Origin of the sequence: Stappia sp. (assembly GCF_048268045.1) — a bacterium.
GTDB lineage: Bacteria > Pseudomonadota > Alphaproteobacteria > Rhizobiales > Stappiaceae > Stappia.
Window position 1 is genome coordinate 57192 of sequence record NZ_JBLWWG010000007.1, and the last position, 57671, is coordinate 114862.

49 protein-coding genes (2 of these 49 cut by a window edge) are annotated in these 57671 nt (G+C 64.7%); 43 read left to right on the forward strand and 6 right to left on the reverse strand.

Annotation, left to right across the window (positions count from 1 at the left end; genetic code table 11):
• From nuoH to ACN0WF_RS12715, 17 genes are all read left to right on the forward strand, one after another.
• A protein-coding gene (gene nuoH / locus ACN0WF_RS12635; protein WP_417773182.1) for an NADH-quinone oxidoreductase subunit NuoH crosses the window boundary here: on the forward strand, positions 1-890 show its 3' portion. 160 nt of this gene lie to the left of the window's left edge; the window shows 890 of its 1050 coding nt (coding positions 161-1050); the start codon falls outside the window, past its left edge; it ends in the stop codon at positions 888-890.
• Between the two features lie 18 nt (positions 891-908).
• Complete coding sequence (locus tag ACN0WF_RS12640) at positions 909-1145, forward strand: hypothetical protein (protein ID WP_417773183.1); 237 nt, start codon at positions 909-911, stop codon at positions 1143-1145.
• A gap of 144 nt (positions 1146-1289) precedes the next feature.
• Positions 1290-1778 carry an NADH-quinone oxidoreductase subunit NuoI gene (nuoI, locus tag ACN0WF_RS12645; RefSeq protein WP_417773184.1) on the forward strand — a complete coding sequence of 163 codons (489 nt, stop codon included), beginning with the start codon at positions 1290-1292 and terminating at the stop codon, positions 1776-1778.
• 144 nt (positions 1779-1922) lie between these two features.
• Positions 1923-2537 (forward strand): NADH-quinone oxidoreductase subunit J, encoded by a 615-nt coding sequence (locus ACN0WF_RS12650; protein ID WP_417773185.1) that lies wholly within the window; start codon positions 1923-1925, stop codon positions 2535-2537.
• Positions 2538-2627: 90 nt separating this feature from the next.
• Entirely contained in the window at positions 2628-2936 is a 309-nt protein-coding gene (nuoK, locus tag ACN0WF_RS12655) for an NADH-quinone oxidoreductase subunit NuoK (protein WP_417773186.1), read from the forward strand.
• Positions 2937-2943: 7 nt separating this feature from the next.
• Positions 2944-4905: an NADH-quinone oxidoreductase subunit L gene (gene nuoL, locus ACN0WF_RS12660; protein WP_417773187.1), complete on the forward strand. Its 1962-nt coding sequence runs from the start codon at positions 2944-2946 to the stop codon at positions 4903-4905.
• The gene (locus ACN0WF_RS12665) at positions 4905-6416 is read left to right on the forward strand and encodes an NADH-quinone oxidoreductase subunit M (protein ID WP_417773188.1); all 1512 of its coding nucleotides are present in this window, start codon (positions 4905-4907) and stop codon (positions 6414-6416) included. The genes nuoL and ACN0WF_RS12665 overlap by 1 nt, the downstream gene beginning before the upstream one ends.
• Positions 6417-6437: 21 nt before the next feature.
• The gene (gene nuoN / locus ACN0WF_RS12670) at positions 6438-7892 is read left to right on the forward strand and encodes an NADH-quinone oxidoreductase subunit NuoN (RefSeq protein ID WP_417773189.1); all 1455 of its coding nucleotides are present in this window, start codon (positions 6438-6440) and stop codon (positions 7890-7892) included.
• Between the two features lie 56 nt (positions 7893-7948).
• Positions 7949-8671: a biotin--[acetyl-CoA-carboxylase] ligase gene (locus ACN0WF_RS12675; RefSeq protein WP_417773190.1), complete on the forward strand. Its 723-nt coding sequence runs from the start codon at positions 7949-7951 to the stop codon at positions 8669-8671.
• Positions 8672-8862: 191 nt separating this feature from the next.
• Positions 8863-10530 (forward strand): ribonuclease J, encoded by a 1668-nt coding sequence (locus ACN0WF_RS12680; RefSeq protein WP_417773191.1) that lies wholly within the window; start codon positions 8863-8865, stop codon positions 10528-10530.
• A gap of 117 nt (positions 10531-10647) precedes the next feature.
• On the forward strand, positions 10648-11052 hold the full coding sequence (mce, locus tag ACN0WF_RS12685) for a methylmalonyl-CoA epimerase (RefSeq protein ID WP_417773192.1): 405 nt from the start codon (positions 10648-10650) through the stop codon (positions 11050-11052).
• A 96-nt stretch (positions 11053-11148) separates the two neighbouring features.
• Positions 11149-11415 (forward strand): DUF1467 family protein, encoded by a 267-nt coding sequence (locus tag ACN0WF_RS12690; RefSeq protein ID WP_417773193.1) that lies wholly within the window; start codon positions 11149-11151, stop codon positions 11413-11415.
• Between the two features lie 173 nt (positions 11416-11588).
• On the forward strand, positions 11589-12251 hold the full coding sequence (locus ACN0WF_RS12695) for a protein-L-isoaspartate O-methyltransferase family protein (RefSeq protein ID WP_417773194.1): 663 nt from the start codon (positions 11589-11591) through the stop codon (positions 12249-12251).
• A 441-nt stretch (positions 12252-12692) separates the two neighbouring features.
• A complete protein-coding gene (locus ACN0WF_RS12700; protein WP_417773195.1) occupies positions 12693-14066 on the forward strand; it encodes a TolC family outer membrane protein in 1374 nt (457 codons plus the stop codon).
• Positions 14067-14369: 303 nt separating this feature from the next.
• Positions 14370-15056, forward strand: coding sequence for a PopZ family protein (locus tag ACN0WF_RS12705; RefSeq protein WP_417773196.1), 687 nt, complete (start codon positions 14370-14372; stop codon positions 15054-15056).
• A gap of 215 nt (positions 15057-15271) precedes the next feature.
• A complete protein-coding gene (locus ACN0WF_RS12710; protein WP_417773197.1) occupies positions 15272-18118 on the forward strand; it encodes a valine--tRNA ligase in 2847 nt (948 codons plus the stop codon).
• 49 nt (positions 18119-18167) lie between these two features.
• Positions 18168-18731, forward strand: coding sequence for a DUF2155 domain-containing protein (locus ACN0WF_RS12715; protein ID WP_417773363.1), 564 nt, complete (start codon positions 18168-18170; stop codon positions 18729-18731).
• On the opposite strand, the gene ACN0WF_RS12720 is transcribed toward ACN0WF_RS12715, so the two are convergent.
• Positions 18703-19827: an alpha/beta hydrolase family protein gene (locus ACN0WF_RS12720; protein WP_417773198.1), complete on the reverse strand. Its 1125-nt coding sequence runs from the start codon at positions 19825-19827 to the stop codon at positions 18703-18705. The genes ACN0WF_RS12715 and ACN0WF_RS12720 overlap by 29 nt on opposite strands.
• An 86-nt stretch (positions 19828-19913) precedes the next feature.
• Positions 19914-20813 (reverse strand): ATP-binding protein, encoded by a 900-nt coding sequence (locus tag ACN0WF_RS12725; RefSeq protein WP_417773199.1) that lies wholly within the window; start codon positions 20811-20813, stop codon positions 19914-19916.
• A gap of 269 nt (positions 20814-21082) precedes the next feature.
• Between ACN0WF_RS12725 and yajC the strand changes: the two genes are divergently transcribed.
• The 6 genes from yajC to ACN0WF_RS12755 all read left to right on the forward strand — a co-directional run bounded on the left by yajC (position 21083) and on the right by ACN0WF_RS12755 (position 27473).
• On the forward strand, positions 21083-21418 hold the full coding sequence (gene yajC, locus ACN0WF_RS12730; RefSeq protein ID WP_417773200.1) for a preprotein translocase subunit YajC: 336 nt from the start codon (positions 21083-21085) through the stop codon (positions 21416-21418).
• Between the two features lie 72 nt (positions 21419-21490).
• Complete coding sequence (gene secD / locus ACN0WF_RS12735; RefSeq protein WP_417773201.1) at positions 21491-23101, forward strand: protein translocase subunit SecD; 1611 nt, start codon at positions 21491-21493, stop codon at positions 23099-23101.
• A gap of 16 nt (positions 23102-23117) precedes the next feature.
• Complete coding sequence (gene secF / locus ACN0WF_RS12740) at positions 23118-24083, forward strand: protein translocase subunit SecF (protein ID WP_417773202.1); 966 nt, start codon at positions 23118-23120, stop codon at positions 24081-24083.
• Positions 24084-24141: 58 nt separating this feature from the next.
• Positions 24142-24540: an Mth938-like domain-containing protein gene (locus ACN0WF_RS12745; protein WP_417773203.1), complete on the forward strand. Its 399-nt coding sequence runs from the start codon at positions 24142-24144 to the stop codon at positions 24538-24540.
• Positions 24541-24567: 27 nt separating this feature from the next.
• Entirely contained in the window at positions 24568-25440 is an 873-nt protein-coding gene (locus ACN0WF_RS12750) for a phytoene/squalene synthase family protein (protein ID WP_417773204.1), read from the forward strand.
• Positions 25441-25544: 104 nt separating this feature from the next.
• Entirely contained in the window at positions 25545-27473 is a 1929-nt protein-coding gene (locus tag ACN0WF_RS12755) for a mechanosensitive ion channel family protein (RefSeq protein WP_417773205.1), read from the forward strand.
• Positions 27474-27598: 125 nt separating this feature from the next.
• Here the strand turns inward: ACN0WF_RS12755 and trmFO are convergent, their stop codons facing one another.
• Positions 27599-29014, reverse strand: coding sequence for a methylenetetrahydrofolate--tRNA-(uracil(54)-C(5))-methyltransferase (FADH(2)-oxidizing) TrmFO (gene trmFO / locus ACN0WF_RS12760; RefSeq protein ID WP_417773206.1), 1416 nt, complete (start codon positions 29012-29014; stop codon positions 27599-27601).
• A 183-nt stretch (positions 29015-29197) separates the two neighbouring features.
• Between trmFO and ACN0WF_RS12765 the strand changes: the two genes are divergently transcribed.
• From ACN0WF_RS12765 to lpxB, 19 genes are all read left to right on the forward strand, one after another.
• Positions 29198-29824, forward strand: coding sequence for a hypothetical protein (locus ACN0WF_RS12765; protein ID WP_417773207.1), 627 nt, complete (start codon positions 29198-29200; stop codon positions 29822-29824).
• A gap of 655 nt (positions 29825-30479) precedes the next feature.
• Entirely contained in the window at positions 30480-31808 is a 1329-nt protein-coding gene (gene proS / locus ACN0WF_RS12770) for a proline--tRNA ligase (protein WP_417773208.1), read from the forward strand.
• Positions 31809-31831: 23 nt separating this feature from the next.
• Positions 31832-33121, forward strand: a complete 1290-nt coding sequence (locus ACN0WF_RS12775; RefSeq protein WP_417773209.1) for a lipoprotein-releasing ABC transporter permease subunit — start codon at positions 31832-31834, stop codon at positions 33119-33121.
• A 5-nt stretch (positions 33122-33126) separates the two neighbouring features.
• The gene (locus tag ACN0WF_RS12780) at positions 33127-33840 is read left to right on the forward strand and encodes an ABC transporter ATP-binding protein (RefSeq protein WP_417773210.1); all 714 of its coding nucleotides are present in this window, start codon (positions 33127-33129) and stop codon (positions 33838-33840) included.
• A 600-nt stretch (positions 33841-34440) separates the two neighbouring features.
• Positions 34441-37881, forward strand: coding sequence for a DNA polymerase III subunit alpha (gene dnaE, locus ACN0WF_RS12785; RefSeq protein ID WP_417773211.1), 3441 nt, complete (start codon positions 34441-34443; stop codon positions 37879-37881).
• Positions 37882-38136: 255 nt separating this feature from the next.
• Entirely contained in the window at positions 38137-38931 is a 795-nt protein-coding gene (rpsB, locus tag ACN0WF_RS12790; RefSeq protein ID WP_417773212.1) for a 30S ribosomal protein S2, read from the forward strand.
• A 124-nt stretch (positions 38932-39055) separates the two neighbouring features.
• Complete coding sequence (tsf, locus tag ACN0WF_RS12795; RefSeq protein WP_417773213.1) at positions 39056-39979, forward strand: translation elongation factor Ts; 924 nt, start codon at positions 39056-39058, stop codon at positions 39977-39979.
• Positions 39980-40121: 142 nt separating this feature from the next.
• Positions 40122-40841 (forward strand): UMP kinase, encoded by a 720-nt coding sequence (pyrH, locus tag ACN0WF_RS12800; RefSeq protein WP_417773214.1) that lies wholly within the window; start codon positions 40122-40124, stop codon positions 40839-40841.
• Positions 40842-41023: 182 nt separating this feature from the next.
• Positions 41024-41587: a ribosome recycling factor gene (frr, locus tag ACN0WF_RS12805; RefSeq protein ID WP_417773215.1), complete on the forward strand. Its 564-nt coding sequence runs from the start codon at positions 41024-41026 to the stop codon at positions 41585-41587.
• Positions 41588-41627: 40 nt separating this feature from the next.
• Positions 41628-42398 (forward strand): isoprenyl transferase, encoded by a 771-nt coding sequence (locus tag ACN0WF_RS12810; protein ID WP_417773216.1) that lies wholly within the window; start codon positions 41628-41630, stop codon positions 42396-42398.
• 53 nt (positions 42399-42451) lie between these two features.
• Entirely contained in the window at positions 42452-43264 is an 813-nt protein-coding gene (locus ACN0WF_RS12815) for a phosphatidate cytidylyltransferase (RefSeq protein ID WP_417773217.1), read from the forward strand.
• Positions 43265-43267: 3 nt separating this feature from the next.
• Complete coding sequence (dxr, locus tag ACN0WF_RS12820; protein WP_417773218.1) at positions 43268-44488, forward strand: 1-deoxy-D-xylulose-5-phosphate reductoisomerase; 1221 nt, start codon at positions 43268-43270, stop codon at positions 44486-44488.
• 68 nt (positions 44489-44556) lie between these two features.
• Positions 44557-45693, forward strand: a complete 1137-nt coding sequence (rseP, locus tag ACN0WF_RS12825; protein WP_417773219.1) for an RIP metalloprotease RseP — start codon at positions 44557-44559, stop codon at positions 45691-45693.
• Positions 45694-45946: 253 nt separating this feature from the next.
• On the forward strand, positions 45947-48313 hold the full coding sequence (bamA, locus tag ACN0WF_RS12830; RefSeq protein ID WP_417773220.1) for an outer membrane protein assembly factor BamA: 2367 nt from the start codon (positions 45947-45949) through the stop codon (positions 48311-48313).
• 70 nt (positions 48314-48383) lie between these two features.
• Positions 48384-49439, forward strand: coding sequence for a UDP-3-O-(3-hydroxymyristoyl)glucosamine N-acyltransferase (lpxD, locus tag ACN0WF_RS12835; protein WP_417773221.1), 1056 nt, complete (start codon positions 48384-48386; stop codon positions 49437-49439).
• Between the two features lie 30 nt (positions 49440-49469).
• Positions 49470-49934 carry a 3-hydroxyacyl-ACP dehydratase FabZ gene (fabZ, locus tag ACN0WF_RS12840; protein ID WP_417773222.1) on the forward strand — a complete coding sequence of 155 codons (465 nt, stop codon included), beginning with the start codon at positions 49470-49472 and terminating at the stop codon, positions 49932-49934.
• A 10-nt stretch (positions 49935-49944) separates the two neighbouring features.
• Complete coding sequence (lpxA, locus tag ACN0WF_RS12845; RefSeq protein WP_417773223.1) at positions 49945-50745, forward strand: acyl-ACP--UDP-N-acetylglucosamine O-acyltransferase; 801 nt, start codon at positions 49945-49947, stop codon at positions 50743-50745.
• 3 nt (positions 50746-50748) lie between these two features.
• Positions 50749-51645: an LpxI family protein gene (locus tag ACN0WF_RS12850; protein WP_417773224.1), complete on the forward strand. Its 897-nt coding sequence runs from the start codon at positions 50749-50751 to the stop codon at positions 51643-51645.
• On the forward strand, positions 51642-52835 hold the full coding sequence (gene lpxB / locus ACN0WF_RS12855) for a lipid-A-disaccharide synthase (RefSeq protein ID WP_417773225.1): 1194 nt from the start codon (positions 51642-51644) through the stop codon (positions 52833-52835). Before ACN0WF_RS12850 ends, lpxB begins: the two co-directional genes overlap by 4 nt.
• Before the next feature lie 31 nt (positions 52836-52866).
• On the opposite strand, the gene ACN0WF_RS12860 is transcribed toward lpxB, so the two are convergent.
• From ACN0WF_RS12860 to gltX, 3 genes are all read right to left on the reverse strand, one after another.
• Positions 52867-53991 carry a hypothetical protein gene (locus ACN0WF_RS12860; protein WP_417773226.1) on the reverse strand — a complete coding sequence of 375 codons (1125 nt, stop codon included), beginning with the start codon at positions 53989-53991 and terminating at the stop codon, positions 52867-52869.
• A gap of 120 nt (positions 53992-54111) precedes the next feature.
• Positions 54112-55404 (reverse strand): citrate synthase, encoded by a 1293-nt coding sequence (gltA, locus tag ACN0WF_RS12865; RefSeq protein WP_417773227.1) that lies wholly within the window; start codon positions 55402-55404, stop codon positions 54112-54114.
• Positions 55405-55664: 260 nt separating this feature from the next.
• On the reverse strand, positions 55665-57095 hold the full coding sequence (gltX, locus tag ACN0WF_RS12870; RefSeq protein ID WP_417773228.1) for a glutamate--tRNA ligase: 1431 nt from the start codon (positions 57093-57095) through the stop codon (positions 55665-55667).
• Between the two features lie 554 nt (positions 57096-57649).
• Between gltX and ACN0WF_RS12875 the strand changes: the two genes are divergently transcribed.
• On the forward strand, positions 57650-57671 hold the 5' portion of the coding sequence (locus ACN0WF_RS12875; RefSeq protein ID WP_417773229.1) for a ComEC/Rec2 family competence protein. The gene runs 2624 nt beyond the window's last position; only the first 22 of its 2646 coding nucleotides appear in the window; the start codon lies at positions 57650-57652; its stop codon lies off the right edge, out of view.

Consider the following 57671-nt stretch of genomic DNA (forward strand, 5'->3'; position numbering starts at 1 on the left):
GGCCTTGGGGATTGCTGCAGTCCTTCGCGGACCTGCTGAAGTTCGTGCTCAAGGAGCCGGTTATTCCGGCCGGTGCCAACAAGGGCCTGTTCCTTCTGGCGCCGCTCGTCTCGGTGATGCTGGCGCTCGGCGCCTGGGCGGTCGTGCCGGTCGCCGAAGGGTGGGTGATCGCCGACATCAACGTCGGCATTCTCTACATCCTCGCGATCTCCTCGCTCGGCGTGTACGGTATCATCATCGGCGGTTGGGCCTCGAACTCGAAGTATCCCTTCCTGTCGGCTCTGCGTTCGGCGGCGCAGATGGTCTCCTATGAGGTGTCCATCGGCTTCGTGGTTGTGACGGTGCTGCTGTGCGCCGGTTCGCTGAACCTCACCGATATCGTGATGTCGCAGAAGACCGGTCTTGCCTCGGCGCTTGGCGTGCCGTGGCTGTCGATCCTGAACTGGTACTGGCTGCCGCTGTTCCCGATGTTCGTGATCTTCTTCATCTCGGCGCTGGCGGAGACGAACCGTCCGCCGTTCGATCTGGCCGAGGCGGAATCGGAACTCGTCGCCGGCTTCATGGTCGAATACGGCTCCACGCCCTACATGATGTTCATGCTGGGCGAGTATGTCTCGATCGCCCTGATGTGCAGCCTGATGACGGTGCTGTTCATGGGTGGCTGGTTGCCGCCCCTTGATTTCGCACCTTTCACCTGGGTGCCGGGCGTCGTCTGGTTCCTGCTGAAGTCGCTGCTGGTGTTCTTCATGTTCGCCATGGTCAAGGCGATGGTCCCGCGCTACCGGTACGACCAGCTCATGCGCCTCGGCTGGAAGGTGTTCCTGCCGCTGTCGCTGGCAATGGTCTTCATCGTCGCCGCGGTGCTGATGGCGATGGGCTGGGCGCCGTAAGGGGCAGGGAGACTGGACATGTCGATTTCGGTCCCGGGATTGATCGGTGCAGCCATCGGGCTCTACCTCGGGTGGATCGACTACAAGATCGTGATCGGGGTTCTGCGGGGCGCGGCCGAGCGGCGGCGCCAGCAGACGGGAAAGACCGGCCTCTATCTGCGCTTCGAGCCCCAGCTTCGGCTGGTGGTGCTCGGGGTGGCGCTGGTCGGGTTTCCGCTGGTCGGCTATTTCGCCGCCAGCTCGCTTACAGGTTAGAAGTTTCCGGCAGCCGCGCCTGGCGCGGCACCGGGTCGAAAACGCGGCCGTATGTCCCACCCCTTGAAAGGGGGCTCCGAACGGAAGCTCCGGACGGGGCAGGGCGGACGGCAACGAGAGAACGAAAGAACGGGGCTTTACGCCATGGCACTGCAACAGGCTGCCAAATCGCTCTTGCTGAAGGAATTCGTGTCCGCCTTCTTCCTGGCGATGCGCTATTTCTTCAAGCCGAAGCCGACGATCAACTACCCCTTCGAGAAGGGGCCGGTGAGCCCGCGCTTCCGCGGCGAGCATGCGCTGCGCCGTTATCCCAACGGCGAGGAGCGCTGCATCGCCTGCAAGCTGTGCGAGGCGATCTGCCCGGCGCAGGCGATCACGATCGAGGCGGGTCCGCGCCGCAACGACGGCACGCGGCGCACGACCCGTTACGACATCGACATGGTGAAGTGCATCTACTGCGGCTTCTGTCAGGAAGCCTGCCCGGTGGACGCCATCGTCGAGGGACCGAATTTCGAGTTCGCCACGGAAACCCGTGAGGAACTCTACTACGACAAGGCGAAGCTGCTCGCCAACGGCGACCGCTGGGAGCGGGAAATCGCCAACAACATCGCGCTGGACGCGCCTTATCGCTAAGGCGCCCACGGTGGACGCGGCGGGACGGCTGGTCTAAGAGAGGCCGTCTCGCAGGGGACGCGCCCAGGACAAACAACAAGGGCCTGCGTGACGGGCCCGCCCGGACACGGGCCTGGATGAAACGGGACAGGGGCACACCGAGACATGGTACTGCAAGCCGTCTTCTTCTACCTCTTCGCGGCGGTCGCGGTGGCTTCCGCCTTCATGGTGATCGCCTCTCGCAATCCCGTGCATTCGGTTCTTTTCCTGATCCTGACGTTCTTCAACGCGGCGGGTCTGTTCATCCTGCTCGGGGCCGAATTCCTGGCGATGCTTCTGATCGTCGTCTACGTCGGCGCGGTCATGGTGCTGTTCCTGTTCGTGGTGATGATGCTCGACGTCGACTTCGTCGAGATGCGCCAGGGCGTCCTGCAATATGTGCCGGTCGGTGGCCTGATCGGGGCGATCCTGCTCATCGAGCTGCTGATGGTGCTGGGAGGCTGGGTGATCTCGCCGGACATCATCGGGCACACGGCGGCTCCGGCCGCCGCCGCCGGGGACGCGGGCAATATCCGCAGCCTCGGCGAGCTGATCTACACCCGCTACATCCTCTACTTCCAGACGGCCGGCCTCGTGCTCCTTGTCGCCATGATCGGCGCCATCGTGCTGACGCTGCGCCACAAGGACGGGGTGAAGCGCCAGGATATCTCCACGCAGGTCGGACGTACGCGCGAGGCGGCGGTCGAGGTGCGCAAGGTGGAAACCGGCAAGGGGATCTGACGATCCCCTCGCATTCACGCGTTTTGGTTGAGGCGCCGCCCGTGCGCCCTGCCTTTCATGTCTAATTCGGGAGCATCACGGGGCGCGCCCATGGAAATCGGTCTGTCACATTACCTGACGGTCTCAGCGATCCTGTTCACCATCGGGATCTTCGGCATCTTCCTGAACCGGAAGAATGTCATCGTGATCCTGATGTCGGTGGAGCTGCTGCTTCTCGCGGTGAACATCAATCTCGTGGCGTTCTCGTCTTTCCTGGGCGACCTCGTCGGCCAGGTCTTCGCGCTTCTGGTTCTGACGGTCGCCGCCGCGGAGGCCGCCATCGGCCTCGCGATCCTCGTGGTCTTCTACCGCAATCGCGGGTCGATCGCGGTGGAAGACGTCAACATGATGAAGGGCTGAGGACGCGATGTATCAGGCAATCCTGTTCCTGCCGCTGATCGGCTTCCTGATCGCCGGCCTGTTCGGCCGGGCGATCGGGGCCAAGGCCAGCGAGTACGTCACCTCGGGTCTGTTGATCCTTGCGGCGCTGCTGTCGTGGGTGGCTTTCGTCACCGTCGGCTTCGGCGAGACGCATGAGACCAGCCAGGTGCTGTTCCGCTGGATGAACTCCGGTACGTTCAATGTCGACTGGTCGATCCGGGTCGACACCCTGACGGCGGTCATGCTGGTCGTGGTCAACACGGTCTCGGCGCTGGTGCATGTCTATTCCATCGGCTACATGCACCACGATCCGCACCGGCCACGCTTCTTCGCCTATCTGTCGCTGTTCACCTTTGCCATGCTGATGCTGGTGACCTCCGACAACCTGCTGCAGATGTTCTTCGGCTGGGAAGGCGTCGGCCTCGCGTCCTATCTCCTGATCGGTTTCTGGTACACCAAGCCGTCCGCGAACGCCGCGGCGATGAAGGCCTTCGTTGTCAACCGCGTTGGCGACTTCGGCTTCATCCTGGGCATTTTCGGCCTGTTCTACCTGTTCCAGTCGAGCGATTACGAAACGCTGTTCGCCAACGCCAAGGGGTTCGCCGAAGGTGAGCCCAAGGTGGTGATCGACTTCCTCGGCATGCAGCTCGACCAGCATGGCGCGCTGACCGCCATCTGCCTGCTGCTGTTCATGGGGGCCATGGGAAAGTCGGCGCAGTTCCTGCTGCACACCTGGCTGCCGGACGCCATGGAAGGCCCGACACCGGTTTCCGCGCTTATCCACGCCGCCACCATGGTGACGGCGGGTGTGTTCATGGTCGCCCGGATGTCGCCGATCTTTGATCTGTCGCCCACGGCGCTGACGGTGGTCACGCTGGTCGGTGCGACGACGGCCTTCTTCGCCGCCACGGTCGGCCTGGTTCAGAACGACATCAAGCGGGTGATCGCCTATTCGACCTGTTCGCAGCTCGGATACATGTTCGTCGCGCTCGGCGTCGGCGGCTATTCGATCGCCGTCTTCCACCTGTTCACGCACGCCTTCTTCAAGGCGCTCCTGTTCCTCGGCGCCGGCTCGGTGATCCACGCCGTGTCGAACGAGCAGGACATGCGCAAGATGGGCGGCCTGCGCAAGCACATCCCCTTCACCTACTGGATGATGGTGATCGGCACGCTGGCACTGACCGGGTTCCCGCTGACCGCCGGCTACTTCTCCAAGGACGGCATCATCGAGGCGGCCTTCGTCGGACAGAATGCCTTTGCCCAGTACGGCTTCTTCATGACGGTGATCGCCGCCGGCCTGACGTCGTTCTACTCCTGGCGCCTGGCGTTCATGACCTTCCACGGCAAGCCGCGGGCCTCCGTCGACGTGATGAAGCACGTGCACGAGAGCCCTCTTGTGATGACCGTTCCGCTGGCCGTTCTGGCTCTCGGGGCGCTGTTTGCCGGCCTCGTCTTCTCCGGGCCGTTCATGGGCCACGGCTACGAGGAATTCTGGAAGGGCGCGGTTTACCTCTCCGAGGAGAACCACATCCTGCACGAGATCCACTCGGTCCCGTTCTGGGTGAAGGCGTCGCCCTTCGTGATGATGGTGCTCGGCTTCGCGGTGGCGTGGCTGTTCTACATCAAGTCGCCCGACCTGCCGCGCAAGCTCGCGGAGCGTCATGACGCGCTCTACCAGTTCCTGCTGAACAAGTGGTACTTCGACGAGCTCTATGACGCGATCTTCGTCAAGCCCTCCATGTGGATCGGCCGCCAGCTCTGGAAAAAGGGCGATGGCGCGGTGATCGACGGTCTCGGCCCGGATGGCGTTGCCGCCCGCGTCCAGAACGTGACCACCTGGGTCGTCCGGTTGCAGACCGGGTATCTTTATCATTACGCATTCGCCATGCTGATCGGTGTTGCCGCACTGATCACCTGGTCGATGTTCTCCGTCGGGGGCGCTCACTGATGAGCAACTGGCCGCTTCTTTCCATCACGACCTTCCTGCCTCTCGTCGGTGTGTTCTTCATCCTCCTCGTTCGTGGCGAGGATGACGGGGCGAAGGAGAACATGCGCCGTGTGGCCTTGATCACCACGGCCTTCACCTTCGTGATCTCGCTGTTCATCTGGGGTGGCTTCGATGCCGCCAATCCGGGCTTCCAGTTCCAGGAGACCCGGGAGTGGCTCGGCGGCAGCATCGGCTACCGCATGGGCGTCGACGGCATCTCGATGCTGTTCGTCATCCTGACCACCTTCCTGATGCCCTTCTGCATCCTTGCGAGCTGGAAGAGCATCCAGAAGCGCGTGAAGGAGTACATGATCGCGTTCCTGGTGCTGGAAACGCTGATGATCGGCGTGTTCTGCTCGCTCGATCTGGTCATGTTCTACGTCTTCTTCGAGGCCGGCCTCATTCCGATGTTCCTGATCATCGGTGTGTGGGGCGGCAAGCGCCGGGTCTACGCCAGCTACAAGTTCTTCCTCTACACGCTGCTCGGCTCGGTGCTCATGCTGATCGCGCTGATGGCGATGTATGGCGAGGCCAAGACGACCGACATCCAGACGCTCATGCAGCATGGCTTCCCGGCCGGCATGCAGACCTGGCTGTGGCTTGCCTTCTTTGCCAGCTTCGCCGTGAAGATGCCGATGTGGCCGGTGCACACCTGGCTTCCCGACGCCCACGTCGAGGCGCCGACAGCCGGTTCCGTGCTGCTTGCTGCCATCCTGCTGAAGATGGGCGGCTACGGCTTCCTGCGCTTCTCGCTGCCGATGTTCCCGCTCGCGAGCGAGACCTTCGCGCCGCTGGTGTTCACGCTGTCGGTGATTGCCATCGTCTACACCTCGCTGGTGGCGCTGGTGCAGGAAGACATCAAGAAGCTCATTGCCTATTCGTCCGTCGCCCACATGGGCTATGTGACCATGGGCATCTTCACGATGACCACGCAGGGCGTGCAGGGCGCGCTGTTCCAGATGCTGTCGCATGGCATCGTCTCGGGTGCGCTGTTCCTCTGCGTCGGCGTGATCTACGACCGCATGCACACCCGCGAGATCTCCGCCTATGGCGGCTTGGTCAACCGGATGCCGTTCTACGCGGTGGCGTTCCTGATCTTCACGATGGCGAACGTCGGCCTGCCGGGCACGAGCGGTTTCGTCGGCGAGTTCCTGACGCTGATGGGGGCGTTCCAGGTGAACACCTGGGTGGCGCTGTTCGCCAGCTCCGGCGTGATCCTGTCTGCGGCCTATGCGCTCTATCTGTACCGACGGGTGGTGTTTGGCGCGCTCGACAAGGAGAGCCTGAAGTCGATCGTCGACCTCAGCTTCCGCGAGCGCGTGATCATCGTGCCGCTGATCATCCTGACCATCTTTTTCGGCTTCTATCCCGCGCCGATTCTCGACGTTACGTCGGCGTCGGTCGATGCTCTGGTGACCAACTACCAGGCAGCGATCGAGGCGGCGCAGCAAACCGCGCTGCTGGTTCATTAAGGCCCGAGGACGCAAGACGACATGAACGCCTATTCCCAACTCCCGGACCTCGCGCCCGCCCTGCCGGAGCTGATGCTGGCGGCCGGTGCGCTCGTGCTGCTGATGCTCGGCGTCTTTGGCGGGCGGAAGATCACGCCCTACGTCACGGCGCTTTCCGTGGCGCTGCTGGCGGTGGCGGCACTGCCGCTCCTGCTGCCGGCCGAATTCGGCATCGAGGCGCGCACGACCTTCTACGGCGCCTTCGTGCTGGACGGCTTCGCCCGGTACATGAAGCTTCTGACGCTGCTCGGCTCGGGCTTTGCCATCGCCATGTCGGTGGCGTTTGCCCGTAACGAGAATTTCGAGCGCTTCGAGTATCCGGTGCTGATCGTGCTCGCGACCGTCGGCATGATGCTGATGCTGTCGGCCAACGACATGATCACGCTCTACCTCGGGCTTGAGCTCCAGTCGCTTTCGCTCTACGTGATCGCAGCCTTCAACCGCGACAGCACGCGCTCGACCGAGGCGGGCCTGAAGTACTTCGTGCTCGGCGCGGTGTCCTCGGGCATGCTGCTCTACGGCATGTCGCTGGTCTACGGCTTCACCGGCCAGACGGGCTTCGAGCCGATCGCGGCGTCGCTGGCGCATGCCGGCGGCTCGTCGCTCGGCCTCATCTTCGGACTGGTGTTCATCCTTGCCGGCCTTGCCTTCAAGATCTCGGCCGTGCCGTTCCACATGTGGACGCCGGACGTTTACGAAGGAGCGCCGACGCCGGTGACGGCGTTCTTCGCCGCCGCGCCGAAGATCGCCGCCATGGGTCTGCTTACCCGCGTCGTGGTCGGTGCGTTCGAGCCGGTCACCCACGACTGGCAGCAGATCATCGTCTTCATCTCCATCGCCTCGATGGCGCTCGGCGCCTTTGCCGCCATCGGCCAGAAGAACATCAAGCGGCTGATGGCCTATTCGTCCATCGGTCACATGGGCTTCGCGCTGGTCGGCCTGGCTGCCGGCACCGAGCAGGGCGTGGTTGGCGTCATCGTCTACATGACCGCCTATCTGGCCATGACGCTCGGCGCCTTCTCCTGCATCCTGTCGATGCGTCGCAAGGAAGGCATGGTCGAGGAGATCTCCGATCTTTCAGGTCTGTGGAAGACCAACCTGCCGATGGCGGTGCTGCTCGGCATGATCATGTTCTCGCTCGCAGGCATTCCGTTCTTCGTCGGTTTCTTCGCCAAGTTCTATGTGTTCCTGGCGGCGGTGAATGCGGGGCTCTATCCGCTCGCGGTGATCGGCGTTCTTGCCTCCGTGGTCGGCGCCTACTACTACCTGCGGGTGGTCAAGGTGATGTTCTTCGACGAGCCGACGCGGGGCTTCCTGCCGATGCCGGCTGAGCTGAAGTTCACGCTCGGCCTGTCCTCGGCCTTCGTGCTGCTCTTCGTCGTCTTCGCCGGCTCCATCGTCAAGATGGCCAGCGCGGCGGCCGGGACGCTGTTCTGACGGCGCTTGTCTTCGATGGGCGACCAAGGGAGGTGCCCGGCCTCCCGGGCATTCGCGTGGCCGCCCATCGTGAAGTCGGGTCGACGAATGCGCTCGCGCTGGAGGCAGCCGCCCGGGGCGAGGCAGGTGGCCTCTGGATCGTTGGCGGACTTCAGACAGCCGGCCGCGCGCGACGCGCCCGGTCCTGGATGTCGGAGCCGGGAAATCTCTACGCGACCTATCTCGGCATCGACCCGGGACCTTCGGAGCGGCTCGCACAGCTTCCGCTCGTCGCCGCGATAGCGCTTTCGGAGGCTGTCGACCGCATGTGCGGCACGCTCCGTCTGGCACGGCTCAAGTGGCCCAACGACCTGCTCGTCGACGGCGCCAAGATCTCCGGCATCCTGCTGGAGGCGACCCAGCTTGCCGACGGACGGCGTGCCGTGGTGTTCGGCTTCGGGCTCAACCTGGTGCATCATCCGGACCTGGCCGACTATCGCGCCGCCGATCTCGCCGGACTTGGCTATCAGATCGATGTGGAGCGTGCCTTTCTCGAGTTGGCGCGCGCCCTTGAGGCTCGCCTGTCGAGCTGGCGTGAGCGTCCTTTCGCCGTGCAGATCGAGGACTGGCTCGAACGGTCCGTTGGCGTTGGCGGGCCGATCCGGGTCCGCCTCGACAAGTGCGAGACCAGCGGTATCTTCCAGGGCCTGGATGGTGAAGGCCGGCTGATGCTGCGCCGCGACGACGGTACCGTTTCCGTGATTTCGGCCGGAGACGTGTTCTTCGCGAACATGACCTGACCAGAGCTTTCGCGCGCCGCCGCTTTCGGCGCGCCAAATGCGGATGGACGTGCCACGATGGGCACGCCACATACGTTTCGACATCCGGACAGAGGACCGCATCAGATGCGGCGTCCCCCGGATAGATGTGGATTGTCCCGGCCTGGAGCCGGGTCTTGCGCCCGCTGAAAGGGCGCGAACAGGAGTATCGAATGACGGGCAAGAACGAGCTCGTTTTCGTCGCCCTTGGCGGGCTTGGCGAAATCGGCATGAACATGGCGCTCTACGGCTACGGACCGGCGCGAAACAGGCGCTGGATCATGGTCGATTGCGGCGTGACGTTTGCCGGGCCGGACTTGCCGGGCGTCGATGTGATCGTCCCGGACATCCGTTTCATCGAGGAGCGGCGCGACCGTCTCGATGGCATCTTCATCACCCATGCGCACGAAGATCACTACGGCGCCATCCTGCAGCTCTGGCCGCGTCTCGAGGCGCCGATCTTCATGACGCCGTTCACGGCCGGCATGTTGTCGTCCAAGGCGTCGGGAGAGGCGGGAGCGCCGGATATTCCGGTCACGGTGGTAAAGCAGGGCGAGCGGATCAAGGCCGGTCCCTTCGACGTCGAGATGGTGGCCATGTCGCACTCGATCCCCGAGCCTTGCGCGCTTGCCATCCGCACGCCGGCGGGCACGGTGGTGCACTCGGGCGACTGGAAGATGGACGCGACACCTGGCATCGGACAGCCGATCGACACGGCGCGTCTCGCCGAGATCGGCGAAGAGGGCGTGCTGGCGCTGGTCTGCGACAGCACCAATGCCGTGCGCGAGGGCGTCAGCCCGAGCGAGGCGGATGTCTCGGCGGGAATGATCGAGGCCATCCGCAACGCCAAGAAGCGCGTCGCGGTGGCGACCTTCGCCTCCAATGTGGCGCGCATCCGCTCCATCGCGCTCGCCGCCAAGGCATGCGAACGGGACGTGGTGGTGATGGGACGCTCCATGCACCGGGTCATCGAGGTCGCCGGCGAACTCGGTTATCTCGACGATGTTCCGCCGTTCCTGACGGAGGATGCCTACGGATTCCTGCCGCCGGAGCGGTGCCTGCTGCTGCTCACGGGCAGTCAGGGCGAGGCGCGCGCCGCGCTGGCGCGCATCGCCTCGGGCGACCACCGCAATGTGGCGCTTTCGAAGGGGGACACGGTGGTGTTTTCCTCGCGCACGATTCCGGGCAACGAGAAGGCGGTGAACGCCATCGTCAACCAGCTGTCGGAGGCCGATGTCACCGTCATCACCGACAAGGACGGCCTGGTGCATGTGTCCGGTCATCCGCGTCGCGGTGAACTGGTGCAGCTCTACGATCTGGTCAAGCCGCAGATCCTGGTGCCGGCGCACGGCGAGGCGATGCACCTGAAGGCGCAGCGCGAACTGGGCATCGCCCATGGCATCCCGACCGTGCTGTCGGTGAAGAACGGCGATCTTGTTCGTCTCGCGCCTGGCGATGCCGGCGTGGTCGACACGGTGCCGGTCGGCATCGAGGTGCGCGATGGCAACATCTCGGGCGACCCTGAGGAAACCGGGGCGATCGAGCGTCGCAAGCTGGCGCTTGCAGGCGCGGTGATCGTGACCGTGCTGGTTGACGCCAAGGGCGGACTGGTGGGGGAGCCGCAGGCGGCACTCTTCGGCCTGCCGGATGTGTCGACGGGGGGCGACGACCTTGAGGATCTCGTCATCGACGAGGTTATCTCCGCGTTGGAGAGCATTCCGCGCAATCGCCGCCGCGATCTCGATGTTGTCGCCGAATCGGCCCGACGGGCGGCACGCGCGGCGATCCGCGATTGCTGGGGCAAGAAGCCGCTGACGGAAGCTCTGGTGTTCCGGGTCTGAGCAACGAAGACCCGGGATGAGGCGGGCAGGGGCACATCAGGCCCCTGCCTGTGACCAAATGGCTGATGGTTTGCCAAGGCTCGCTCTGGCAGGAGTGAGGCAATGCAGGAGGACAGGATGATCGGACGTCTCAACCATGTCGCAATCGCCGTTCCGGACCTGGGTGCGGCGACGGCCATGTACCGGGATACGCTCGGCGCGCATGTGTCGCAGCCCCAGCCCGAACCCGATCACGGCGTGACGGTTGTCTTCATCGAGCTTCCCAACACCAAGATCGAACTGCTGGAGCCGCTCGGCGAGGGCTCGCCCGTCACCGCGTTTCTGGAGCGCAATCCCTCCGGCGGCATCCACCACGTCTGTTACGAGGTGGAGGACATCCTTGCCGCACGCGACAGGCTGCTTGAGAAGGGGGCACGGGTCCTGGGCACGGGCGAGCCGAAGATCGGCGCGCACGGCAAGCCGGTTCTCTTCCTGCATCCCAAGGACTTCAACGGAACCCTGGTGGAGCTTGAGCAGGTCTGAGGCCCGCTCGGATCGACCGCGCCGATGGGCGAGGGCGCTTCACCTCCCTGACACCCGGGCCTCCCGCCCGGACCGAAAGACCCGGAACCTACTGCCGTGTCCCTGATTTCAGCGATTGCCATCTATTTCATCGTCTGGTGGATCGTGCTCTTCACGATCCTTCCCATCGGCGTTGTGACCCAGCAGGAGCGCGGAGACGTCGCGCCCGGCACGGCGCCAAGCGCCCCGATCCACCCGCGGCTGTGGCGCAAGGCGCTGCTGACCACGGTTATTGCGGCCATCGTCTTTGCCGGTATCTACTGGCTCCGCTTTCGCTCGGGGCTGACGCTGGACGACTTTCCGCTGAAGCCGCCGAGCGGCTGAACGGCGCGTCCGTGCTTGTCACGGGCGCTCGACAAAGCTATGGAACCTTGAGACGCTGCCAGATGCGCCGCCTTCGGGTGGCGACGGCGCGCAGGCAACGGTGACGGATACCGAGAGCGCGCGGCCAGGCTGCCGCGGGCGGACGAGGCTAACCAACGGAAGAGACAGGCGCGATGGGCGACTTTGAACGTGTGCGCACCCACATGGTCGACAACCAGCTGCGGACGAACGATGTGACGGATCTGCGCATCCTGGATGCGATGGAGGAGGTCCCGCGCGAGCGCTTTGTACCCTCCGCCAAGCGTTGCATCGCCTACAGCGATCAGGACGTGCCGTTGACCGTGGGCGATGAGACCCGCAGCCTGATGAAGCCGCATGTGTTCGGCAAGCTCGTGCAGCTCGCCAACATCCGCGACAGCGACGTCGTGCTGTGCGTCGGCTGCGCGACCGGCTACAGCGTCGCGGTCATTGCGCGGCTTGCGGCCTCTGTCGTCGGCATTGAGAAGGACCCGGGCGCGGTGGATGCCGCTTCCGAGCTGATCGTCGATCTCGGCATCGAGAACGCGGCGATCCTGTCTGGCGACCTCGTGACGGGAGCGGCCTCCGAAGGCCCCTACGACGTGATCGTCGTGGACGGCGCCGTCGAGGTGTTGCCGGAGGCACTGACCACCCAGCTCAAGGACGGTGGGCGGCTCGTTGTCGTCGAGGGCACCGGCGGGGCAGGCGTGGCCAAGCTCTATGTCCGTTCCGGCGATGTGATTTCCGGCCGTTTCGCCTTCAATGCCTCGGCGCACGTGCTGCCGGGCTTCGAGCGGGCCGCCGAATTCGTCTTCTGAGATACTGATATCGCACCGAATCCCGGCGGGCAGAGGCAGCTCATGCAGCCCGCCCGCCGGCTGATGCCGCGTCGCAGCTTTCGCTGTCGCGCGATGACCTCGCGAAACGCGAAACCCTGAGACGCAAATCCCTGAAGAATGTGTTGCCAAGAGGTCGCAATCGTCTCCGAATGCGGTCTGGCGACACTTTCCGAGGTTGTCTCTCGCTCCCCTGCCGATAACAGTAAACTCACTGACGGTTTTGTGTGACCGTCATATTTTCGCGCCCTGGCGAACTTGCGGGAGTTCGTTTGCGGCGCGGAACCGAAATGCCGGCGTTTGCCCGAAGAGGCACCAGACAAGCCGGGATTGCGGAAACGGGATGGGTGCTGCGGGCGCAATGGCCCGCGTCAGACAGGAAGGGCGCAGTTTTGCGTTCTTGCGCGAACAGGGGTGTTTATAGTGAATCGGACTGGATCATGGTTTCTTGCGGCCGCGCTTGCGACCGCTGCAATCGCGCAGCCCGGCACTGCGTGGTCGCAGTCAATTGGTGATTCGCTTGCCCAGGCCTATGCCAACAATCCGACATTGAACGCGGCCCGCGCCGAATTGCGTTCTGTCGACGAGCGCGTCCCGCAGGCGCTTAGCGGGTGGCGTCCCCAGATCTTCGGACAAGTCGACGTCGGCGCTCAATATTCCGACCTGGAACCGGGCGGTTCGAGCTACCGCAACACCGCGAGCGTCGGCCTTCAGGTCACCCAGGCGATCTTTCGCGGGTTCCGAACCGTGAACTCGACCCGACAGGCCGAAGCGATCGTCCGCGCGCAGCGCGAAAGCCTGCGCTCGACCGAACAGTCGGTGCTGACCGATGCCGCGACCGCCTACATGGACGTGATCAGCACGACGGCCATCGTTTCGCTGCGCCGCAGCAACCTCAAGTTCCTCACCGAGCAGGTGCGCGCCGCGCAGGACCGGTTCGAGGTTGGAGAGGGAACGCGGACGGACGTTTCGCAGGCACGCGCCCGTTACTCGGAAGCGCAGTCGGCCCTCAATCTGGCGCTGGCCAACGTCAATACCGCCCGCGCCGTCTACCGGCAGGTGGTCGGTGCCGACCCCAAGAAGCTTTCGGCCCGCACCAACATCTATGGCCAGCTTCCCAAGAAGCTCGACGTTGCGCTCAAGAGCGGCGCCTCGTCCCATCCCGCCATTCTCTCGTCTCAGCATCTCGTCGATGCCGGTGTCTTCGCCGTCAAGACGGTCGAGGGCGAGCTGCTTCCGACAGTTTCTCTCGAGGGCAATGTCGGACGCCAGTGGAGCCCGCCGTCGTCGCGCTCGGTCGATGCGATCAACTCCGCGAGCGTCTTCGGCCGCGTGTCCATCCCGATCTATCAGGGTGGCGCGGTGTCCTCGCGCGTACGCCAGGCGAAGGAAGATCTCGGTCAGGCCCGTGTCCAGCTGGACGTTGCCCGCGATCAGGTGCGCGCAGCCGCCGTCTCCGCCTGGGGGCAGTATGAGGCCGCCGTTGCCTCCATCACGGCCGCTCAGGACGCCGTCTCGGCCAACCAGCTGGCGCTTGAAGGCGTGATCGAGGAGCAGCGCGTCGGCCAGCGTACGACGCTTGACGTCCTCAATGCGCAGCTCGAGCTCGTCAACAGCCAGGTGAACCTGATCTCCGCCGAGCGGAACCGCGCGGTCGCGGCCTACCAGCTCATGGCGGCGATCGGCAGGCTGACCGCCGACAGCATCGGCCTTTCCGTTGCCCGGTATGACGAGACGACCCACTACAAAAAGGTACGCAACAGCTGGTTCGGCCTGACGACGCCCGACGGCCGCTGAGCGACTTCCTGTTTTACTGACGTGTGGCAAGGCCCGCTTTCCGACCCGCATGATGCGGTGTGCGGGAGGCGGGCCTTCGTCCTTGCGGCCAGAGTTTGATTGAATTTGCCGACGACTCGGGAAATTGTGTGTCTTTACGGCAGGGCATGACCGGAAACGGGTCGGCATGCGCTTTTCCCGAGGAAGGGGAACGCGCTATAGTGTGTTTGAGTGAGTCGCCCGATGCTGGCGTGAGCGCATGTTACCGCAACTGGCGGAACGTTGCTCTTGGCGGGTGCTTGGATGTCGAGTGCGGGGATTGCGATGGCCAACGCCAATCAAGCTCAAGAACCTTCGATGGAGGAGATACTGGCTTCTATTCGCCGGATCATTTCTGATGAGGAACCGGCGGCAGCAGCTGCCGACGCGGGAGAGGCTGCGACCTCTGCCGAAGACGATCTCGTCGCCGGCGAGGCGATGTCCCAGGACGACCTCGACAAGCTGTTCGATTCCGACGGGGACATGGATGTCGATCCCGTGGTCGACGAGCCCGTGGTGGAAGAACCCGCGGAAGAAGAGGAGCCGGAGACGGTCGCCGCCGAGGTGGACGATGTCTTCGAGCTGACGGAAGACCTCGAGGTCGAGGAAGACGCAACCGATGCCGAAATGGCTTTCTCCGGAAAGCCTGATGTCGATGAGGCGGACGACGATCTTGCCTTTGTCGAGCCGGATGACGAGCCGTCTCCCGCGCCCTCGTTTCAGTCTGCCGGCAAGGGGAAGGCCGCGCCGTCCATTGAGGACAGCCTGCTCTCGGCCGATGCGAACCAGGCCGTGCATTCCGCGTTCAGCAACCTCGCCGGCACGATCCTGTCCAATAACGCCCGCACGCTCGAGGACCTGGTCAAGGAGCTGTTGCGGCCGATGCTCAAGACCTGGCTTGATGAAAACCTACCGCCCATGGTCGAGCGGATGGTACGTCAGGAGATCGAACGCATCTCCCGCGGCCGCTGATCATTTCGCCAAGGCTTCCCGGACCTGGGAAACCGCATCGATCCAGACGCCGCCTCCGGGCGGCGTTTTTTGTTTCAAGCCCGCGCCGGGGACCGTGCGACTTGCGGTGGACAGGATGCGGCGCGCCACGCTGTCGCCGCCTTTCGGGGAATGGTTGACTTCGGCCCGCGCCTGCGAGACACCACGCCTTCAGTTTTCAGTTCTTGGGAAGAACAATGCTCGACAAGACATATGATGCCGCCACCGTCGAACCCAGGATCGCGAAGGCGTGGGAAGACGTAGATGCCTTCCGCGCCGGCGCGGGGGCGGAGCCCGGTGCCGCATCCTTCTCGATCGTGATCCCGCCGCCCAATGTCACCGGCTCCCTGCACATGGGCCATGCGCTCAACAACACCTTGCAGGACATCATGGTGCGCTTTGAGCGAATGCGCGGCCGTGACGTGCTGTGGCAGCCGGGCATGGACCACGCGGGCATCGCCACGCAGATGGTCGTCGAGCGCCAGCTTGCCGAGCGCAAGGAGCCGGGCCGCCGCGACATGGGACGCGAGGCGTTTGTCGAGCGGGTCTGGAGCTGGAAAGACGAATCCGGCGGCATGATCATGAACCAGCTCAAGCGGCTGGGCGCCTCCTGCGACTGGTCGCGCGAGCGCTTCACCATGGACGAGGGGCTATCCCGCGCCGTGCTGGAAGTCTTCGTCAGCCTCTACAAGGAAGGGCTGATCTACAAGGACAAGCGGCTGGTCAACTGGGATCCGAAGCTGCTGACCGCGATCTCCGATCTCGAGGTCGAACAGATCGAGATCAAGGGCAATCTGTGGCACTTCCGTTACCCGCTGGCCGATGGCGCGACCTATGAAGCGCCTGTCGCCTGGGACGAGGACGGCAAGGCGAGCGAGCATGAGACCCGCGACTACATCGTCGTTGCGACGACGCGGCCGGAAACGATGCTTGGCGACACCGCAATTGCTGTCAATCCCGAGGATCCGCGCTATGCGGGCCTGATCGGCAAGTTCGCCGTTCTGCCGCTCGTTGGCCGTCGCATCCGGATCGTCGGCGACGACTATGCCGATCCGACCGCCGGCTCCGGCGCGGTGAAGATCACGCCGGCGCATGATTTCAACGACTTCGAGGTCGGCAAGCGCCACAATCTGGCGATGATCTCTGTGCTCGACCGCGAGGCGAAGGTTTGTCTCACCGACAATCCGGAATTTCTCGAGGGGGTCCCGGAGAGCGAGGCGCTGAGCGAAACCATTGCCGCCTTCGACGGCTGCGACCGCTTCGACGTGCGCAAGCGCCTGGTGGCGCGCATGGAGGAACTGGAGCTGCTCGACCGGATCGAGCCGCACACGCACATGGTTCCCCATGGCGACCGCGGCGGCGTGCCGATCGAACCGCTGCTGACCGACCAGTGGTACGTCGACGCCAAGACACTCGCGGGGCCCGCGATCGACAGCGTGCGCGAGGGGCGCACCAATTTCGTGCCGCGCAACTGGGACAAGACCTATTACGAGTGGATGGAGAACATCCAGCCCTGGTGCATCTCGCGCCAGCTCTGGTGGGGCCATCGCATTCCGGCCTGGTACGGCCCCGAGGGCGCGCTCTTCGTCGAGAAGAGCGAAGAAGAGGCCGTTGCCGCCGCCGCCGCGCGTTTCGGACGCGAGGTCGAGATCGTCGGCGTCGAGGAGGCGCTGGCGCGCTGGGAAACCGGCGACACCGACGGCAAGATCGCGCTCTACCGCGACGAGGACGTTCTCGACACCTGGTTCTCCTCGGCGCTGTGGCCGTTTTCCACGCTTGGCTGGCCCGACAAGACGCCGGAGCTTGCCAACTACTATCCGACGAGCGTGCTGGTCACCGGGTTCGACATCATCTTCTTCTGGGTCGCCCGGATGATGATGATGGGCGATCACTACATGAAGACCGAGCCCTTCCACACGGTCTACATCCACGCCCTGGTCCGTGACGAGAAGGGCCAGAAGATGTCGAAGTCGAAGGGCAACGTCATCGATCCGCTGGCGCTCATCGACGAGTATGGCGCCGACGCGCTGCGCTTCACGCTGGCTGCAATGGCGGCGCAGGGACGTGACATCAAGCTGGCCACCAGCCGGGTTGCTGGCTACCGCAACTTCGTCACCAAGCTGTGGAACGCGGCGCGGTTTGTCGAGATGAACGGTGGGGTGCGGCCGCAGGGCTTCGATCCCGTCGCGGCGCGCGAAACGGTCAACCGCTGGATCGTGACCGAGGTCGGGCGCTGCATGACCGAAGTGACCGAGGCGATCGAGGGCTTCCGCTTCAACGAGGCGGCGGGCGCGGCCTACCGTTTCGTCTGGAACACCTTCTGCGACTGGTACCTGGAGTTCGCCAAGCCGATCTTCGCGGAAGGCTCCGCCGAGGCCCAGGCCGAGACACGGGCAACGGCCGCCTGGGTTCTCGACGAGACGCTCAAGATCCTGCATCCGTTCATGCCGTTCATGACCGAAGAGCTTTGGGCGCGCGCCGTCGACGAGCAGCCGGAAGCTGCCCGCGAGAAGATCCTTGCGCACACGCGCTGGCCGTCCTCACTCGGAGGCGACGCCAATGCGGCGGAGGAGATCAACTGGGTCGTCGAGCTGATCACCTCGATCCGTTCGGTCCGCTCCGAGATGAATGTTCCGGCGGGCGCGCGCGTGCCGTTGATCGTCACCGGCGCGGGGCAATTGACCCGTGCGCGGCTCAAGACCCACGAAGCGCAGATCCTGCGTCTGGCGCGTGTCGAGAGCATCGAGATTGCCGATCGCACACCGAAGGGCAGCGTCCAGATCGTGGCTGGCGAGGCAACGTTCTGCCTCTCGCTGGCAGGCGTCATCGATCTTGGCGCGGAAGCCGAGCGGCTCTCCAAGGAGGAGAAGAAGCTCGACCAGGAGATCGCGCGGATCGACAAGAAGCTTGGCAACGAGGCCTTCGTCGCCAAGGCGCCGGAAGAGATCGTCGTTGCGGAGCAGGAAAAGCGCGCTGAGTTCATGGAGCGCCGCGAGCGCGTGGTCGAGGCGCGCAAGCGCCTTGCCGATCTGGCCGAAGCGTGACCGCGCGGGCCCTGTGCCCGTCGCGGACCGAAGAAGGGTGAATTGGATGATGCGAGCTGCGTTTGGGCTGGCTTCCGGCCGGAAGAAGGCGCCCGTGGCGAGACTGGGCCAGACCGCGGTGGCCGCCGCGCTTTCCGCCTGCGTTCTCGTGCCGGGTGTCGCGCGGGCGGAAAGGATCGAGAACCCGGTCGCGGTCTTCTCCGGCCTGGACAAGATCACCGGCCGCATCATCTCCTTCGATGTCTACATCGGCGAGACCGTTCAGTTCGGCGCGCTGCAGGTGACGCCGCGCGAGTGCAACACGCGGCCGCAGACCGAAGCGCCGCAGACAACGGCCTTTGTCGAGGTGGACGAGATCACGCTCAACAATGAGGTGCGGCGGATCTTCACCGGGTGGATGTTTGCCGCGAGCCCCGGTCTGCACGCGGTCGAGAACCCCGTCTATGACGTGTGGTTGACCAACTGCAAGCAGTCCTCGACCGTCGCCCCGCCGGACAACTACAGCGGCCCACCGATCTCCGCCGATGCGGCCGCCGGGGAGGACCCGCTTGCCGGCACTGCGCCGAGCATCGGAGCCGACAGCGTCACGCCGCGGATGAAGCCGCCGCAGTGAGGCCGGCGCGGGGCTTGTCGCCCTGTCCGACCACAGCGTGAAGCCAGTCCGTTATCGTCTTCACCGCCCCGTCGGCATAGGCACGGCGCCCGAGCAGGACGAACGCTGCCCTAGTGTACCAGGGCCATTGCTCCGCAAGCTGGTGGTTGAAGAGGCCATCGCGCAAGAGACTGTGCGTGGCTGAGGGGATGACCGTGACCCGGTTTGCGGGATTGTTCGCCAGAACGAGGCGGCGGGCGTCATCGGCATTGGCCCGCGCGTCCACGTTGAGATCCTCCGCGCCCCAGAGCGCCAGATACGGCCGGCCGACACGCGCAAGGTCTGCGCTTGCGTTGGACGACAGGTTCCGCCGGACGAACTCCAGGCGGTGGGGCGGTATCCCAAGATCGTGGGCCGCGGCCGTGCTCTCCAGGCGTCCGGCGTCGATGTCGGCGAAGATGCGTTCCTCGGTCTGGCGCCTGCTTGCGATATGCTCCGCGATGCGCTCCGGCGACCAGCCTTCCGCCTGAAGCCGGCGCCGGGTGAAATAGGCGCCCTGACGTTGCCAGTCGAGGGCGGCGCCGATGCTGACGATGAAGGCGATCTCCGCAGCCGCAGGCCCGCCGCCCACCTTCGGCAAAACCCATCCTGCCTGCGAGAAGCCCAGCAGCCCGATCCGCCCGCGTGCCTGCGGATAGTCGCGCAGCACGGCCCGCAGCGCTGCTTCCGCCTCGCTGGCGCGGTCGTCCATCGACTGGTCCAGCCAGTTGCCCTGGCTTTTTCCCACCCCCGGTTTGTCCCAGCTGTAGACGGCGATGCCGCTGTCGAGCAGGGCGTTCATCAACGGCAGGTAGCCGCCGGCGGACACGCGGTCCTGCGGGCCGTCGCCATGGACAAGCAGGGCGACGGCGGCGGGCGCTTGTGGAGCGTCGGGCAGGAACAGCGTCCCGGACAGGCGGGAGGAGGGCGTGTCGAAGGAAATTTCCCGCGTTGCCCGCGCGTCGAGATCGAAGTCCGACAGCCCGGGAAGGATGAGGAAAAGCCCCAGGGCAAGGACGGCGGCGACAACTGCCGCGCCGAGCAAGATGCGGGAAATCCCGCGGCGTTCACGGGTCATGCCGTCCCTTTCTTCGTGTCGAACAGAAGGGGCATGTGGCCGCGCGGCGCTCAGGGATCAACCTGCGCGCGGAAATCACTGTGTGATCACGCGCCGAGATTGCGCTCCAGACGGCCGGCCAGGTCCTGGATGAACTGGAAGGCAACACGGCCCGAGCGGCTGCCTCGCGTCGTCGACCACTCGAGCGCCTCGGCGCGCAGGCGGGCGGGATCGTAGGCGAGGCCATAGTGGGCGACGTAGCCCTCGATCATGGCGAGATACTCATCCTGGCTGCATTTGTGGAAGCCGAGCCACAGGCCGAATCGATCCGACAGCGACACCTTCTCCTCGACCGCTTCGCCTGGATTGATCGCCGTCGAACTTTCGTTCTCGATCATGTCGCGCGGCAGCAGATGGCGCCTGTTGGAGGTGGCGTAGAAGAGAACCGTCGCCGGGCGTCCTTCAATGCCGCCGTCGAGCGCGGCCTTGAGCGACTTGTAGGAGGCATCGCCCGAGTCGAAGCTCAGGTCGTCGCAAAAGACGATTGTTCGGTGGCCGCTGGCCCGCACGATCCGCATCAGCGTCGGCAGGCTTTCGATATCCTCCCGGTGGATCTCCACGAGCTTGAGGCGTTCCCGGCTTCCCGACGCCTCGAGATCGGCATTGATGCGGGCGTGGGCGGCCTTGACCAACGACGACTTGCCCATGCCGCGCGCGCCCCACAGGAGAACGTTGTTGGCGGCGAACCCTCTGGCGAAGCGGGTGGTGTTGGCGACAAGCTGGTCGCGGGCGCGCTCGACGCCCTGCAGCAGGGCGATGTCGACGCGGTTGACGCGCTCGACCGCTTCCAGCTCCGATGAACCGGCGTTCCAGACGAAGGCATCGGCGGCCTCGAAGTCGGTTTTGCGCGGCTCCGCCGGCACGGCGCGGGCGATCAACTCGATAAGGGTGTCGAGACGCCGTGCGATTGTGTCGAGGTCGCCCTTGTGCAGGTTCGATTGATCCATATCTACGCCATGCCTGGTAAGTGCTTTGGGAAGGGGGAGGGATTGCGTGCAACGCGATGCCCCGAATGGCTTCCCTAGCATGACCGAGCGTGTGGCCAAAGCGCGCATTCCGCGCGTGCCGCGAAGCTCCGGTTCGCCTTGCAAAGACGGGCGCGGCTTGTATAGTCCGCGCGACTTTGGTTCATGCGCCGGAATGGGGCAGTCGCGACGGCAAAAGCCGTACCGCCACCCTCCGTTCTCGAGAAACGCGCCTTGCACAGGAGATGCCTATGCTGATTACACCCGCTTTCGCGCAAGGTGCCGGAGCCGCCGGCGGCGTTGGGATGCTTGTCCAGTTCCTTCCGTTCGTCCTGATCTTCGTGATCATGTGGTTCCTGATCATCCGCCCGCAGCGCCAGCGGATGAAGCAGCATCAGGAGCTGGTCTCCAATCTGCGCCGTGGCGACACGGTGGTCACCTCCGGCGGCCTGATCGGCAAGATCGCCAAGGTCGTCGACGAGGGTGAAGTCCAGGTCGAGATCTCTGAGGGCGTCAAGATCCGCGTCGTCCGCTCGATGATCACGGAAGTCCGCTCGAAGACCGAGCCGGTCAAGGAAAACGGCTAAGCGCCGCCCGATCTTCTTTTCTTTTCCCGCGCGGCCCCTGGGGCCGCGCGGAACACCGGAAACGGCATCGCCATGCTCTATTTCGCGCGCTGGAAGATCGTTCTGATCGTCCTCGTCATCCTCGCCGGGGCAATCTCCACCCTGCCGAACTTCCTGTCGCCGGCCACGCTGGCTTCGCTGCCGAACTGGATGCCCAAGCGGCAGATCGTTCTCGGTCTGGATCTTCAGGGCGGTGCCTACCTGCTCTACGAGATCGACCGGACCGACTACATCCAGAAGCGGCTGAAGACGCTCGAGGGCGAGGTTCGCCAGCGCCTTCGCGAGGACCAGCGCATCGGCTACACCGGCCTCGGCGTGCAGGGGCAGACGGTGCAGGTTCGCATTCGCGATCTTTCCCGCCTCGAGGATGCGCGCAAGCGGCTGTCGGAGCTGACCAATCCGCTGAACAACTCGGTCTTCGGCGGCGCCGCGGTGAATGAGTTTCAGATTGCGGTTGCCGATGACGGCCTGATTCGCTTCTCCTTCACCGATGCCGGCCTGACCCAGCGCCTCAACTCGGTGGTTCAGCAGTCGATCGAGGTCATCCGGCTTCGTCTCGACGAGTTCGGCACGACCGAACCCAGCATCCAGCGCCAGGGCGACGACCGTATTCTGGTGGAGGCGCCGGGCGAGGGCGATCCGCAGCGCCTCAAGGATCTGGTCGGCCAGACCGCGCAGCTTACCTTCCATCTCGTCAACCAGTCCATGTCGGCTGAACAGGCGCTTTCCTCGCGCCCGCCGGCTGGAACGGTTGTGATGTACTCCGGTGACGATCCCCCGCTGCCCTACCTGCTCGACGAGGCTCCGCTGCTGACGGGCGAGGACCTTCGCGGCGCTCAGGTGTCCTTCGATTCCAATACCAACGAGCCTGTGGTGAACTTCCAGTTCAACACCTCCGGCGCGCGGACCTTCTCCGTCGTCACACAGCGCAATGTCGGACGTCCGTTCGCCATCGTTCTCGACAACGAGGTGATTTCCGCTCCGGTCATCCGCGAGCCGATCACCGGCGGCTCGGGCCAGATCTCGGGCAGCTTCACCGTCGAAAGCGCCAATGATCTTGCCGTGCTCCTGCGCGCCGGCGCGCTGCCGGCCAAGCTTACCGTCGTCGAGGAGCGTTCCATCGGTCCGGGCCTCGGCCAGGATTCGGTCGACGCCGGACAGCTTGCGTCCTTCATCGGCGCAGGGCTCGTCGTGGTCTTCATGATCCTGACCTACGGACGCTTCGGTGTTATCGCCGACGTGGCGCTTGCGGTGAACGTGCTTCTCGTCTTCGGGGCGCTGACCTTCCTGCAGGCGACGCTGACGTTGCCCGGCATCGCCGGCATCGTGCTGACCATCGGCATGGCGGTCGACGCCAACGTGCTGATCTTTGAGCGCATACGCGAGGAGGCCAGGGCAGGGCGCTCGGCGATCAGCGCCATCGACGCGGGCTATTCCCGCGCGCTCGGCACCATCCTCGATGCGAACGTCACCACACTGATCGCAGCGCTGATCCTCTTCAATCTGGGTTCGGGTCCGATCCGCGGCTTTGCCGTGACGCTTGCGATCGGTATCTTCACGACCGTCTTCACCGCCTTCACCGTGTCGCGCCTGCTGGTCGCGCTGTGGGTGCGTCGGAAGCGGCCGAGCCATCTGACGCTCTGACCCGGGGACCAAGCTCATGTTGCTCAAACTCATCCCCGACGACACCAAGTTCCGCTTCATGCGGTTCCGTCGCCTGTCGTTTCCCGCCTCGGCGGTGCTGTTCGTCGCTTCGATCGCTTTGTTTTTCTCGGTCGGGCTGAACTTCGGCATCGATTTCAAGGGCGGCACGGTCTTCGAGATAAAGACCATGGAGTCGCCGGCGGACGTCGCCGGCATCCGCGCCCAGCTCGGCACGCTCAACCTGGGCGACGTGCAGGTGCAGCAGTTTGGCGCACCTGACGAGGTCCTGGTGCGTGTTCAGCAGCCCGAAGGCGGTGAACTGGAACAGCAAGCGGTCGTGCAGACCGTGCGCGAGACCTTCGGCGAGAGCGTCGAGTTCCGGCGTGTCGAGGTTGTCGGGCCGCGTGTCTCCGGTGAGCTTGCGACCGACGGTTTTCTGGCCGTCGTCGCCTCTCTGGTGGTGATCCTGTTCTACATCTGGTTCCGCTTCGAGTGGCATTTCGCCGTCGGCGCGATCCTGACGACGATCAACGATATCGTGCTGACGCTCGGATTGTTCGTGGTGCTGCAACTCGAGTTTTCATTGTCGAGTATCGCGGCGGTGCTGACGATCATCGGCTATTCGCTGAACGATACAGTCGTCGTTTATGATCGAATCCGCGAGAATCTTCGACGTTACAAGAAGATGCCGCTGCCCGACCTGCTCGACCGCACGATCAACGAGACGTTGTCGCGTACCGTGATGACGTCTCTGACGACGCTGCTGGCGCTGGTGGCCCTCTATGCCTTCGGCGGTGAGGTCATCCGCTCGTTCACGCTTGCCATGATCTTTGGTGTGGTGATCGGCACCTATTCGTCGATCTTCCTGGCTGCTCCGTTCCTGATTTCGCTGAACCTCAGGCCTTCGGCCGTAACCGGGGGCGATGGCGATGACAAGGGCACGGCCGAAGCCAAGGGCGGCGACGGCGCGGCAAAGGCCTGACAAGGCCGGAGGGAGGACGCGGGGGCGCACCCCGCATCCTCCAGCCAGAGGGAGCGACATGGCACGGCGCGGTGAAGGCATCGTCATTCGGGACGCCCATTTTCCGGGGCGGGCGCCGGTCGAGGCGTATGGCGACGGCGGCTTCCGCTTCGCCGGCATGTCCCATCGCGGATCGATCCTGTGCATTCCCAGCGGCATCTATGGCTTCGATGCCACGGTTCCCGCCGACCTGACCGTCGCGACACTCGAGAAGATCTTTGACGAGGCGGCGGGCATCGAGGTGCTTCTTCTTGGCATGGGCCGCGATCCCGCGCGCATGGCGCCGGACCTGAAGTCGGCAATGCGCGAGGCGGGCATCATGTCCGATCCCATGTCGACGGGAGCGGCTGTGCGCACCTACAACGTCCTGCTTGCCGAGGACAGGGCCGTCGCGGCGGTGCTGCTTGCGGTGGACTGATCCGCCGATGGCCCTAGGTTCCCCTTCATGACAGCGCCGACCCTGACTGCCGGCGAGCACTGCCTCGCGCTTGTCCGGCAATTCGACTTCGACCGGTATATCTCGCTGCTCCACGTACCGGAGCCCAAGCGATCCGCGCTCGCAGCTCTGTATGCCTTCAACATGGAGATCGCCCGGGCTCGGGAGATCGTTTCCGACCCGATGCCCGGCGAGATCCGGTTCCAGTGGTGGCGCGACGCGCTTGCCGCGGAACCTGGCGGCGATGCCGATCAACACCCGGTTGCCGGCGCCATTCGCGCGGCCATCGCCACCTACAATCTTCCGCTCGGAGCTTTTCTCGATCTCATCGAGGCGCGGACCTTCGACCTTTACGACGACCCGATGCCGACCATCGGCGATCTTGAGGGATACGCGGGCGAGACCTCTTCCGCGCTGATCCAGCTTGCCGCGATCGTGCTGGCCGACGGCCGCGATCCGGGCACCTCGGAGGCCGCCGGCCATGCCGGTGTCGCCTATGCGCTTGCCGGGCTTATTCGCGCGCTGCCCTGGCACGCCGCCCGGCGCCAGCTTTACCTGCCGGCCGATCTGCTTGCGCGCCACGAAGTGGAGCCTGAGGACATCTTCTCCGGAAAGGCGACGCCGCAGCTGCGCACGGCTATCTCCGAACTCTGCGACCGGGCGCAGGGGCATCTCCTCCAGACCCGCGCGCGTATCGCCAGCGTGCCGCGCGGCGTCGTGCCCGCGTTCTTGCCGGCCAGTCTCGTGGAGCCGGCGTTGCGGCGGGTGGAAAAGGCCGGTTTTGATCCGTTCGGAATGACCGGTGACATCTCGCGGTTGCGCAAGCTCTGGTATGTCTGGCAGGCGGTGCGGCTGGCGCGGAAGCACGCTCCAAGCGACTAGATTAAGACTGGTTTCAATTTTGGTCTCTATGGTCTGGGTGGATTTTATGGATCATTGGGGGCGAAATGACCGGGAACCTGCATCGAAAGCGTGGCGGAATTGACTTGTTCGCAGGCTGCCGAGGTCGCGATCTTGTTCGGCTTTTCTTTGTCGCGGTCGGCGCTTTTCTGACGATTTCGGTTGCCGGTGCCGCAGTTGCCCAGCCGGCGGCGTATGAAAAATTTCTCCAGCCGAGCGTTCTTCTTGGCGGAAAGAGCCTCTCTTCTTCCGATCTCGACAAGGAAATCGAGGGCCGCATTCCCAATCTGCAGGAGTTGCTGCGCGATTATCCGATCGCCCCGCCGGACAGCAAGAGCCCGCGCGCCTCGCTGGAGAGCTTTCTTGTCCTGATGGCGGAGGCCAGCCGGATCTGGATCGCGCTGAGGAATGAATTCCTCGAGGGCGACACCCTGTTTCTGTCGGAGGACCAGAAGCGCCGGCTCGCCATCGTGCAGTTGCTCATCTCCAAGGCAACGGAACTCTTCGATCTCAGTGATGTGCCTCAGACGGCCCGTGAGAATGTCGGGATCGAAACCGTCCTGCAGTTTCAGGAGATCATCGACCGCATCTACATGCCTTCGCTCGAGGATGTGCCGGGCAAGGCCGCTGGGGCTCCGCAGGACCCCGATTTCGCCGCCACCCTGCCGCAGCGCTGGCGTTTGCCGGGAACGGGCCTCGTCTTTGCCCAGACGGGAACGGAAAAGGGCGACGTGCGCTATCTCGTTTCGAAGGAAACGGTGGCGCGCATCCCGCAAGACTATGCGGCCGTGAGGGTCTTCCCCTCCCATTCGGACAAGGGCGAGGACCTCTACGCCTACTATATCTACACGCCGGGCAATCTCGTGCCGCCGCGCTGGTACGACCTTGTTCTCGAAGGGCCGCAATGGTTGCGCCACGAGTTCCGTGACCAGGCCGTCTGGCAATGGCTGGCGCTGGGTCTGCTGGCGATCCTTTCGATTGTCATTCCGGTGAGCGTGCAGCGCTGGAACAGGTGGCGGGCGGTTCCGCTTTCGGACGTGCGTCGGCGCATGCGGCGCATGCAACTGCCCCTTGTCGTGCTTCTCACCGCGGCCGGCTTCCGGTTCCTGGCCAATGACCAGGTCAACATTACCGGCGTTCCGATGGTCATCGTTGGAACCGTATCGGCCACCGTGCTTTGGGCCAGCGTTTCCTGGTTCTGCTACCAGGCCATCGACCTGCTCGCGAGTTGGGTGATGAAGAACCCCACGGCACCGACGGCGAGTCTCGATTCGAGCCTTCTCCTTTCGGGCTTCCGATTGATCGGTCTTGCGCTTTCGGTCGTTCTGCTGGGCTATGGTGCAACGCAGATCGGTATCCCGGTCTACGGTGTCATCGCCGGCCTGGGTGTTGGCGGTCTGGCCGTGGCACTCGCGGCCCAGCCGACGCTGGAAAACCTCATCGGCGGCGTCATTCTTTATGCCGACCGCATGGTGCGTGTCGGCGAGTACTGCGAGTTCGAAGGCTTGTCGGGCACGGTGGAGGCAATCGGCATTCGTTCGACGCGTATCCGTGCGCTCGACAGGACGCTGATCACCGTCGCCAATTCCGACCTCGCCAAGCGCAAGATCGTCAACTTCAGCCGGCGCGACCGCTTCCTGCTCAATCATGTCATTAGCCTGCGCCGCGACACCGACGCAGCGGTGCTGCTCAGCATCATCGAGAAGATCCGTCTTTCTCTCGAGGAGAACCCGAAGGTGCTCGATCAGATGGCTCTGCGGGTCACTTTCGTCGGCTTCGGGGACTATTCGCTCAATATCGAACTTTTCACCTACATCTCGACAGCCGACCGGAACGAGTTCCTGAAGATCCAGGAGCAGATTCTGGTGGAGATCACACGGATCGTGCAGCAGGGCGGCTCCAACTTCGCCTTCCCGTCGAACGTCACCTACCTCGGTCGCGATCACGGGTTGCCGCAGCAGGTCGCGGCGGGCGGTGCGGGGCAGGACAACCCCACCGAGGAGGGGGCCTCCTGAGAAGAGGCGAGAGGCCCTGTCGGGTCTCATCTCGCGGAGGACAGAAAAAACGGCGCGCAAGTCATTGCGCGCCGTTTTCCGTTTTCGTGCGCTCCGTCAGAGCGGAGCAGAGCCGGATCGCCAGGTCAGCAGACCGGCTCGTTCGCAAGCGCCAGGGCCACCGAACCCCATTCGCTGAAATCGGCGCGGGCGCGCGAGGTCATGGCGAGTTTCTTGGCCCGCGTCTTGTCCTTGCCCTTGAGACGTTTGCCGTCCGCGTCGGTCTTCGGCGCCTCGATGGGCGGAAACAGGCCGAAGTTGACGTTCATCGGCTGGAACGAGCGCGGGCCGCCATCCTCGCGCAGGATATGGCCGCCGGTGATGTGCTCCAGCAAGGCGCCCATGGCGGTGGTCGGCGGCGGCGGGGCGATGTCGCGGCCAAGTCTCTCGGCCGCGGCGAAGAGGCCGGCCATGCAGCCGACGCTTGCCGATTCCACATAACCTTCGCATCCGGTGATCTGGCCAGCGAAGCGCAGTGCCGGGCGGGCCTTGAGCCGGAAGGACCGGTCGAGCAGCTTGGGCGAGTTCAGGAAGGTGTTGCGGTGCAAGCCGCCAAGCCGGGCGAAAACAGCCTCTTCCATCCCTGGGATGGTGCGGAACACCTCAAGCTGCGCGCCATGCTTCAGCTTCGTCTGGAAACCGACCATGTTGTAGAGCGTGCCGAGCGCATTGTCCTGGCGCAACTGGACCACTGCGTAGGGCTTCTGGTCCGGCTTGTGCGCGTTGGTCAGGCCCATCGGCTTCATCGGTCCGTGGCGCAGGGTCTCGCGTCCGCGTTCAGCCATGACCTCGATTGGCAGGCAGCCGTCGAAATAGGGGGTGTTCTCCTCCCATTCCTTGAACTCGGTCTTGGGCGCGGCGATCAGCGCGTCGATGAAGGCGGCGTATTGCTCCTTGTCCATCGGGCAGTTGATGTAGTCCTTGCCGGTTCCGCCCGGTCCGATCTTGTCGTAACGCGACTGGAACCAGCAGGTGTCGAGGTCGATGGAATCGAAATGCAGGATCGGCGCGATGGCGTCGAAGAAGGCGAGGGCGTCCTCGCCTGTCGCCTCGAGGATCGCCTGCGACAGGGCAGGCGACGTGAGCGGGCCGGTGGCGACGATGACGCTGTCCCAGTCTGCGGGCGGCATGCCGGTGATTTCGCCGCGCTCGATGGTGATGAGCGGATGACCGGTGAGTGCGGCCGTCACCGCCTCGGAGAAGCCGTCGCGGTCCACCGCGAGCGCACCGCCGGCGGGCACCTGATTGGCGTCGGCAGACTGCATGATCAGCGAGCCGCTGTCGCGCAGCTCGGCATGAAGCAAACCGACGGCATTCTGCTCCGCGTCGTCGGAGCGGAAGGAATTGGAGCAGACGAGTTCAGCCAGGCCGTCTGTCTTGTGCGCATCGGTGTCGCGCACCGGACGCATCTCGTGCAGGACGACGGGAACTCCGCGACGGGCGAGCTGCCAGGCGGCCTCGGAACCGGCGAGGCCGCCGCCGATGACATGAACGGGCTGCATGTTTTCTTCGTCCCTGTCTGTGGCCTTCGTGCTTGCGCGAAAGGCCCTGATCGATCTTGAAGCGGTGACTTAGCGCGTCCTCTTCCGCCTGGCAAACGAACGCGCGATAAGGAGATCCCTTGCAGGCAGGAGACGACAATGATTCGAGACACTGGCGCCGGTAGGGAGCGGACAGGCCGTGTGATGTGTCAGGCAAGCAAGCGCACTGGTGGCTTGCTTGCCGTTGCCGCCATGCTGCTGCTTGCCGGCTGCGCCGGGCAGTCGCTCGGCCGGGCCGGCTCCTGGTACGGAGCTCACAATGGCGTCGCGCCGAAGGGAGACCGGATCTATGTCTGCCATGCGTTTGGATGCGCCCGGAAGACGCCGTTCGATTTCTCAGGCAGGCAGCTTGCCGTGATGAAGCGCATGTTTGCCGCCGGCAAGGCCTCGCCGGAGGCCGAACGCAAAGCGGTTGCGCGCGTCATTGCCTGGTCGGAGCAGCAAATCGGCCCGGTCGTCGGATCGAGCAAGGATGTTGGCGGCTACGACCTGCACAATTCCGGCGTACCGGGCCAGATGGACTGTATCGACGAGGCGACCAACACGACCAGCGTTCTGCTGGTTGCCGCCGCGCATGGATATTTGCGCCATCACACGGTCGCCAGTCCCGTGGCGCGCGGCTTCTTTCTCGACGGGCGGTATCCGCATGCCACGGCCGTGCTCAGGGAAAGCGGCAGCGGCAAGGCGTTCTCGATCGATTCCTGGCCGAAGGACAATGGCGAGCCGCCGGTGGTCATGCCGCTCGATGCCTGGTTCGAAAGCCGCAGCTGAGCACGGGGCAGATCAGGCTCCGTACTTCGGACACTGTCGTTTTCGACAGTTTTTTTGCCGAAGAGAGTGGCAACTTCGGTTTCGGTTTTTAAAGAACGAAAGCGTCGGGCGTGAAATAACGTAACGGAAGAAATTCGACGGAATCGGTTGGCATAATAGATTCGTCGTTTCTTGGAATATTTTGCGAACATCTGGATGCTAACACAAAGAAAAAAAGCGAGACCAGAGGTCTCGCTTTTTCAGGTTTCGCGTATCATACCTTCAATCGCCAAGTTCAATTCAAACCTTAACGGCGGGCAGCTGCCTTTCGGCGCGCCATGAAGGTGCTTCCTCCCAAGACTCAGACCGCGATGTCTGTTGTGTGGCTTAGAATATCTTGCGATTTCTTGCCTTCTTATGGAAACGGACCATAAACCAATGTCGTCGGCTTGTCACCATTTTGTGCAAGCGAAGCTCATTTTTTTTGCTTTCGCACTTGCGAGAAATGAGGGATGTCCGTCTGTTGCGCGCGTCGCGAACGCGAATGTTCCTTGCGGGGATGCGCCGGGCCTTGTGTTTTTCCGGCGCATGCGCTTTGACTGCCGAAACCTGCGGCGCCTGGCCGCCGCGCCCTGTCGGACCGTTTCTGTCCGCGCCACGTGTCGAGTGATCCCGAATGCGCCTGTCCCGATATTTCCTGCCGATCCTCAAGGAAACGCCGAAAGAAGCAGAGATTGTCTCGCATCGCCTGATGCTGCGGGCCGGCATGATCCGCCAGGAGACGGCAGGCATCTACGCCTGGCTGCCGATGGGACTCCGTGTGCTGCGCAAGATCGAGCAGATCGTGCGCGAGGAGCAGAATCGCGCCGGCGCGCAGGAACTCCTGATGCCGACGGTGCAGCCGGCGGACCTGTGGCGCGAAAGCGGTCGCTATGATGCCTACGGCAAGGAGATGCTGCGCATCACCGACCGCCATGAGCGCGAGATGCTGTTCGGGCCGACAAACGAGGAGATGATCACCGACATCTTCCGGGCCTCGGTGAAGAGCTACAAGGATCTGCCGCTGAACCTCTACCACATCCAGTGGAAGTTCCGTGACGAGGTGCGCCCCCGCTTCGGCGTCATGCGCGGCCGCGAGTTCCTGATGAAGGACGCCTATTCCTTCGATCTCGACAAGGAAGGCGCGCGCCACGCCTACAACCGCATGTTCGTCGCCTATCTGCGCACCTTCGCGCGCATGGGGCTGAAGGCGATCCCGATGCGGGCCGACACCGGGCCCATCGGCGGTGACATGAGCCACGAATTCATCATTCTCGCATCCACCGGCGAGAGCGAGGTGTTCTGCGACAAGGCGATCCTCGATCTGCCGATCCCCGATGAGGACACCGACTTCACGTCCGACCTGAGCCCGGTCATCGAGTCCTGGACGACGCCTTATGCGGCGACCGACGAAATGCACGACACGGCTGCCTATGACGCCGTGCCCGAGGAGGCGCGCATGTCGGCGCGCGGCATCGAGGTCGGCCACATCTTCTACTTCGGCACCAAGTATTCCGAGCCCATGGGGGCCAAGGTCGCCGGCCCGGACGGCGCCGACGTGCCAGTGCACATGGGGTCCTACGGCGTTGGCGTGTCGCGGCTTCTGGGAGCGATCATCGAGGCGCATCACGACGAGGCCGGTATCGTCTGGCCGGCGTCCGTCGCACCGTTCCACGTCGGTCTGATCAATCTCAAGCCCGGCGACGCGGAGGCGGACGCCGCTTGCGCGGACCTCGAGCGCCAGCTCTCCGGCGCGGGGCTCGACGTGCTTGTGGATGACGTCGACACGCGTGCGGGCGCCAAGTTCGCCACCATGGACCTCATCGGTCTGCCGTGGCAGCTTATCGTCGGTCCGCGCGGCCTCAAGGACGGCGTCGTGGAGCTCAAGAACCGTGCGTCCGGCGAGCGTGTCACGCTTTCGCCGCAAGAAGCCGTCAATCGGCTTGTGACCGATCTCGGCCAGTGAGTCGGGAGTTTTAGGGAAAAGGCATGAGCGCAGCCGCGAAAGCCACGAAGCAGCCAGGTGACACACGGCCGTTCGCCGCTTTCGAATGGATGCTCGCCGGGCGTTATCTCCGCTCGCGCCGGCGCGAGGCGTTCATTTCGGTCATTGCCGGCTTTTCCTTCCTCGGCATCATGCTTGGCGTGGCGACGCTGATCATCGTCATGGCGGTGATGAATGGCTTTCGCGCCGAATTGCTGACCAAGATCCTTGGCATCAACGGGCATTTGCTCATCCAGCCGATCGGCAGCGAGCTCGACGACTATGATGCGGTGGCGGCGCGAATCGAGAACCTCGAGGGGGTGACCTTCACCATGCCGTTCGTCGAGGGGCAGGCGCTGGTTTCGGGGCCCGCTGGCTCGTTCGGCGCGCTGGTGCGCGGCGTGCGCGGCACGGATCTCGCCAAGCTGCCGCTCGTTGCCGGGAATGTGCGTTCGGGCTCGTTCGAGAATTTTGATCAGAGCGACGGCATTGCCATCGGCACGCGCATGGCGCGCCAGCTCGGCGTCGCCGTCGGCGATATGGTCACCGTCATCATTCCCAAGGGCAATGTCACCGCGCTTGGCGTGACGCCCAGGGTGAAGGGATATCCGGTGACCGCGATCTTCGAGATCGGCATGTCGGAATATGACAGCACCATAGCCTTCATGCCCTTGTCGCAGGCGCAGCTCTACTTCAATCAGGAAGGCATCGTCACCGGCATCGAGGTCTTTACCGACAATCCCGACAGGGTTGGCGCGCTGCGTCCGCTCATCGAGGAGGGAGCGGGTAGGCAGACCTTCGTCAGCGACTGGCGTGCGCGCAATGTCACCTTTTTCTCGGCGCTGGAGGTGGAGCGGAACGTCATGTTCCTGATCCTCATGCTGATCGTCATCGTCGCCGCGCTGAACATCATTTCCGGCATGACCATGCTGGTGAAGGACAAGGGCCGCGACATCGCGATCCTGCGCACGATGGGTGCGACGCGCGGTGCGATCATGCGCATCTTCGTGATCACCGGCGCCAGCATCGGCATCGTGGGCACGCTCGCCGGTTTCGTGCTTGGCTTTATCGTCTGCCTCAACATCGAGAGCATCCGCCAGGCAATCTCCTGGATGACGCGCACCGAGCTGTTCTCGCCGGAGCTCTATTTCCTGAGCCGGCTTCCGGCGGATATGGATTCCGGAGAGACGGCGACGGTGGTGATCATGGCCATGGTGCTGTCGCTGCTTGCGACGCTCTACCCGGCCTGGCGGGCGGCGAAGCTCGATCCGGTCGAGGCGTTGCGCTACGAATGACCACCATGGCCGCATCGGACATCGACATGGACACGACCGTCGCCCCCCTGCCGCTGGTGCTTGCCGGGATCAGCCGCGGCTTTCGCGAAGGCGAGGGGCGTCTCGACATTCTCTCCAACGCCAACCTCGCTCTGCATCCGGGCGAGGTGGTGGCGCTGGTTGCGCCTTCCGGCGCGGGAAAGTCGACGCTGTTGCAGATCGCCGGCCTGCTGGAGCGCCCGGACAGCGGCGAGATCCATATCGACGGCGTCGAGTGCGGCAGGCTTGCGGATATCGAGCGGACTCGTATCAGGCGCAACAAGATCGGTTTCGTCTATCAGTTCCATCATCTCCTGCCGGAGTTCACGGCGTTGGAGAACCTGATGATGCCGCAGCTCATTCGCGGGCTGGAGAAGTCGGAGGCGCGCCAGCGCGCCGCTCAGCTGCTTGAGTACATGCGGCTTGGCAACCGCGCCGACCATCGCCCCTCGGAGCTTTCCGGCGGCGAGCAGCAGCGGGTGGCCATCGCCCGCGCGGTCGCCAATGCGCCGAGCATTCTTCTCGCCGACGAGCCCACCGGCAATCTCGATCCGGTGACCTCCTCCTATGTGTTCGAAGCGCTTGTCGCGCTGGTCAGGGCCTCCGGGCTCGCGGCGCTGATCGCCACGCACAACATGGAACTCGCCGGCAAGATGGATCGGCGCATCACCTTGCGCGACCAGCAGGTGGTCGAGCTCTGAGCCGGCAGACGCTTCCTCTCCTTTTGTGAGCGCTTGCCCGCCGTTTGCCAGCAGTCGCGAAGCCGGACGCTTGCGGCGCGCTTGTGCTGCTCACCCTCCTTTCTTCCCCGGTGTCTCTGTTTCTTTTGGTTGCCTGTGTTGGCAAGGCAGTGTGCCGCGCGCGGCGGTTGCGGGGCTTTACTCGGCGTTTACCATCCCGGCCGTGCCTGAAATTGCGGGTATTGCCAAAAGAACAAATAGTGAACATAATAATCCTCATCGGAACCACGGAACACGGGAGGGCGCCATGTTCACAGAAATTCGAGAGACCGTTCAGGATGTTATCGCTTTCGGAGCGCTTTCGCTCTTCACTGTGACGCTGCTGGTCTGGGGCAATGTCGTGGCTGAACTCCTGGCCGTCTGAAGCCGCCGATGTCCGTTCGGGCAACCGGAGCGGGCGGAGGTCGCGGGTGAAACGATCCCCAGGCGGGGCGTCTTTCTGGGGACCGGCGGGTGCTTTGGCTCGACAGGGGGGCGACGCGGGGGGAAGACTGGCGCTGCGGGCGGGCCTTGCGACAAGGTGCCGTGATCGCGCGAAAACCCAGCATCCCGGTAAGCGCCATGGACGACGTCGGCTTCGTACATCTCAGGACCCATTCCGCCTATTCGCTGCTTGAGGGTGCCTTGCAGCTCGGCCGGCTTCTCGACCTTGCCAAGGCCGATAAGCAACCTGCGATCGCCGTTACCGACACCTCCAATCTTTTCAGCGCGCTCGAATTCTCCGAGAAGGCCTGGGGCTCCGGCGTGCAGCCGCTCGTCGGCGTACAGATTCCGGTCGACTTCTGCGATGGTGGCGTCAAGCGCGGCCGGGAGACGGTGCACCTGAGCGAGGTCGTGCTGATCGCCGCCGGCGACGAGGGCTACGCCAACCTGATGGATGTGGTGAGCCGCGCCTATCTCGATACAGATCCCTCGACCCGGGCGCATGTCACCGCCGAGCGGCTTTGCGCCCATGCCGAGGGTGTCATCCTGCTCACGGGCGGAGCCGCCGGACCTGTCGGCCAGGCCATTATCGCCGGAGATACGGACAAGGCGCGGGCGCGGCTCGGTGTGCTTGCCGAGGGCTTCGGCGACCGGCTCTATGTCGAGTTGCAGCGCCACGGTCTGGCAGACGAGGTGGCGTGCGAGCCGGAGATGATCGCGGCCGCCTACGACATGGGCCTGCCGCTCGTCGCGACCAATGAGCCCTTCTTCGCCACCGCCGACGACTACGAGGCGCATGATGCGCTCATCTGTATTTCCGAAAGCCGGGTGATCGCCGAGGATGACCGCCGCAGGCTGACGCCGGAGCATCGGTTCAAGACGCGCGCGGAAATGCTGGAGGTCTTCTCCGATCTGCCAGAGGCGACCGCCAACACGGTGGAGATCGCTCGCCGCTGCCTGACCAGACCGCTCAAGCACAAGCCCATCCTGCCGCAGTTCGCCGGTGCCTCCGCCGACCCGGAAGCCGCTTTCGCCGCCGAGGTGGAGGAGCTGCGCCGGCAGGCGAAGGAGGGGCTCGTGCAGCGGCTCGAGGCGCATGGCCTCGCGCCGGACATGCCGGAAGAGGACTACTGGAAGCGGCTCGACTACGAGCTCGGTATCATTGAGCGTATGCGGTTTCCCGGCTACTTCCTGATCGTTGCCGACTTCATCAAGTGGGCGAAGGCGCATGACATTCCGGTCGGGCCGGGCCGTGGTTCGGGTGCTGGCTCTCTGGTTGCGTGGTCGTTGACGATTACCGATCTAGATCCAATGCGTTATGCGCTCCTCTTCGAGCGATTTCTTAATCCTGAACGCGTGTCGATGCCGGATTTCGACATCGATTTCTGCCAGAACCGGCGCGAAGAGGTGATCCGCTACGTCCAGGACAAATACGGGCGGGCGCAGGTGGCGCAGATCATCACCTTCGGAACACTGCAGGCGCGCGCCGTGCTGCGTGACGTCGGCCGTGTGCTGCAGATGCCTTATGGTCAGGTCGACCGTCTGTCGAAGATGGTGCCGGCGGCACCGGGCCAGCAGGTGACGCTGGAACAGGCGATCCGCGATGAGCCTCGGTTGCAGGAGGCGCGCGACGATGACGAGACCGTCGCCAAGCTTCTGGAGATGGCGCAGAAGCTCGAGGGGCTCTACCGCCACGCTTCGACGCACGCCGCCGGCGTGGTCATCGGCGACAGGCCGCTCGAGCAGCTCGTGCCGCTCTACCGCGATCCGCGCTCCGACATGCCGGTCGCCCAGTTCAACATGAAGTGGGTGGAGCAGGCCGGTCTGGTGAAGTTCGACTTCCTCGGCCTGAAGACGCTGACGGTGATCGACACAGCGGTGAAGCTGATCGCCGACAAGGGCATCGAGGTCGACATCGCCGGATTGCCGATGGACGACCCGGCGACCTATCGGCTGCTTGCCGCCGGCGAGACCGTGGGCGTGTTCCAGCTTGAAAGCCAGGGCATGCGCCGGGCCATCGCAGGCATGAAGCCGGACCGCTTCGAGGATATCATCGCGCTTGTCGCGCTCTATCGACCCGGCCCGATGGACAACATCCCGGTCTACAATGCGGTCAAGCACGGCGAGCAGGAAGCGGACTATCTGCATCCTCTGCTCGAACCGATCCTGAAGGAGACGAACGGCATCATCGTCTACCAGGAGCAGGTGATGCAGATTGCCCAGGTGCTATCGGGCTACTCGCTCGGCGAAGCCGATCTGCTGCGCCGCGCCATGGGCAAGAAGATCGCCGCGGAGATGGAGGTGCAGCGCGCCCGCTTTGTCGATGGCGCTGTCGAGCGCGGCGTCGACAAGGGGCAGGCGGGCACGATCTTCGACCTCGTTGCGAAGTTCGCCAACTACGGCTTCAACAAGTCGCACGCGGCCGCCTATGCGCTCGTCTCCTATCAGACCGCCTGGCTGAAGGCGAACCATCCGGTGGAGTTCATGGCGGCTTCCATGACGCTGGATCTCGGCAATACCGACAAGCTGTCGGACTTCTGCGTCGAGGCCAAGCGCATGCGCATTCCGGTGCGCCCGCCCTGCGTCAACCGCTCGGGCGTGCATTTCACCGTCGAGGGCAATGCCATCCGCTACGCCATGGGGGCGATCAAGGGAGTGGGCGAAGGGGCGGTCGAGCACATCATCGAGATGCGCGGCGACCGGCCTTTCCGGACCCTTGGCGATTTCGCCGGCCGGGTGAGCGCCAAGCAGCTCAACAAGCGGATCCTGGAAAGCCTGATCAATGCCGGCGCGTTCGATGTACTCGAGCAGGTACGGGCCCGGCTTTCGGCCGGCATCGAGCGAATCGTCGGTGTGTCGCAACGCACCGAGGAACAGGCTCTTAGCGGTCAGAACGACATGTTCGGCGGCGGCGCGGAAGGCGAGACGGTGCATCTGCCGGACGCCGAGCCGTGGCTGGCTGAGGAGCAGTTGCAGCGGGAGCAGGGTGCCATCGGCTTCTATCTGTCCGCCCATCCGCTCGATTCCTACCTGCCGCTGCTGAAGCGAATGCGGGTGCAGATGTGGAGCGAATTCGCCCAGGCGGTGAAGCAGGGAGCGAGCGCCGGCCGCCTTGCGGGAACCGTTCTGGCGCGCCAGGAGCGCAAGACCCGCTCCGGCAACCGCATGGGCATCGTGCGGCTTTCCGACCCGACGGGCCAGTATGAGGCGCTGCTGTTTTCCGAGGCGTTGGCCCAGTTTCGCGACGCGGTCGAGCCGGGGCGTTCCGTGGTGCTGCTTGTGGGAGCGGACATGCGCGACGACGAGCCGAGCCTGCGCATCCAGTCGGTTCGCCCGCTGGAGGACGAGGCGGCGCGCGTGCAGCAGAACCTCACGGTGTTCCTGCGCGATCCGGATGCCGCCCGGCGGTTGCCCCGACATCTCGGCGAGCGCGGCGAGGGGGAGGTGAGCGTCGTCGTGCTTCTCGACAATGGCGCACGTGAAGTCGAGGTAAAGCTGCCGGGCGGCTACCGGCTCTCGCCACAGATTGCCGGCGCCATGAAAACGATTCCCGGCGTGGTCGAGGTGCAGCTTTCCTGACCTAACGTCAGGCTGTTCCGGGCGACGCTTGCGGGCGCTGGCGGGGTTTTCACCGTCCGCAGATGGATGGAATTGTGCGTTTGTGCGATTTCGGAGGGCCTGCGGGCTTGTCTTGAGCCGTGCGCGAGATTATAACGCGCGCATTCCACACGCAGGGTCGGTTTTCGTCACGGACGGGGTCCATCCGGTGTCGACGCGCGAGCGAAGGCACGCCCTGCGGAGGTACAACCGGAAAATCTAAGGAGAAGCAAGGCCATGGCCCTGCCCGATTTCACTATGCGCCAGCTGCTGGAAGCCGGTGTCCACTTCGGTCACCAGAAGCACCGCTGGAATCCGAAGATGGGTCCCTACATCTTCGGCGTTCGCAACAACATCCACATTCTCGACCTGGCTCAGACCGTTCCGCTCCTGCATCAGGCGCTGAAGGTTGTGTCCGACAAGGTCGCCCAGGGCGGTCGCGTTCTCATCGTCGGCACCAAGCGCCAGGCGCAGGAGCCGGTCGCCGAGGCAGCTCGCCGTTCGGCCCAGTACCACGTCAACGCCCGTTGGCTTGGTGGCATGCTGACCAACTGGAAGACCATCTCCCAGTCGATCCAGCGCCTGCGCAAGGTCGAAGAGACGCTGAGCAGCCCGAGCGGCCTGACCAAGAAGGAGCGTCTGTTCCTTGATCGCGAGCGCGAGAAGCTCGAGCGTAACCTTGGCGGCATCAAGGACATGGGTGGTCTTCCGGACCTGATCTTCGTGATCGACACGAATCGCGAGGCCATCGCGATCCAGGAAGCCCGTCGCCTGGGCATTCCGGTCGCTGCCATCGTCGACAGCAACTGCGATCCCGACGGCATCGACTACCCGGTTCCGGGCAATGACGACGCCGGCCGTGCCATCGGCCTCTACTGCGACCTGATCGCACGCGCCGCCATCGACGGCATTTCCCGCGCCCAGGGTGGCATGGGCATCGACGTCGGTTCGGCCGAGGAAGCGCCGGTCGAGCCGGTTCTGGCCGCCGAGGAAGGCGTTGCCGAGGACGCCCCGGCAGCAGCGGTCGAATGACCTGATACGGCTCCGGCGGCCCTCGTGGCCGCCGGTTGCCGTTCTGTCGTACGTCTTTGTCATAAACCTTACGTGAGGCCTCGGCTAAGCCTGCCGGGGTGAACACCCGTCAACGAGGCGACTAATGAGCATTTCCGCTGCAATGGTGAAAGAGCTCCGCGAGAAGACCGGCGCGGGCATGATGGACTGCAAGGCAGCCCTGACCGAGAACAACGGCGACATGGAAGCAGCCATCGACTGGCTGCGTACCAAGGGTCTCGCCAAGGCCGCCAAGAAGGCCGACCGCGTTGCGTCCGAAGGTCTGGTCGGCGTCGCATCCGAGGGCACGAAGGCTGCTGTCGTCGAGCTGAACTCCGAGACCGACTTCGTGGCACGCAACGACGGCTTCCAGGCCCTCGTTTCCGGCACCTCCAAGGCTGCCCTGTCCGCCGATGGCGACGTCGAGGCTCTTGGCAACGCCACCTTCCCAGGCTCCGACAAGTCCGTCAGCGACACCATCAAGGACTCGATCGCAACGATCGGCGAGAACATGTCGCTGCGTCGCACCGCCGTCGTTTCCGTCTCCAAGGGCGCGGTCGCGACCTACGTCCATGGCGCCATCTCCGATGGTCTCGGCAAGATCGGCGTTCTGGTCGGCCTCGAGACCGAGGGCGACGCCGAGGCGGTGACCGCATTCGGCCGCAAGATCGCGATGCACGTTGCCGCGACCAACCCGCTGTCGCTCGGCGTCGAGGATCTCGATCCGGCCGTCGTCGACCGCGAGCGCCAGATCTTTTCCGAGCAGGCGCGCGAGTCGGGCAAGCCGGAAAACATCATCGAGAAGATGGTCGAGGGCCGTCTGCGCAAGTTCTATGAGGAAGTGACGCTGACCAAGCAGTCCTTCGTCATCGATCCGGACAAGACCGTCGAGCAGGCCGTCGAGGCGTTCGGCAAGGAAATCGGTTCCCCGGTCAAGCTCACCGGCTTCGTTCGCTTCGCCCTTGGCGAAGGGATCGAGAAGGAAGAGACGGACTTCGCGGCGGAAGTCGCGGCAGCGGTAGGCAACTGAGCCGCAAGCAACAAGGCGCCGGTCAAACCGGCGCCTTTTTTCTGTGCACTGACGGTCGCGGGAAACGACGTCGCGACCGTGCGGGTCAACGTGAGCGCATGCGCTCCGGCGTCACCCGGAAAACCATAACGACGAGAAAAAAATGTCGAGAAAACTTCGCTGGCGGCGCGTGCTCGTAAAACTCTCGGGCGAGGCGCTGATGGGATCGCAGGACTTCGGGATCGATCCGGAGACCGTCGACCGGGTGGCCAAGGAAATCGCCGAGGCGGTCAGCCTGGGAGCCCAGGTCGGGGTCGTCGTCGGCGGCGGCAACATCTTTCGCGGCGTTGCCGTGGCCGCCAAGGGCGGTAATCGGGTCACCGGCGACCACATGGGCATGCTCGCCACCGTCATGAACTCCCTGACACTGGCCGACGCACTGCGCCGTCTTGGCGTTCCCGCGCGCGTCCTGTCCGCCGTTCCGGTTCCCTCCATCTGCGAGACCTTCACCCAGCGTAGCGCCGAGCGCTACATGGAGGACGGCGACGTCATCGTCTTTGCGGGTGGCACGGGCAATCCGTTCTTCACCACCGACAGCGGCGCTGCGCTGCGCGCGGCCGAAATGCGGTGCGACGCGTTCCTCAAGGGGACCAGCGTCGATGGTGTCTACTCTGCCGATCCCAAGCAGGTGCCCGATGCGGAGCGTTACGACACGCTGACGCCGGGCGAGGTTCTGGGCCGCGACCTAAAGGTGATGGACGCAACGGCGATCGCCCTTGCGCGCGACAACCGTATTCCGGTCATCGTGTTCTCGATCCGCACGCCGGGCGCGCTGGTCGACGTTATGAACGGCGCGGGACTGTACACCGTCATCTCGGACTGAGCCGGCGTGCCGGCGGCGGGTGTGCTTCGCCGCGCCCCGCAATCCGGTGTTTCAAGCGCTTCATCCCATGGTGCGTGGCTGGAAGCGCTTGCGTTTCCCCTGTCCGTCATGGAAATAAGACGCACAAAGACCGTTCCCCATGCGGGGGCGGTCAAAACGCCAGTGCAAGCGGAGACATGGATATGGCCGACCAGGATGTGGACTACGCGGATCTCGAGCGTCGCATGACGGGCGCGCTCAATTCGCTGAAGAGCGATCTGGGTGGGCTGCGCACGGGCCGGGCTTCGTCCACGATGCTCGATCCGGTCACGGTCGAGGCCTATGGCTCGCAGATGCCTCTCAACCAGGTCGCGACCGTCAGCGTGCCGGAGCCGCGCATGATTTCGGTCGCCGTGTGGGACAAGACCATGGTTGGCAAGGTCGAGCGCGCCATCCGCGATTCGAACCTGGGCCTCAACCCGGTCGTCGACGGCATGACACTGCGCCTGCCGATTCCCGAGCTCAACGAAGAGCGCCGCAAGGACCTGATCAAGCTCGCTCACAAATATGCCGAGCAGGCCAAGGTCGCCGTGCGCCACGTCCGCCGTGATGGCATGGACACGCTGAAGAAGCTCGAGAAGGATGGCGACATCGGCGAGGATCAGAGCCGCGTTTCGGCCGACCGCGTTCAGAAGATGACGGACGAGATGATCTCCGAGATCGATTCGACCCTCGCCAAGAAGGAACAGGAAATCTCCCAGGTCTGACGCGAGACCGGGAGGAGGGACTTTGGGACAGGAGCATCCGATGACGGTGACGGCAGACCTCGACGTCTCCGCTGAGGCGGAGGCGGGCGCGCGCGACGGGGTGCCGCGACACGTTGCCGTGATCATGGATGGCAATGGACGGTGGGCCGTGTCACGCGGCCTGCCGCGCACCGAGGGGCACCGGGCCGGGGTTGCCGCACTGCGGCGCACCGTCGGCCATTGCGCCGCGCGTGGCGTCAAGGTTCTGACGATCTTCTCTTTCTCCTCCGAGAACTGGAACCGTCCGGCCGCCGAAGTCGGCTTCCTGATGAACCTGCTTGAGCGGTTCGTCCGCCGGGATATCGCGGAGCTTCACCGCCAGAACGTGCGGGTCTCGATGATTGGCGAGCGCCACGGCCTCGACCGCTCCATCCTCGGTCTCATCGAGGAAGGCGAGGCGCTGACGCGCGACAACACGGGCATGCGTCTCGTCGTTGCCTTCAACTACGGCGGGCGCAATGAGATCGCCCGGGCGGCGCGCAAGCTTGCCGAGGAGGTCGCCGCCGGTCGTCTTTCGCCCGAGGATGTGGACGAAGAATGCCTGGCGGGCGGTCTCGACACCGCCGATCTTCCCGATCCCGACCTCATCATCCGCACGAGCGGGGAACAGCGTCTTTCGAATTTCCTGCTCTGGCAGGCGGCCTATGCCGAGTTCTATTTCTCGGAATTGCATTGGCCCGATTTTGACGAAACGGCGCTCGATCGCGCCTTTGCCGCCTATGCGGCGCGCGACAGGCGTTTCGGTGGGCTTTCCGCGAAAGTGGCAAGATGACGGGCGATGCCGGAGGAGGTGATCCGGGCCCTCGTGGGGCGAGCGAGCTTGCCTTGCGGACTCTTTCGGCAGCGCTCCTTGTTCCTGCCGCGCTCGCGCTGATCTACTTCGGCGGCATCGCCTTTGCGCTGATGTCGGCGCTGCTGGCGACGGTTCTCCTGCGCGAATGGAGCGTGATCGTCGGGGCAGGGGGAGACCTCGTCGCTGCCCCCGTGGCCCATGTCGGCGTGCTGGCGGTTCTGCTGCTGACGTATCTCGGTGATGCGCAGACGGCCTTCGGCATTCTTTTTGTCGTGGCGCTCGGTCTCTATCTGTCGGGTCTGGCGCGCAGCCATGCGCCGAACCGCTGGCTTGCCTGCGGGACCCTCTACGCGGGAGCGACGGGCATCGTCCTGATTGTGCTGCGACAGGGATCGGAAGGGGCGCTGTTGATCCTGTTCCTCTTCCTCGTGGTCTGGGTGACGGACATTGTCGCCTATTTCGTTGGCCGCAAGGTCGGCGGACCGAAGCTGTGGCGGCGGGTCTCGCCCAAGAAGACCTGGAGTGGCGCGCTCGGAGGCCTTGGCGGCGCGCTTGTCGTCGGCGCGGTGACGTCTGGTTTCTCCGCGCTTGCCCCCGCGTTCGCCTGGATCCTGGCCGCTGGCGTGCTCTCGATCTACGCGCAGATCGGCGACCTTGCCGAATCGGCCCTGAAGCGCCGTTTCGGCGTGAAGGATTCAGGGACGATCATTCCTGGCCATGGTGGCGTGATGGACCGGATCGACGGTGTCGTCGGGGCCGCCGTTCTTGGCTACCTGACGGCGCTTGCGATTGGCGGCCAGCTTGCCGATCCGGCCGCTGCGTTCCTGAACACACAAGGACTGTGACCCTTGCGAAACGAGCAGCAACGACCCGACGGCGACGCTGACCGGGCGGGTGCGCCGCTTCGGCTTTCGGTTTTCGGCGCGACCGGGTCGATCGGCACGAGCACGCTCGACCTGGTCGCCCGCAATCCGGACCGTTTCGAGATCGACACGCTGACGGCCAACTCCAGCGCCGCCGCGCTGGCCGAGGCGGCGCAGCGCGTTGGCGCGCGCCACGCGGTGGTTGCCGATCCGGCGGCTTACGCGGATCTTGCCGCGGCGCTTTCCGGAACGGGGATCACGACCGCGGCCGGCGAGGGGGCCATCGTCGAGGCGGCGATGCGACCTGTCGACATGATGGTGGCGGCGATTGTCGGTGCGGCCGGACTGCGGCCGACGCTGGCGGCCGCGGGGCAGGGCACCACCATTGCCCTGGCCAACAAGGAATGCCTCGTCTGCGGCGGCGATCTGTTCATGGCGGCTGCGCGGACAGGCGGGGCGACGCTGCTGCCGGTCGATTCGGAACACAGCGCCATCTTCCAGGTTTTCGAGCGGCAGAACTTCGATCAGATCGAGAAGCTGACGCTCACCGCCTCCGGCGGACCGTTCCGCACCCGCTCTCTGGCCGAGATGGCGCTTGTGACGCCGGAAGCGGCGCTGCGGCATCCCAACTGGAGCATGGGCGCGCGCATCTCCATCGACAGCGCGACGATGATGAACAAGGGCTTCGAGATCATCGAGGCGCATCATCTCTTCGCGCTCGCCGACGAGCGGCTCGACGTGCTCGTCCATCCGCAGTCGGTGATCCATGGCATGGTGCACTACCGTGACGGTTCGGTGCTGGCCCAGCTCGGCGCGCCGGACATGCGAGCGCCGATTTCTCATTGCCTTGCCTGGCCGCGCCGGATGGAGACCCCGTGCGAACGCCTTGATCTCGCCGCATTGGGATCGCTCACCTTCGAGGCGCCGGATCTCGCGCGGTTTCCCGCGCTTGGACTGGCGCGAGCCGCCATGGCCAGGGGCACCGCGGCGACGGCCGCGCTCAACGCTGCCGACGAGGTGCTGGTGGCGGCGTTCCTGGCGCGGCGCATCGGATTTCTCGACATCTCCGCCCTCGCGGAGCGCGTTCTCGACCGGCTCTCGGGGCAAGGTGCGCTGCAGGCTCCGGCGAGTGTCGAGGACGTGCTGGCCATCGACGCCCGGGCGCGACGGGTCGCCGGCGAATTGGGCGCAGCCAAGGGCCCCTGAGAAGATCTCGCCGGACCAACGGCTTGTTAACGTCACGGTCGCACACTGGGGCCGCATTTGGAGACGACATGGAACTGATCGGATCGCTCTTCGGGTCGGCTGCGGGCTATCTCCTGCCGTTCCTCTTTGTCCTGACGATCGTGGTGTTTTTCCACGAGCTCGGTCATTTTCTCGTCGCGCGCTGGTGCGGGGTGCGGGTCAACGCATTCTCCGTCGGCTTCGGGCCGGAGCTGATCGGCCGCAACGACCGGCATGGCACCCGCTGGAAGCTCTGTGCCATCCCGCTTGGCGGCTATGTGAAATTCGCCGGCGACGAGAACGAGGCGAGCACGCCCGATCGCGCCGCGCTTGACGCCATGTCGCCAGATGAACGCGCCGGAGCGTTCCAGACCAAGTCCGTGGCGCGCCGCGCGGCCATCGTCGCCGCCGGCCCGGTCGCCAACTTTATCCTTTCCATTGTCATCTTCGCGGCGCTGTTCGGCACGCTGGGGCGCTCTGATATCAGTGCCCGCGTCGATGCGGTGAAGCCGGAAAGTGCCGCCGAGGCGGCTGGCATCCTGCCGGGCGACCTGATCGTCGCCGTGGACGGGCAGAAGATCGAGACCTTCTCCGACCTGCAGCGCATCATCAGCTTCCATGCTGGCCAGCCGCTGTCGATGGAGGTCGAACGTGGCGCGAGCGCCGTGACGCTGACGGTGACGCCGAAGCTTGAGGAAATCACCGACCGCTTCGGCAACGTGCAGAGTGTCGGGCTGCTTGGCGTCAGCCGCAGCGCCAGCGCCGAAGATGTGGTCACCAAGCGCTTCGGCCCGGTCGAGGCGCTCGGCGAGGGCGTGCGCGAGACCTGGTTCGTCGTGGCGCGGACCGCGGGCTATCTGTCGCGGGTCGTGACCGGACGGGAATCGGCCGACCAGCTTGGCGGTCCGATCCGCGTCGCGCAGATTTCGGGTCAGGTTGCGACCCTTGGGTTCGCAGCGCTGCTCAATCTGACGGCGGTTCTGTCGGTCAGCATCGGCCTTTTGAACCTGCTTCCGATCCCGATGCTTGACGGTGGTCACCTGCTGTTTTACGCGGCAGAGGCCCTGCGGGGACGGCCGCTCAGCGAGCGGGCGCAGGAGTACGGGTTCCGCATCGGCATTGCCATCGTCCTGTTCCTCATGGTGTTTGCCACCTGGAACGACATGATGCGTCTGACGTCGTTGTAAGCGGCGCGCTCCTTCCTGCCTTCGGATCCGGCGGGAAGGGGTGGTTTGAGCCTGGATCCGGCAGTGGCGCGCTTCTGGCAAGCGTGTCGCTGTTGCAACGATCCGGCGCGAAACCGCGTCGGTCTCGCCTGGGCGGTTGCGTCTCCGGCAAAAGCCTGTAAAACGACTGACGGATATAAAGAATCTGGACCGTATCAGCCGTGTTTGCGGCGCTTTCCCGGTCCCGAGGGAAAAACGAAAGCGAAGCGTTTTTATGCAGCGTATGCACAAACTGACCAAAACGCTCCTGGTATCCGCTCTGATGGGCGGTGTGGCGCCGTTGCTTCCGGCATCGCTTCCGGCGATCGGTGTCTCGCAGGCCGAGGCCGCCGTTGCGAGCCGTATCGCGGTGCAGGGAAACACCCGCATCGAGGCTGCGACCGTCGAGGGATACCTGACCATTCGTCCCGGCCGGCCATACGGCCCCGCCGATGTCGACGAATCGCTCAAGACCCTCTTCGCGACCGGTCTCTTCGAGGATGTGAAGATCTCCCAGCAAGGCGGCACGCTTGTCGTCTCGGTGGTCGAGAATCCGATGGTCAACAAGATCTCCTTCGAGGGCAACAAGCGCCTTAACGACAAGACGCTTGAGGGTGTTGTGCGCACCCAGGAGCGTTCGATGCTGACCCGTGCCAAGGTTCAGTCCGACGTTCAGAACATTCTCGAGGCCTACCGTCGCTCCGGCCGCTATCGCGCGTCCGTCGAGCCGAAGATCATTTCCCGGTCGAACAACCGCGTGGATCTGGTCTTTGAGGTGAACGAAGGCGATCGCACGGGCATCGAGCGTATCACCTTCATTGGCAATACGAATTTCTCCGATGGTCGTCTGCGGGACGTGATCCGCACGCGCCAGAGCGGTCTGCTCAGCTTCCTGCGCACGACCGACAATTTCGATCCGGATCGTCTCGATGCGGATCAGGAGATGCTGCGCCAGTTCTACTACCGTCATGGCTATGCCGACTTCCGCATCGTCTCGGCCGTTGCCGATCTCGATCGCGAGGAGAACGTCTTCTACGTGACGTTCACCGTGGAAGAGGGTGACCAGTACGACTTCGGCGAGATCGGTCTCGAGACCTCGCTGGCGGATGTCGATCCGGAAGAGCTGCGTCGCAAGCTGCGCACGCAGCAGGGCGACACCTATTCCTCGCTCGATGTCGAGAAGTCGCTCGAGGCGCTGACGCTCGACGTGTCGCGCCAGGGCTACGCCTTCGCGCAGATCCGTCCGCGTGCCGAGCGTGACTACGAGAACCATACGATTTCGCTGACCTACTACATCGAGGAAGGTCCGCGCGTTTACGTCGAGCGTATCAACGTGCGTGGCAACGACCGCACCCGCGAGTACGTTGTCCGTCGTGAGTTCGACCTCGCCGAGGGCGATGCGTTCAACCGCGTGCTGGTCGACAAGGCAGAGCGTCGCCTCAAGGATCTCCAGTTCTTCAAGAACGTGCGGATCACGACCGAGCGCGGCAGTGCCCCGGACAAGATCGTCATCAACGTCGATGTCGAGGAGCAGCCCACGGGTGAAGTCGGCTTCGGTGTCGGCTATTCCACCTCGGACGGCGTCATCGGTGATGTGACCATCCAGGAAAAGAACTTCCTCGGTCGCGGCCAGTTCGTGCGCGCCCGCCTTGCTGGTGGCACTTCGACCCAGTCCTACGAGTTCGCCTTTACCGAGCCGTATTTCCTCGGTCGTCGCATGGCTCTGTCGCTCGATGTCTATCGTCGCGCCTATGACAAGAACGACTACCGCAACTATGACCTGACGACGACCGGTGGTTCCATCGGTCTCGGCCTGCCGCTGCGCGATGACGAGCTGCGCCTGAACCTGATCTACCGGATCTTCGACCAGGATCTGAAGCAGGACACCACCGCGCTTTCGAACGGTCTGCAGAGCTCGCTCGGTCACAACCTGACCTCGGCCATCGGCTACTCGCTGGTCTATGACACCCGCGACAGCCGCGTCGATCCGCGCGACGGTTTCTACGCGACCTTCGGTCAGGAATTTGCCGGTCTCGGTGGCAATTCCCGCTACATCTCGACGACTGTCGATGCACGCGCCTACAAGGAAATCCTTCCCGAGTGGGGCGTTGTCGGTATCCTGCGCGGCGGCGGCGGTTATATCGCCGGCATCGGTCGCGATCTGCGTGCGTCCGACCAGTTCCAGCACAACGACAACTGGCTGCGCGGCTTCGAGCCCCAGGGCATCGGCCCGCGCGATGCCACGACCGGCGATGCGCTCGGTGGACGTTGGTATGTCCATGCCAACGCCGAGGCGGAGTTCCCGATCTTCGGTCTGCCGCGCGAGCTTGGCCTCAGCGGCGCTGTCTTCACCGATTTCGGCGCGGTGTGGGACACGGATCCGGCGATCCTTGCCTGTGTGCAGACAGCCAATGGGTGCGGTGGCGCTCAGCCGGCCGGTTCGGTGCAGTCCAACGACTTCAAGCCGCGTGTTGCGGCCGGCTTCGGCATCAAGTGGGCCTCGCCCTTTGGTCCGCTGCGCGCCGATTTCGCCTGGCCCATCATCAAGCAGACCGGCGACCGCACGCAGTTCTTCCGGATCGGCGGCGGCACCCGCTTCTAAGTCGATTGCCCGGGGATGACATGAACACCGGCCGCCGTAACCCGGCGGCCGGCTTTATTATGGGACAACCATGAGCGATCCGGTATTCCTTGCGCCTTTCGAGCCCGTCTCGGTTCGCCAGCTGGCCGATTGGGTGGGAGGAGATCTCCCGCGCGGTGGCGACGAGACGATGATTTCGACCGTCGGTCCGCTCGAGGATTCCGCACCCGGCCAGCTCGTTTTCTTCGACAACACCAAGTACCTGCCCATGCTCGCGGAAACGCGCGCGGCCGCCTGCCTCATCGGCAAGCGCCATGCGGACAAGGTTCCCGAGGGGGTCGTTGCCATTGTGGTCGGCGAACCCTACCGAGCCTGGGGCATCGTGCTCAGCAAGCTCTATCCCGCCGCGTTGCGTCCTCCCGTCTTCGAGGGCACTGAGGGCGTTTCGCCGCTGGCGCGCATCGACCCGTCGACGCGGCTTGAGGAGGGCGTCGTCGTCGAAGCCGGAGCGGTGATCGGCGCGGACGTGGAAATCGGGTCCGGCTCGCATGTCCAGGCGAACGCGATCATCGCGCGCGGCGTGCGCATCGGCCGCGACTGCACGGTCGGCGCAAATGCGGTGCTGCAATACGCGCTTCTCGGCGACCGGGTGATCCTGCATCCCGGCGTCTGCATCGGCCAGGACGGCTTCGGTTTCGCCATGGGCGCAGCCGGCCACCTGAAGGTGCCCCAGATCGGCCGTGTCATCATCCAGAACGACGTCGAGATCGGCGCCAACACCACCGTTGACCGGGGCGCGAACCGCGACACGATCATCGGCGAGGGCACCAAGATCGACAACCAGGTGCAGATTGGCCACAACGTGGTGATTGGCCGGCACTGCGTGATCGTCGCGCAGGTCGGCATTTCCGGCAGTGCCACGCTTCAGGACTACGTCGCCATCGGCGGTCAGTCGGGTGTGCGCGGTCACGTCACCATCGGCATGGGCGCGCAGATCGCCGCCGTCAGCGTGGTCGAAGGCGATGTGCCGGCCGGCGCGCGCTATGGCGGTGTGCCCGCGAAACCGGTAAAAGTCTGGTTCCGTGAGGTCATGACCTTGAGCAAGCTTGCGGAGCGGGGTCTGAATGACCGCTCCAACAAGAAATAACAATGAAGAACAGGATTTGAGGACGTCGAGATGAGCGAGGGTAAGACGAGCACGCTGGACAGCGCCGACATCATGCGGATCATGGAGCTGTTGCCGCATCGGTATCCGTTCCTGATGGTCGACCGTATCATCGAGATGGATGGCGACGCATCCGGCATTGGCATCAAGAACGTGACGGCCAACGAGCCGCACTTCATGGGTCATTTTCCCGGACAGCCGGTGATGCCGGGTGTGCTCCTGATCGAGGGCATGGCGCAGACCGCCGGTGCGCTCTGTGTCAATTCGCGCGGCGACACCGGGTCTCCCAAGCTCGTTTATTTCATGACCATCGACAGGGCGAAGTTCCGCAAGCCGGTTCAGCCTGGCGATCGGGTCGAGTATCACATGAAGAAGATTCGCAACCGGACCAACATCTGGAAGTTCGACGGCGTCGCTCTGGTCGATGGCGTCAAGGTTGCGGAAGCGGAAATCAGCGCGATGCTGGTGGACGGTTGAGGCGGTGGTAATGTCCGGGAATGTGCATCCGAGCGCGGTTGTCGAAGACGGAGCCAGGCTCGGCGAGGGTGTCAAGATCGGCCCGCTCTGCCATGTGGGGCCTGAGGTTGTCCTTGGCGATGGGGTCGAGCTGAAGTCGCATGTGGTTGTCGCTGGTCGCACGACGGTCGGCGCGCGCACGACGGTGTTTCCTTTTGCCTCGATCGGTCACCACGCCCAGGACCTCAAGTTCAAGGGTGAGGAGGCGCGCCTTGTCATCGGCACCGATTGCATCATCCGCGAAGGCGTGACGATGAACGCGGGCACCGAGGGCGGCGGGCTGGAAACCGTGGTCGGCAACCGCTGCGCCTTTCTTGCAAATTCCCACGTCGGGCACGATTCGCGTCTCGGCGATGGCGTGATCCTGTCCAACAACGTGATGATCGCCGGCCATGTCACGGTCGGAAACAACGTCATCATGGGTGGCGGTGCCGCTGTGATCCAGTTCACCCGCGTTGGCGACAATGCCTTTGTCGGCGGTCTCGCCGGCCTTGAGAACGATCTCATTCCCTTCGGCATGGTCATGGGCAACAGGGCCCGGCTCAACGGCCTTAACCTCGTCGGCCTGAAGCGTCACGGCTTTGCTCGTGAGGAGATCCACGCACTGCGCAGTGCCTACAAGGAGCTCTTCGAGAGCGAGGACGGCACGCTGCGCCATCGCGCGGAGGCCGTTGCCGCGGCACACGCGGATGGCTCCCTGGTGCGCCGGGTTACCGATTTCATCCTGGCGGAGTCCGACCGGCGTTTCTGCACGCCCGCACTGGACGGCTGAGCCGTGGCGGGCCGCGATGACGGTGCCTCCACCCGCATCGGAAGCGGGGCGGAGCCTGTCGCCGTCATTTGCGGGGGCGGGCGATTGCCGGGCGAGGTGATCGCCGCGGCGCGTGACGCCGGACGGCGCGTCGTCGTGATCGCCATCAAGGGCGAGGCCGATCCCTCCATAGATGCCTTCGCGCCGACCTGGCTCGGCTTCGGGCAGATCGGCAAGCTTTCAGATCTTCTCATGCGAGAGAATTGCCGCGATCTTGTGATGATTGGCGGCATTACCAAGCGTCCGGAGATGCGTGAGATCATCGGCGATCTCGGCACCATGCGCCGACTGCCGCGTATTATCGCGGCGCTGGCCGGCGGCGACGACAGTCTGCTCACAAAGGTCATACGGCTTTTCGAGGACGACGGGTTCCGCGTCATCGGGGCGCATCGGATCGCGCCGTCACTGCTGGCGTTGCCCGGAGCGCTCGTCGGCGCCGCTCCCAGGGGCGATGTGGCCGCGGATCTGGCTCTTGCCGCGCAAGCGGTGGCGGAACTCGGTCGGCTCGATATCGGACAGGCGGCGGTCTCCGTCGGCCGGCGGGTGATCGCCGTCGAGGGGGCCGAAGGCACCGATGCCATGCTGGCGCGCTGCGCTGAGTTGCGCCGCATCCGCAGGGTGCGCGGGACGGGCGGAGTGCTGGTGAAATGCGCCAAGCCCGGGCAGGACCTGCGCGTCGACCTGCCGACGATCGGCCCTGACACGGTGGCGGGCTGCGTCGAGGCGGGGCTTTCCGGCATCGGCATCCAGGCGGGCCGCGTTCTCATCGCCGAGCGTGCACGCACGGAGGCAGCGGCGCGCGAGCACGGTCTTTTCCTCTTCGGTCTCGATAGGGCCACTGCCACGGAGAACGCCTCATGACCCGGCAAGCGCCGCTGCGTGTCTATCTTGTGGTGGGGGAGGAGTCCGGCGATCAGCTCGCCGCGCCACTGATGCGGGCGCTGCGGGCGCGTCTTTCCGGGGCGGTGGAGTTTCGCGGTGTCGCCGGCGAGCGGATGATGGGCGAGGGGATGGAGACGCTCTTTCCCATCGAGGATATTGCCGTGATGGGCATGACGGCGGTTCTGGCGCGTCTGCCGACCATTGTGCGTCGGGTCTATCAGACCGTCGATGACGTTGTTTCCTGGAACCCGGACGTGCTTGTCATCATCGACAGCCCCGACTTTACCCACAATGTGGCCAAGCGGGTTCGCCGCCGCGCGCCGCATGTACGCATCGTCGACTATGTGTCGCCTTCGGTGTGGGCATGGAGGCCCGGGCGGGCGCGCAAGATGGCGGCCTATGTGGATCGGCTGCTGGCGATCTTGCCCTTCGAGCCTGCGGTGCACGCGCGCCTTGGCGGACCGCCGACGGACTATGTCGGCCACTCGCTCATCGAGCATAGTGCGCGGCTGCGTCCCGCGGAGGGAGAGCGAAGCGCGTTGGAGCAGGGCGCCCGGCCTGTGTTGCTGGTGTTGCCCGGCAGCCGGGGAAGCGAGGTCTCGCGGTTGCTGGAGGAGTTCGGCAGGGCGGTCGAGATCCTGGCGCGCGAGCGGGCCGACCTGGAGGTCGTGCTGCCGGCGGTGCCCCGACAAAGGGCGCGCATCGAGGAGGCCGTCGCCACCTGGCCGGTGCAAGTCGAGATCGTTTCCGGGGAGGCGAACAAGCATGCTGCCTTCCGCCGCGCCCACGCCGCGCTTGCCGCTTCGGGCACGGTTTCATTGGAATTGGCGATCTCGGGGGTACCGATGATCGTGGCGTACAAGCTGGACTGGTTCTACCGTCGCATCAAGGACCTGAACCGCTTTCTGCCCATCGCTTCGGTCACCTCGATGGTGTTGCCGAACATCATTCTGGGTGAGTCCGTCGTGCCGGAGTTTCTCGACGACGAGGCCAACGGCGTAGCGCTGGCCGACGCCGTGCGCCCGCTTCTCTCCCCGGGCACTGCCCGCTCCCGCCAACTCGAGGCTTTCGCCCGACTGGACGAGGTGATGCGGCTGGAGGGGGGCGAAAGCCAGGCAGGCGCCGCCGCGCGCTTGGTTGCCGAGGTTGCAACAGCCGGCAAGGGATGAGCGAGCCGGCGCCCCCGGCCGTGCTCCTGATCTAGCTGGCGGGCACGCAGGTCAGCGCCCATGCCGTGGATTGCGAGATGTTGGACTGGTCTTCGGAATTGTACTCGCCCTCCGTGTACCGCAGGCGCATGTCCCCGAGCTCCAGAACGGTCCGGTCTTGGAATTGATTGCCGAAGGCCATGAACGTGAACATGGACACGATGTCGTCGGAGCGGGCGTAGTCGGCGCAGTTCTGCGGGCCGAGATCGTCGTGAAGCGAGCCGTCCTGATAGGTCAGCACCTTGCCGAAGCGCATGCAGGCGTTCTTGCGATCGAAGTCGAAGGCGACCGTTGCCAGGCCATCCTCCGTCGTCGTATCGCTCTCCTTGCCGCCGGTGAAGAGCGAGCCCGCGAAGAAATAGGTGCGTTTTCCCGTGCAGCGAAGCTTCGCCGTGCCGGAGTCGGCCATCGCGAAACCGGGACTGTCATCCGCAAACAGCCCTGAGGGAAATCCGGCAAGGTTGCCCAGCCTACTGACAACCCGGGTCGGCAGAAGGCGCATGTCGGCTCCGGCGGCCCGCATGAGCAGGAAGGGGCGGTCCCACATGCCGTAGGAGATGACCCTGCGCGTTTCCGGCAAACTCCACCAGACGAAGGCAAGAACGGCTGCGGTTCCGGCAAGCCAGAAGCCTGTGCGTGCGCGGCGGCGTTTGCGCTCTTGCCCGGAGGGCTGTGGGACCTCGCCACGCGGGGAAGAGCCTGAGGAGCCGCCACCCACCGCCCCAGCGAGATCGGCAAAGGCCGGATGGACATAGTGGCTCGTCTGCGTGCTCGCGCTTTGGGGCGCCTCGGCCGCCGTGGTCGGTGCCGCGGGTTTCTCAGGCTCCCCGCGCGGCGGCTGCGCCGCGGCCTTTGGCTGTGAGGGGATATCCGCCTTCGCCACGTTCAGCTTCAGTAGAGCCGTGCGCGTCTCGAGTGTCGTGCCGGTGAGCACCTGGCTCTTGAGGATGGTTGCGTCGAAGGGGGCCGCGAGCTGAAGCGCGCCTCGCGGGCCCTCCAGCCGCACGATCACATCGCCCCGCGCAACGTGACTGCCTGGGGCACGGGGAAACTCGACGACCCGCAAGGGATAGGCGCCAACGTCTGCCGGCGAGAATATGCTGATCTGGCGAGACATCTGTCGAACCTGATAGGAACAAGAGGCAGCACAAGCTTAGCGACGATCTCCTCCTGATAAAGCAAAAAGGCCGCCCGAGGGGGCGGCCTTTCGCATTTTTGCGGGGTGCGTGAGCGCGCGTCAGCGACGCTGCGAAACCGGCAGGTAATCGCGCGGCGCAGCGCCCGTGTAGAGCTGGCGCGGGCGGCCGATCTTCTGCGACGGATCCTCGACCATTTCCTTCCACTGCGCGATCCAGCCGACGGTGCGGGCCAACGCGAACAGCACGGTGAACATGGTGGTCGGGAAGCCGAGCGCACGCAGGGTGATGCCGGAGTAGAAGTCGATGTTCGGGTAGAGCTTCTTCTCGATGAAGTACTCGTCGCTGAGAGCGATGCGCTCCAGCTCCATGGCAACGTCGAGGAGCGGATCGTCCCGCACGCCGAGCTCGGCCAGAACCTCGTGGGTGGTCTTCTGCATGATGCGGGCGCGCGGGTCGTAGTTCTTGTAGACCCGGTGACCGAAGCCCATCAGACGGAAGGGATCGTTCTTGTCCTTGGCGCGGGCAATGTACTCCGGAATGCGATCGACGGTGCCGATCTCGGAGAGCATCGTGAGCGCCGCCTCGTTGGCGCCGCCGTGTGCCGGGCCCCAGAGGCAGGCGATGCCGGCCGCGATGCAGGCGAAGGGATTGGCGCCGGAGGAACCCGCCAGACGCACCGTCGAGGTCGAGGCGTTCTGCTCGTGATCGGCATGGAGGATGAAGATCCGGTCCATGGCGCGGGCAAGCACCGGGTTGACCTTGTAGTCCTCGCAAGGAACCGCGAAGCACATGTTCAGGAAGTTCGACGCGTAATCGAGATCATTGCGCGGGTAAACGAAGGGCTGGCCGACGTGGTACTTGTAGGCCATGGCCGCGATCGTCGGCATCTTGGCGATCATGCGCAGGGAAGCGACCATGCGCTGGTGCGGATCGGAGATATCGGTCGAGTCGTGGTAGAAGGCTGACAGCGCGCCGACCGTGCCGACCATGACGGCCATCGGGTGAGCATCCCGGCGGAAGCCGGAGAAGAAGCGCGACATCTGCTCGTGGATCATCGTGTGATAGGTCACACGGTTTACGAAGTCGTCCTTCTGCGCCTTGGTCGGCAGCTCGCCGTACAGCAGAAGATAGCAGCTCTCGAGGAAGTCACCGTGTTCCGCAAGCTGCTCGATCGGGTAGCCGCGGTAAAGCAGCGTGCCGGCGTCGCCGTCGATATAGGTGATGGCGGATTCGCAGGAGGCGGTGGAGGTGAAGCCGGGATCGTAGGTAAAGCGGCCGGTCTGGCGGTAAAGGGCGGCGATGTCGATCACATCCGGACCGACAGAGCCCTCGCGCACGGCAAGGTCGTAAGACTCATCGCCGATGGTCAGCTTGGCATTCTTATCGCTCATATAGGCTACCCCCATTTTGAGACAGGAGCCGGCGGGTAATCAGGCCGGTCTCTCCGGAGAGGGGAGAGACGGACCGACCGCGCGGCAGGAGGAAAGGTCGGATGTTGCGTATCCCATTTGTCCGCTCCCCGCAAGCGCGGCGCCCTAGGGCGTTCGTCTCATGGTGAGCGAAGTGTCATGTTTTTCCGCAAGGGCAGGAGGTTCTGCCCCAGCGGAAAAACGGACGCAAGCCGCCGGTTTGCGGGGAGCGGACAAGATCGTCAGGCGTCGGCCTGGTCGCGAATGCGGTCGAGCGATTCCGTCCGGCCGAGCACTTCGAGAACGTCGAAGATCGGCGGAGACGTGGTGCGGCCGGTGAGCGCCGCACGCAGCGGCTGGGCGACCTTGCCGAGCTTCAGTTCTGCTTCCTCGGCATAAGCGCGCACGCAGGCCTCGGCGGTTTCCGCCGACCAGCTCTCCAGCGCCGAGAGGCGCTCGGCCAGAGCCGCGAGCACGCCGCGCGCGCCCTCCGCATCCAGAAGCTTCGTCGCCTTCTCGTCCACGGCGAGCGGGCGCTGGACCCAGAGATAATCGGCGCTCTGCGTGAGCTCGACCAGCGTCTTGGCGCGCTCCTTGAGCCCGGGCATGGAGGCCTCGAGCTTCGCCTCGTTGGCCGGTTCTTCCAGCCAGGCCAGCACCGGTGCGCCGTTTTCCCAATGCGGCAGGAAGGTCTTCAGATCGCCCATCAGCGCGTCGGCTTCGCTGGCGCGCATGTAGTGGCCGTTGAGGTTCTCCAGCTTCTGGAGGTCGAAGCGCGAGGGCGAGCGGCCGATGGCGTCGAGGTCGAACCACGAAATCATGTCATCGGTGGAGAAGATCTCATCGTCGCCATGGCTCCAGCCGAGCCTTGCCAGATAGTTGCGCATCGCCGCCGGCAGGAAGCCCATGGCCCGATAGGCCTCCGCGCCGAGCGCACCGTGGCGCTTGGAGAGCTTGGCGCCGTCTGCCCCGTGAATGAGCGGAATGTGCCCCATGACCGGGACCTCCCAGCCGAGAGCCTGGTAGATCAGCGTCTGGCGGGCGGCATTGGTCAGATGGTCGTCGCCGCGCACGATGTGGGTTACGCCCATGTCGTGGTCGTCGACCACCACGGCCAGCATGTAGGTGGGGGTGCCGTCGGAGCGCAGCAGCACGAGGTCGTCGAGATCCTTGTTCGGGAACACGACGCGGCCCTGCACCCGGTCCTCGATGACCGTTTCGCCTTCAAGCGGGGCCTTGAGACGGATCGCCGGGGCGACGCCTTCGGGCGCCTCGGAGGGGGCGCGGTCGCGCCAGCGGCCGTCGTAGCGCGGCGGCAGGCCCTTGGCGCGCTGCTCCTCGCGCATGGCGGCGAGGTCTTCCTGGGTGGCGTAGCAGCGATAGGCCTTGCCGGCGGCGATCAATTCCTCGGCAACCTCGCGATGGCGTGGCGCGCGGGCGAACTGCGAGATCGGCTCGCCGTCCCAGTCGAGGCCGAGCCAGGTCAGACCGTCGAGAATCGCGGCGATTGCTGCGTCCGTGGAGCGTTCCCTGTCGGTGTCCTCGATGCGCAGCAGCATCTTGCCGCCGAAGCGCTTGGCATAGAGCCAGTTGAAGAGCGCCGTGCGTGCTCCGCCGATATGCAGGAAGCCGGTGGGCGAGGGCGCGAAGCGGGTGACGACAGGAGCGGTCATGGAGAGCCTTGTTGTTCGTTGTGCGTCGGTCGTGGGTTGGCGGTCTCGGGTGCCGGGACGCCCGGTCGGCCAAGAGCCTGCGGTTCAGCCGGCCGGGAGCGGCCGTTGCCGGCGTTCGCATGCGGCCACCAGGGAAATACTCGTCTTGCGCGAAACGCGGTTGCGATGCACGCTCACACGTCCGTTGGCGGCGAGCCACCGTTTAGCATGGCCTCTTGTCACGGCCAAAGCCGGAAATCGCAGTCCGGAGGCGCGTTTTCCGGCATGGCGCCTTCCCGGCGGACAGGAGACCGCAGGCGCGGGGGGCGCTTGCCGGAGGGATCTCGGCGATGGCGAAGGGGGAGGAGTGGGGCGACGGGGCGGACAAGGGCCCCGCGCGCACTCGTTCGTTCCCGTTTCGTTCAGATTCGCGGTCGCTCTCTCGGGATGATCCGCGCGGGAATTCTGGCAGGAAGGGCCGCGCTCACGCCGGCGATCTTGTCGACGCGTTGGACAATGATCATGCGCGCCAGGGATCGCGCGACGAAGCGGGGCAGGGGGCGCTCAGGCGGTTCATGCTTCGACGACGGAGCCGGT

Bases quoted from the DNA above. Each gene is read 5' to 3' on its own strand.
- ACN0WF_RS12665 (WP_417773188.1), top strand. From the start codon at position 4,905: ATGAGCAACTGGCCGCTTCTTTCCATCACGACCTTCCTGCCTCTCGTC.
- rpsB (WP_417773212.1), top strand. From the start codon at position 38,137: ATGGCCCTGCCCGATTTCACTATGCGCCAGCTGCTGGAAGCCGGTGTC.
- ACN0WF_RS12705 (WP_417773196.1), top strand. From the start codon at position 14,370: ATGGCCAACGCCAATCAAGCTCAAGAACCTTCGATGGAGGAGATACTG.
- ACN0WF_RS12765 (WP_417773207.1), top strand. From the start codon at position 29,198: ATGTGTCAGGCAAGCAAGCGCACTGGTGGCTTGCTTGCCGTTGCCGCC.
- lpxB (WP_417773225.1), top strand. From the start codon at position 51,642: ATGACCCGGCAAGCGCCGCTGCGTGTCTATCTTGTGGTGGGGGAGGAG.
- ACN0WF_RS12725 (WP_417773199.1), bottom strand. From the start codon at position 20,813: ATGGATCAATCGAACCTGCACAAGGGCGACCTCGACACAATCGCACGG.
- mce (WP_417773192.1), top strand. From the start codon at position 10,648: ATGATCGGACGTCTCAACCATGTCGCAATCGCCGTTCCGGACCTGGGT.
- ACN0WF_RS12745 (WP_417773203.1), top strand. From the start codon at position 24,142: ATGGCACGGCGCGGTGAAGGCATCGTCATTCGGGACGCCCATTTTCCG.
- ACN0WF_RS12810 (WP_417773216.1), top strand. From the start codon at position 41,628: ATGACGGTGACGGCAGACCTCGACGTCTCCGCTGAGGCGGAGGCGGGC.
- gltX (WP_417773228.1), bottom strand. From the start codon at position 57,095: ATGACCGCTCCTGTCGTCACCCGCTTCGCGCCCTCGCCCACCGGCTTC.
- ACN0WF_RS12715 (WP_417773363.1), top strand. From the start codon at position 18,168: ATGCGAGCTGCGTTTGGGCTGGCTTCCGGCCGGAAGAAGGCGCCCGTG.
- ACN0WF_RS12710 (WP_417773197.1), top strand. From the start codon at position 15,272: ATGCTCGACAAGACATATGATGCCGCCACCGTCGAACCCAGGATCGCG.
- ACN0WF_RS12650 (WP_417773185.1), top strand. From the start codon at position 1,923: ATGGTACTGCAAGCCGTCTTCTTCTACCTCTTCGCGGCGGTCGCGGTG.
- ACN0WF_RS12780 (WP_417773210.1), top strand. From the start codon at position 33,127: ATGGCCGCATCGGACATCGACATGGACACGACCGTCGCCCCCCTGCCG.
- lpxA (WP_417773223.1), top strand. From the start codon at position 49,945: ATGTCCGGGAATGTGCATCCGAGCGCGGTTGTCGAAGACGGAGCCAGG.
- frr (WP_417773215.1), top strand. From the start codon at position 41,024: ATGGCCGACCAGGATGTGGACTACGCGGATCTCGAGCGTCGCATGACG.
- yajC (WP_417773200.1), top strand. From the start codon at position 21,083: ATGCTGATTACACCCGCTTTCGCGCAAGGTGCCGGAGCCGCCGGCGGC.
- ACN0WF_RS12720 (WP_417773198.1), bottom strand. From the start codon at position 19,827: ATGACCCGTGAACGCCGCGGGATTTCCCGCATCTTGCTCGGCGCGGCA.
- secD (WP_417773201.1), top strand. From the start codon at position 21,491: ATGCTCTATTTCGCGCGCTGGAAGATCGTTCTGATCGTCCTCGTCATC.
- ACN0WF_RS12750 (WP_417773204.1), top strand. From the start codon at position 24,568: ATGACAGCGCCGACCCTGACTGCCGGCGAGCACTGCCTCGCGCTTGTC.
- secF (WP_417773202.1), top strand. From the start codon at position 23,118: ATGTTGCTCAAACTCATCCCCGACGACACCAAGTTCCGCTTCATGCGG.
- rseP (WP_417773219.1), top strand. From the start codon at position 44,557: ATGGAACTGATCGGATCGCTCTTCGGGTCGGCTGCGGGCTATCTCCTG.
- tsf (WP_417773213.1), top strand. From the start codon at position 39,056: ATGAGCATTTCCGCTGCAATGGTGAAAGAGCTCCGCGAGAAGACCGGC.
- trmFO (WP_417773206.1), bottom strand. From the start codon at position 29,014: ATGCAGCCCGTTCATGTCATCGGCGGCGGCCTCGCCGGTTCCGAGGCC.
- ACN0WF_RS12680 (WP_417773191.1), top strand. From the start codon at position 8,863: ATGACGGGCAAGAACGAGCTCGTTTTCGTCGCCCTTGGCGGGCTTGGC.
- bamA (WP_417773220.1), top strand. From the start codon at position 45,947: ATGCAGCGTATGCACAAACTGACCAAAACGCTCCTGGTATCCGCTCTG.
- fabZ (WP_417773222.1), top strand. From the start codon at position 49,470: ATGAGCGAGGGTAAGACGAGCACGCTGGACAGCGCCGACATCATGCGG.
- ACN0WF_RS12695 (WP_417773194.1), top strand. From the start codon at position 11,589: ATGGGCGACTTTGAACGTGTGCGCACCCACATGGTCGACAACCAGCTG.
- lpxD (WP_417773221.1), top strand. From the start codon at position 48,384: ATGAGCGATCCGGTATTCCTTGCGCCTTTCGAGCCCGTCTCGGTTCGC.
- dnaE (WP_417773211.1), top strand. From the start codon at position 34,441: ATGGACGACGTCGGCTTCGTACATCTCAGGACCCATTCCGCCTATTCG.
- nuoL (WP_417773187.1), top strand. From the start codon at position 2,944: ATGTATCAGGCAATCCTGTTCCTGCCGCTGATCGGCTTCCTGATCGCC.
- ACN0WF_RS12860 (WP_417773226.1), bottom strand. From the start codon at position 53,991: ATGTCTCGCCAGATCAGCATATTCTCGCCGGCAGACGTTGGCGCCTAT.
- ACN0WF_RS12775 (WP_417773209.1), top strand. From the start codon at position 31,832: ATGAGCGCAGCCGCGAAAGCCACGAAGCAGCCAGGTGACACACGGCCG.
- nuoN (WP_417773189.1), top strand. From the start codon at position 6,438: ATGAACGCCTATTCCCAACTCCCGGACCTCGCGCCCGCCCTGCCGGAG.
- proS (WP_417773208.1), top strand. From the start codon at position 30,480: ATGCGCCTGTCCCGATATTTCCTGCCGATCCTCAAGGAAACGCCGAAA.
- ACN0WF_RS12640 (WP_417773183.1), top strand. From the start codon at position 909: ATGTCGATTTCGGTCCCGGGATTGATCGGTGCAGCCATCGGGCTCTAC.
- nuoK (WP_417773186.1), top strand. From the start codon at position 2,628: ATGGAAATCGGTCTGTCACATTACCTGACGGTCTCAGCGATCCTGTTC.
- pyrH (WP_417773214.1), top strand. From the start codon at position 40,122: ATGTCGAGAAAACTTCGCTGGCGGCGCGTGCTCGTAAAACTCTCGGGC.
- nuoI (WP_417773184.1), top strand. From the start codon at position 1,290: ATGGCACTGCAACAGGCTGCCAAATCGCTCTTGCTGAAGGAATTCGTG.
- gltA (WP_417773227.1), bottom strand. From the start codon at position 55,404: ATGAGCGATAAGAATGCCAAGCTGACCATCGGCGATGAGTCTTACGAC.